The sequence below is a fragment of the Pseudomonas sp. NFACC41-3 genome (genome assembly GCF_900109505.1).
Classification (GTDB): domain Bacteria; phylum Pseudomonadota; class Gammaproteobacteria; order Pseudomonadales; family Pseudomonadaceae; genus Aquipseudomonas; species Aquipseudomonas chlororaphis.
On sequence record NZ_FOAE01000001.1, the window covers coordinates 1352189 to 1409859 of the forward strand.

The window sequence follows — 57671 nt, forward strand, 5'->3', positions numbered from 1 at the left end:
GCCAGGGCGTCGGCAGCCGGCTGTTGGCGGCGGTGCTGGACGTGGCGGACAACTGGATGAACCTGCAACGGGTGGAACTGACGGTGTTCGCCGACAACGAAGCCGCCCTGGGCCTGTACCGCAAGTTCGGCTTCGAAAGCGAAGGCCGGCTGCGCGACTACGCGGTGCGCGACGGCCAGTACGTCGACGTCTTGAGCATGGCGCGCCTGCGCCGCGCCCTCGCTACCTGAACGTTTACCTAACCTCCACCGACCCCTGTAGCCGCTGCCGAGCGCCAGCGAGGCTGCGATAGGTCCGCAGGACCTCAGCGATCTCGAGAGCGCCGCGCCCGTTCCGGGCGATCGCAGCCTCGCCAGGGCTCGGCAGCGGCTACAGGCTTGCGGATGGCCGATGATCTGCGGTCAGCCATGCCGCGCTCCATCCAAGGCAAACGCCACCGCCGCCCGCGCATGCAGCTCGGTGGTGTCCAGCAGCGGCAGGGGGCTGTGTTCGGGCTTGAGCAGCAGGCCGATCTCGGTGCAGCCGAGGATGATGGCCTGGGCGCCGCGCTCCATCAGGGCCTGGATCACCTGCTGGTAGCGCTGGCGCGAGGCCTCGCTGATGACACCCACGCACAGCTCGTCGTAGATGATCCGGTGCACGGCCTGACGGTCCACGGCGTCCGGCACCAGCACCTTGAGGCCGCGATCGAGCAGGCGCTGCTTGAGGAAATCCTGTTCCATGGTGAAGGCCGTGCCCAGCAGGCCCACGCTGAGGGTGCCGGCCTCGAGGGCGGCTTCGGCGGTCGGGTCGGCGATGTGCAGGAAGGGCACCGAGAGCACGGCCTGAATCTCGTCGGCGACCTTGTGCATGGTGTTGGTACAGAGCACCACGCATTCGGCGCCGCCGGCCTCCAGGCGGCGCGCCGCGTCCACCAGGATCCCGGCCGCGAGGTCCCAGCGCCCGGCGTGCTGGGCCTGTTCGACAGGCCCGAAGTCGACGCTGTACATTAGCAACCGCGCCGAGCGCAGCGGCCCGAGACGGTCCCGTACCTGCTGGTTGATAAGGCGGTAATACTCGGCGCTGGACTCCCAGCTCATGCCGCCGATAAGGCCGATGGTGCGCATACACAGCTCCTGTTGCTGACCAACCTGAATGTCGAGAGTGTCCCGTGACGCAGCCCCGCGATCTATCAAGAAATTTCACATGCCCGGCGCGCTGAGCAGCAAGGTTCTGAGCAGCAGGGGCCTGGGTCACGAGCCGCTGCGCCGCGAACTGCTGGGCGGCACGCTCGACCTGCAATTGCTGCCGCGCGCGGCCTACAGTGCGCGCGATCCGCTGCAGTGGCAAAGCCTCGGCCTGAGCCTGGAGCGCCAGCAGGGCGTGCATGCCATCGGCAGCGACCGGCGCGAGGATTTCGACAGCTGGCCGGGGACCCTGGCCTTGACCCCGGCCGGGGTCGAGGTGTTTTCCGAGTCGCCCCAGGGCGGTGAATACCTGCTGCTGCGCTGGCTGGCCGACCCCCAGGCCCTGGGCATCGCCCGCGGTTCGCGACGCCTGCAACGGCCCGGACACGCCCGGGCCCTGGCGCTGGGACGCCAGGCGCGGCGGCTGTTGCTGGAACCCGCCGGCGATCCGTTGGCCCTGGAACAATGCGCCCTGCAGTTCGCCGGCCTCGCCGCCTTCGACCCAGCACCGGCCAAGGCCGCCAGGCGCACCGAGTTCAGCCGGGTGCTGACGCTGATCGAGCAGCAGTACGCCGAGCCGCTGTCGCTCACTGAACTGGCGGCCTGCACCGGGCGCAACGAACTGCGCTTTTTACGCGACTTCACCCGCGCCATTGGCATGACGCCCCATGCCTGGCTGGTCGAAGTCCGGGTGCAGGCGGCGCGTCGGCTGATCGAACGCAGCGACCTGCCGCTCGCCGCCATCGCCCTGGAAACCGGCTTCGCCCACCAGTCCCATATGGGCAGCGCCTTTCGCAAGGCCCTCGGCCTGACCCCGAGCCAGTACCGCGCAGGTTTTTAGTCGTACGCCGACACCCCCCATCTGCCATGCTCAAGGTCCGCAACCGCGGTTTCTCGAAGAGGCATGAACATGGACGACGTACGGCAACTGGGCGAGATGCTTCGGCGCTATGCAGAAAGCGAAGCCCACAAGAAACAGCTGTTCGAAAGCCAGAAGGTGGTCTGGGCGAGCCGTATCACTGAGCTGTTCGAGCATATCCAGCAGTGGCTGGCGCCGGTGCTGATGCCGGACCTGCTGGCCTTGAGCCGGGAACCCTACCTGGCCTTCAGCCCTAGCGTCCCGGTGAAAACCTCGACCTTCAAGACCGAGAAGCTGACCCTCGTCATCGTCGGCAAACCGGTGGAGTTCGTGCCCGATGTGATGGGCGCCGCCGGGCAGATTTCCCTGGCGGTCATGGGCCTGACCGCCGCGCGGTATGGCAGCGTGTCCCTGGTGGGCTTGGCCGACGGCAGCTGGCAATGGCGCCAGGCCAACGGCCTGAAGGAGTCCGACGTCTTTACCTTCGACGGCGACTTCCTGGCGTCGCAGCTGCAGGCGCTGATTCCCCGGGAACGTGGGTAAGGCAGTAGCTGTCTGGTGGCCTGGGCGTCTACCAGACCCATCAAGGGCATTCTTCAGATCTCTACATTGCCCCAGCCGGGCCTGGCGGTTTGCGGTTCCGGCGCCACGGCGTCGATTTTCTTGCCGGTGGCCAGTTCCACCCGGCGCGCCACGTCCGGGTCGTCGGCGAAGGGGATCAGGCTGGCGTCGTCGAGGCTCTTGGCCGATTGATGGCGCAGGCAGTAGCCGATGCTCAGGTAGAGGAAGGTCACGCCGAGCAGGTCAAGGGCGAATTCGATCATCGGGGGCTCGCTGTGCTGCAGGAGGGATGAGCGACGCGGGCCGGGTGTGGCCCGCGTCGTGGTCGTGGTCGTGGCTTGGGCGATCAGGCGATCTGGGCGTCGCTGAGGGCCAGGCGCGGGTCGGCCACGCGCACGGTGCGCCAGGTGTTGTAGGCCATCAGCAGCATGCCGCTGAGGAAGAACACGCCCCCGGCGAAGCGCACGATAAAGCCCGGGTGGCTGGCCTGCAGGGCCTCGACGAAGGAGTAGGTGAGGGTGCCGTCGTCGTTGACCGCGCGCCACATCAGGCCCTGGGTGATGCCGTTGACCCACATCGAGGCGATGTAGAGCACGGTGCCGATGGTCGCCAGCCAGAAGTGCAGGTTGATCAGTGGGATGCTGTGCATTTGCTCACGGCCGAAGACCTTGGGCACCATGTGGTAGATGGCGCCGAAGGTGATCATCGCCACCCAGCCCAGGGCGCCGGCGTGGACGTGGCCGATGGTCCAGTCGGTGTAGTGCGACAGGGCGTTGACCGTCTTGATCGCCATCATCGGCCCCTCGAAGGTCGACATGCCGTAGAAGGCCAGGGACAGCACCAGGAACCGCAGGATCGGGTCGGTGCGCAACTTATGCCAGGCGCCCGAGAGGGTCATCATGCCGTTGATCATGCCGCCCCAGCTCGGTGCCAGGAGGATCAGCGACATGGCCATGCCCAGCGATTGCGCCCAGTCGGGCAGGGCGGTGTAGTGCAGGTGATGCGGGCCGGCCCAGATGTACAGGGTGATCAGCGCCCAGAAGTGCACGATGGACAGGCGATAGGAATACACCGGGCGCCCGACCTGCTTGGGCACGAAGTAATACATCATCCCGAGGAAACCGGTGGTCAGGAAGAAGCCCACGGCGTTATGGCCGTACCACCACTGGACCATGGCGTCGGTGGCGCCGGAATACACCGGGTAGGACTTGAACCAGTCCACCGGGATCGACAGGTGATTGACCACGTGGAGCATGGCGATCACCAGGATAAAGGCGCCGAAGAACCAGTTGCCGACGTAGATGTGTTTGGTCTTGCGCTGCACCACGGTGGTGAAGAACACGATGCCGTAGACCACCCAGACTACGGCCATCCACACCGCGCCGGAGAATTCGATTTCCGCGTATTCCTTGGTGGTGGTGTAGCCCAGCGGCAGGGTGACCAGCATGATCAGGATCACCGACTGCCAGCCCCAGAAGGTGAAGGCGGCGAGCTTGTCGGAATACAGCCGCACCTGGCAGGTGCGCTGGACCGCGTAGTAACTGGCGGCGAACTGGGCGCTGCCGGCGAAGCCGAAGATCACCAGGCTGGTGTGCAGCGGGCGCAGGCGGCCGAAGCTGGTCCAGGGCAGGTCGAGGTTCATTTGCGGCCAGACCAGCTGGGAGGCGATCCATACCCCCATGGCCATGCCGATCACGCCCCAGACCACGGTGGCGATGACGAATTGACGTACCACCTTGTAGTTGTAGGCCGGTTCCATTGTTGCTGTGCTCATGGTCAATGCTTCCACGGTTGCAAAGGCTTGCCAGGCCACCCGGCCTGGCATGCCATGCACTGTAGAAAGCACGGACGAAACAAAACAGGCTCAGAAAAACTGCATTAATACGGATCAGATTGACCGCCTGCCAGCACAGGTCCGCGAGCTGCTGATACGGTTTTTTAGTGTTTACCTGAATCTGTAACGTCCTGAGCCGCAAGGGCATAGTCACCGCCACACCAAAACCCCCGGTTCACCCCTGGAATGCATAACCCCATGGCCACCGTGGCCCTGTAGCCGCTGCCGAGCGCAGCGAGGCTGCGATCGGCTGCAAAGCAGCCGCAAAGCAGCCGCAAAGCGGCACACGCGGTCTATCAGCCTTGTCGCATGCTCCGGCTTGCGAGCGCTGTGCGCTCGATCGCAGCCTCGCTGCGCTCGGCAGCGGCTACGGAGCTACAGGGCGCATCTTCAGGGGCGGGATCGGGGTCAGCACTGATGAGGCCGTGACATGTATCACTATGACGAGTACGACCGGGCCCTGGTCTTTGAACGGGTGGCGCAGTTTCGCGATCAGGTCGAACGCTTCATGGCCGGCGAGCTGAGCGAAGAGGAGTTCCTGCCGCTGCGCCTGCAGAACGGCCTGTACATGCAGAAACACGCCTACATGCTGCGGGTGGCCATTCCCTACGGCACCCTCAGTGCGCGGCAGATGCGCACCCTGGCCAGCATCGCCCGCGACTACGACCGCGGCTACGGCCACTTCACCACCCGGCAGAACATGCAGTTCAACTGGATCGAGCTGGCCCAGGTGCCGGACATCCTCGAACGCCTGGCCAATGTCGAGATGCATGCGATCCAGACCTCCGGCAACTGCGTGCGCAACATCACCACCGAAGCCTTCGCCGGGGTGGCCGCCGACGAGCTGATGGACCCGCGCCCCCTGGCGGAAATCCTGCGCCAGTGGTCGACCATCAACCCGGAATTCCTGTTCCTGCCGCGCAAGTTCAAGATCGCCATCTGCTCGGCCCGCCAGGACCGGGCGGCGATCATGATGCATGACATCGGCCTGTACCTGTACCGCGACTGGCGCGGGCAGATGCTGCTGCGGGTGATGGTCGGCGGCGGCCTGGGGCGCACGCCGATCCTCAGCCAGCAGATCCGCGACGGCCTGCCGTGGCAGCACCTGCTGTCCTATGTCGAGGCGGTGCTGCGGGTCTACAACCGCCACGGCCGGCGCGACAACAAGTACAAGGCGCGGATCAAGATCCTGGTCAAGGCCCTGGGTATCGAGGCCTTCGCCAAAGAGGTGGAAGAGGAGTGGCAGCACCTCAAGGATGGCCCGGCGCAACTGACCGAGGCCGAATACCAGCGGGTCGCCAGTGCCTTTGTGCCGCCGCTCTACGAACGCCAGCCGGCCACCGATCTCGACTACGGCAGCCGCCTGGCCGAGGAGCCGGCCTTCGAACGCTGGGTGGCGCACAACGTCCAGCCGCACAAGGTGCCGGGCTATGCCAGCGTGGTGCTGTCGACCAAGCCCGGCAGCGCCTCGCCGCCCGGAGACGTGACAGCGGCGCAGATGGAGGCGGTGGCCGACTGGTCCGAGGCCTTCGGTTTCGGTGAAATCCGCATCGCCCACGAACAGAACATTGTCCTGCCGGACGTGCCCAAGGCCGCGCTGCATGAACTGTGGCGGCTGGCCGGCGAACAGGGCCTGGGTTGCGCCAACGTCGGCCTGCTGACCGACATCATCGCCTGTCCCGGCGGCGACTTCTGCGCCCTCGCCAACGCCAAGTCGATCCCCATCGCCCAGGCAATCCAGGCGCGTTTCGACAACCTCGATTACCTGCACGACCTGGGCGACATCAGCCTGAACATCTCCGGCTGCATGAACGCCTGCGGCCATCACCACATCGGCAATATCGGCATCCTCGGCGTCGATAAGAACGGCAGCGAGTGGTACCAGATCACCCTCGGTGGCGCCCAGGGCAAGCACAGCGCGCTGGGCAAGGTCATCGGCCCGTCGTTCAGCGCCGAGCAAGTGCCCGGGGTGATCGAACGCATCATCGCCACCTTCGTGCGTTACCGGGAGAGCGAAGAACTGTTCGTCGACACCGTGCAGCGCATCGGCCTGGAGCCATTCAAGGAGCGGGTCTACCCGAAAGTGCTGGAGGCGCTGCCATGAGCCCGCAGCGCGACCGCGCAATAGAAAGCACAGCCGTGAGCGAGGAATTACAGCCGTGAGCCAGGAGTTACAGCCATGAATAATCTGCTGCGTCTGCAAGATGGCCAGGCCGGGCGGGTCGAGGACGATCCCTGGAGCCTGGTGCGCGAGGTGGACGGCCCGCTGCCCCAGGGCCCGTTGATTCTGCCGCTGGCCCGCTGGCTGATCCGACGCATCGAGCACGAGCCGGCGCGGGACGGGGTCTGGCTCGGCCCGGACGACGAGGTGGAAAGCCTGCGGCCCTGGCTCAAGCTGATCCCGCTGATCGCCCTGGACTTCCCCAGCTTCCGTGACGGCCGGGCCTACAGCCAGGCCTACCTGCTGCGCACCCGGCTGGGCTGGATGGGCGAACTGCGGGCGGTGGGCGATGTGCTGCGCGACCAGCTCAGCCATATGCGCCAATGCGGTTTTGACAGCTTTGCCATCCGCGAAGACAAATGCGCCGACGACGCCCTCAAGGGGCTGGCGGGCATGAGCGTGCTCTACGGGCGCTCGGCGATCGAGCCGCGGCCGCTGTTCCGGCGCCGCTGAGATCCGCTGCCGCTGAAGAGCAGCGCCTGCCCGGGCCGGCGCTTCGATCGATGCTCACAGTCGCCCGGGAACAGGGCCGGCAACGGCCATTGTCTGGCCGCCAGGGGCATTTGTCCTTGGGTCGATGATGGCGCTTTGGTAGAGTCGCACCTCTTATGACGGAGCCAGGGATCGGCGACCGGCGATCAGTCGCCGGCGTGCCTGGCATGGGCCATCCATGGAAGAGAGTCGCGGCTGTGAGCGTTGCTAAAAAGATACTCGGGTTGTTTTCGTTGTTGCTGCTCCTGACCCTGTGGGTCGGCTATTTCTATGTGTACCAGGATGCCCGCAGCGGGCGCCTTGGCGACCCTCTCGACAGCTACGGCTGGTGCGGCCCCGCCGCGGATTCGCCGCACTCCTTCAAGCGCGACTACCTGCTGCTCAGGGTGACCAACAGCACTCAGGGCGAGTTCAAGGTCTCAGGGGAGGTCAACGTTTCCGAGCGCACCTACAACCGCTACGAGCTGGGCCGCTACCCGCTGAAACTGCGCCTGGAACCCTTGCAGTTCACCTACAGCATGCCGCCGTTGTTCTTCGAAGAGGTCAAGGTCAAGCCCTTGAACCGCAACTTCAGTTCGCCGCACAAGAATGCCTACGCCGACCTGGAGAGCCGCTCGATCCGGGTCAACGGCGAGTCCAGCCGGTTTCCCTTCGAGGTTTACCGTTACGGCTACAAGCCGGTGCTGTACATCCTCAAGGGCAACGAGCAGGTCGACCTGCCGTTCAAGCGCATCACCACGCAGCTGAACCTGTCCAATACCTTTACCCCGACCCGCCTGTACAACCCGGCGGACTACATCGCCGAGCAGAACAGCCTGGTCCAGCCCGGCGACTATCCCGCCTACGGCGCCAGCGAGTGCGCCTTCAGCATCGAGCGCAAAGGCTCGTTCAAGATCATCGTGCTGCTGTTGTTGCTGGTGCTGTGCCTGCCGCTGCTGATGGTGCTGTATCGCGACGAGCCGACCATCGACTTTCTTGCCACCTTGCTGGGCGTGGCGGCGGTGCGGGTGTTCCTGGTCGGGCCGCTGCAGGACTACCAGTTGTACAGCATCGACTTCGTATTTGGCGCCGTGATCATCCTGGCCGGGACCTTTTCCCTGCTCAAGGCCATGCGCATCAACGCCTTGCGCGAGGCGGCGGCAAGGCGCGGAACGACTTGGTAACGGACGGGCTGGGGCGAGGTGCGGCCTTGACGCCGCCCCCCGCATCTGTTCGATTCGCCAAGAATTCTCTGGCCTGCTTTGGCGATTGATCCGCTTTTGTTGTGCTGATATGCCCGCTATTGGCTATACCTACACTTCCTCAAACCAGTAGCGCTTCCGGATTTCTGACAGGAGTTACCCCATGAAGCTCGCATCAATGATGAGCACGCTGTGCCTGGCCTCCCTAGGGTTGGTGGGCTGTTCCAGCAACGTCACCCAACCCGACGAGTACTCCGGTTTTCTCGGCGACTACAGCCAGCTCAAGGAAGCCAAGTCGCCGTCTGGCGTCGAGGTGATGCGCTGGGTCGATCCCAAGCTGGACCTGAAGCAGTACCGCAGCGTCTATATCGAGCCCACCCAGTTCTACCCCAAGCCGCAGCCGACGGTGAAGATCCCGCAGAACACCTTGTACGGTATCAACCGCTATTACGACGAAGCGCTCAAACGCGAGATCGGCCAGGACTTGCCCCTGGCCACCGCGCCGGGGCCGGGGGTGATTGTGGTGCGCGCGGCGATCACGGCCGTGAGCAGCAAGACCGAAGGCCTGAAGCCCTACGAAATCATTCCCATCGCCCTGGTGGCGGCGGCGGTGAGCACGGCCAGCGGCATCCGCGACCAGGAGACCACCCTGGGTACCGAGGCGCAGTTCATCGACGGCGGCAACAACAAGGTGATCGCCCAGGTGGTGCGCAAGGGCAGCGGCAAGCCGCTGCAGAACGACACCCAGGTCATGCAGCCTTCGGACGTGAAAAACGTCATCGACGGCTGGGCCTCCGACCTGCATCAGTCCTTCCAGAAACTGAAAAAACAGTAGGGCCGGGGTTTCTCCCCGAGCTTTTCTGCCCACTGCGTCGGGGTCAGGGCGAATACCTGACCCCTTCACTGAGCCGTTCCGGCAGTCAATCAAGAACACAGGTTTCGCTGGCGAGGCGAGGGCGCAAGGCCTGCTGTCCGTGACAGGTTTTCACGTCCGCGGCAGGGCAGCGTGCTCCAGGGTCGAGTGGCAGCGGAGCTTCAGGCGGCGCCTTCCGGTTCATGTGGAATATGATTATTTCCATGCTTTCTTAGTGGTTAAGTTAATGTGAATTATTAAATAAAATAAATTCAATAAAAACATATATATACAGAATATTTATGATGTATTGAGTGAGGTTTTGTTGAGGCTTTCATGAGGTTTCTCCAGCATGCCTGTGCTCGAACGCATGACTTTCATTGCCGGTCGCAGCCCGGCTCAGGTGCTGGATTTCTGTCTTGAAGGCGCCAACTTCCCGAAGATCTTTCCCGAGCGCACCAGCCCCTTGCGGGGCGTGGATATCAATGACCTGCGGATCAGCGCCGGGTGCCAGTTCGGCTTTCGCCACTGGCTGTGGGGTGTCATACCGGCGACATGGACGGTGGTTATACGTAAATACCGACCGGGTGACCTATCGGGCGCTGGGCGGCGTACCTGTGGAATGGCTGCTGGTCAATGCCGGCATGGGGCGCATTTCGGGTTCCGGCATCGCACTCTGTTGCGCTTGCTAGGTTGAAGCAGGCCTTTGTAGCCGCTGCCGCAGGCTGCGATCGACCGCAACGCGGGCGTGGGATATCGATATCGCCGAAGGCCTGCGGCCTTATCGCAGCCTGCGGCAGCGGCTACAGTGTTTTCGCGTTCCGCCGGTATTTCGATGGCCTCCAGCGTTGCGCTCCGCTCTCGGGGCTTGTTCTACAATTTGTATCCCGGGCATAGGTGGCCGGGCCATTTCATGTTTAACTTCCGGCCTCTCGATTTTCTTTACAGCTGTTCAATGACCATCGTTTAAAAGGACTCCGTTCATGGCTCAAGTCACCCTTAAAGGCAACCCGGTTCAAGTCAACGGCCAACTGCCACAAACCGGCGCCAAGGCGCCAGCGTTCTCCCTGGTGGGCGCCGGCCTGGCCGACATCACCCTGAGCAGCTTTGCCGGCAAGCGCAAAGTGCTGAACATCTTCCCGAGCGTCGACACCCCGACCTGCGCCACCTCCGTGCGCAAGTTCAACGCCCAGGCCAGCGGCCTGAACAACACCGTGGTGCTGTGCATCTCGGCTGACCTGCCGTTCGCCCAGGCCCGTTTCTGCGGCGCCGAAGGCCTGGACAACGTGCAGAACCTGTCGACCCTGCGTGGCCGCGAGTTCATCGAGAACTACGGCGTGGCCATTGCCGACGGCCCACTGGCCGGCCTGACCGCCCGCGCGGTGGTGGTGCTGGACGAGAACGACACCGTGCTGCACAGCGAGCTGGTCAAGGAAATCGCTGAAGAACCGAACTACGACGCGGCCTTGGCCGTTCTGAAGTAACAGGTTTTACAATTATTCACGGCCTGGCCCTGTCCAGGCCGTTTTTATTTGTGCTTCAGTGGCTTAGCAGACACTTGCAAACGTAAGCCCAAGGTAAATTGCCGGTAAAGGCGCTTTGCTAAACACCGGCCAGTGCTTATCTTTCAGCCTTCTGAAAAAGATCCCCTCGCGCCCAATGGTTGATCACTCCATGCAATCCTCCGTTTCCCGCAACTCCCGTCGCTGGCTGCTTGGCCTGCTTGTCCTGTTGGCTATCGTCGGCCTGTGCTGGAAGTTCTGGCCGGCCTCGACCGCCCCAAAGGATGCCGCCGGGCAAAAGGCCGCGGCCGGACACACCGGTCGCAGCGGGTCTATGCGGCCGGGGTTTGGCGGCGCGAGCGGGCCGATCCCGGTGCGGGTGGCGCCGGCCACGCGCGGGGATTTCGCGCTGTATTACAAGGCGCTGGGCACCGTCACCGCGCTGAACACCATCAATGTGCGCAGCCGGGTGGCCGGTGAGCTGGTCAAGGTGGCCTTCGAGGAAGGGCAGATGGTCAAGGCCGGCGACCTGCTGGCGGAAATCGACCCGCGGCCTTACCAGAACGCCTTGCTCCAGGCCGAAGGCACGCTGTTGCAGAACCAGGCGCAACTGAAGAACGCCCAGGTCGACTACGAGCGTTATCGCGGCCTGTATGCCCAGGACAGTATCGCCAAGCAGACCCTGGACACCGCCGCGGCGCTGGTCGGCCAGTACCAGGGCACGGTCAAGACCAACCAGGCGGCGGTCAACGACGCCAAGCTCAACCTCGAATTCACCAAGATCCGCGCGCCGATCACCGGCCGCGTCGGCCTGCGCCAGCTGGACGTCGGCAACCTGGTGGCGGCCAACGACACCACCGCGCTGGCGATCATTACCCAGACCCAGCCGATCAGCGTGGCCTTCACCCTGCCGGAGAACAACCTGAGCAGGGTGCTCGAGCGTTATCGCAGCGGCGCCAGGCTGCCGGTGGAAGCCTGGGACCGCGGCGACCAGACGCTGCAGGCCAGCGGCGTGCTGCAAAGCCTCGACAACCAGATCGACACCACCACCGGCACCCTGAAGTTCAAGGCGCGCTACGACAACCGCGACCAGGCGCTGTTCCCCAACCAGTTCGTCAACGTGCGCGTGCTTGCCGACACCCTGAAAAACGTGGTGCTGGCGCCGTCGGCGGCGATCCAGTTCGGCACCAACGGCACCTTCGTCTATGCCCTGGACGGCGCCAATAAGGTCAAGATCCGCCAGTTGCAGGTCGGCGACAGCAACGGCGATTCCACCGTGATCAAGGCCGGCCTGGAAGCCGGCGACCGCGTGGTGCTGGAAGGCACCGACCGCCTCAAGGACGGCAGCGAAGTGGAAGTGGTCAACACCCCCGAAGAAGTGCCGGCCACCCCGACCCAGCACCTGCAGGGCCAGCCGGCCAGCTCGGCGACCACGCCGGCCACCGAGACGCCGGCGGGCAAGGTCGGCGCATGAATATCTCGCGGCTGTTCATCCTCCGCCCGGTAGCCACCACCCTGAGTATGCTGGCCATTGTCCTGGCCGGCCTGATCGCCTATCGCCTGTTGCCGGTCTCGGCGTTGCCCCAGGTCGATTACCCGACCATCCGGGTGATGACCCTGTACCCCGGTGCCAGCCCCGACGTGATGACCAGCGCGGTCACCGCGCCCCTGGAGCGCCAGTTCGGGCAGATGCCCGGCCTGACCCAGATGGCCTCCACCAGCTCCGGTGGCGCCTCGGTGCTGACCCTGCGCTTCAACCTCGACATCAATATGGATGTCGCCGAGCAGCAGGTGCAGGCGGCGATCAATGCCGCGACCAACCTGCTGCCCAGCGATCTGCCGGCGCCGCCGGTGTACAACAAGGTCAACCCGGCGGACACCCCGGTGCTGACCCTGGCCATCACCTCCAAGACCATGCTGCTGCCCAAGCTCAACGACCTGGTCGACACCCGTATGGCGCAGAAGATCGCGCAGATCAGCGGCGTCGGCATGGTCAGCATCGCCGGCGGCCAGCGCCAGGCGGTGCGGATCAAGGTCAACCCCGAGGCCCTGGCGGCCAACGGCCTCAACCTGTCGGACGTGCGCACCCTGATCGGCGCCTCCAACGTCAACCAGCCCAAGGGCAACTTCGACGGCCCGACCCGGGTGTCGATGCTCGACGCCAATGACCAGCTGACCTCGCCCAAGGATTACGCCGAACTGATCCTGGCCTACAAGAATGGCGCGCCGCTGCGCCTGAAAGACGTTGCACAGATCGCCGGCGGCGCCGAGAACGAACGCCTGGCGGCCTGGGCCAATGAAAACCAGGCGGTGCTGCTGAATATCCAGCGCCAGCCCGGGGCTAACGTGATCGAGGTGGTGGACCGGATCAAGGCGCTGCTGCCGAGCATCACCGACAACCTGCCGGCCGGCCTCGACGTCACCGTGCTCACCGACCGCACCCAGACCATCCGCGCCTCGGTCACCGACGTGCAGCACGAATTGCTGATCGCCATCGCCCTGGTGGTGATGGTGACCTTCCTGTTCCTGCGCCGGGCCAGCGCCACGGTGATCCCGTCGATCGCCGTGCCGCTGTCGCTGATCGGCACCTTCGGCGTGATGTACCTGGCGGGCTTCTCGGTCAACAACCTGACCCTGATGGCCCTGACCATCGCCACCGGCTTCGTGGTCGACGACGCCATCGTGATGCTGGAGAACATCTCGCGCTTCATCGAGGAGGGCGATAGCCCGATGCAGGCTGCGCTCAAGGGCGCCAGGCAGATCGGCTTCACCCTGGTGTCGCTGACCCTGTCGCTGATCGCCGTATTGATTCCGTTGCTGTTCATGGCCGATGTGGTCGGGCGGCTGTTCCGCGAATTCGCCATCACTTTGGCGGTGGCGATCCTGATTTCCCTGGTGGTGTCCCTGACCCTGACGCCGATGATGTGCGCGCGCCTGCTCAAGCGTGAGCCCAAGGAGGAAGAGCAGGGGCGGTTCTACCGTGCCAGCGGCGCCTGGATCGACTGGCTGATCGCCAGCTACGGTCGGTGGCTGCAATGGGTGCTCAAGCATCAGCCGCTGACCCTGCTGGTGGCCATCGGCACCCTGGCGTTGACCGTGTTCCTTTATATGGTGGTGCCCAAGGGCTTCTTCCCGGTGCAGGACACCGGGGTGATCCAGGGCATTTCCGAAGCGCCGCAGTCGGTGTCCTTCGCCGCCATGAGCCAGCGTCAGCAGGACTTGGCGAAAATCATCCTGGCCGACCCGGCGGTGCAAAGCCTGTCGTCCTATATCGGCGTCGACGGCGACAACGCCACCCTCAACAGCGGCCGGCTGCTGATCAACCTCAAGCCGCACCGCGAACGCGACCTCAGCGCCGCCGAGGTGATCGCGCGCATCCAGCCCCAGGTCGACCGGTTGGTGGGCATCCGCCTGTTCATGCAGCCGGTGCAGGACCTGACCATCGAGGACCGGGTCAGCCGCACCCAGTACCAGTTCAGCCTGTCGTCGCCGGATGCCGACCTGCTGGCCCTGTGGAGCGGGCGCCTGGTGGATGCCTTGGCTCACCGCCCGGAACTCACCGATGTCGCCAGCGACCTGCAGGACAAGGGCTTGCAGGTGTACCTGGTGATCGACCGCGACGCCGCTTCGCGCATCGGCGTCTCGGTGTCGAACATCACCGACGCGCTGTACGACGCCTTCGGCCAGCGGCAGATTTCCACCATCTACACCCAGGCCAGCCAGTACCGCGTGGTGTTGCAGGCCCAGGCTGGGGAAACCATCGGCCCGCAGGCGCTGGAACAGATCCATGTGAAAACCACCGACGGCGGCCAGGTGCGCCTGTCGAGCCTGGCCCGGGTCGAGGAGCGCCAGGCGCAATTGGCCATCGCCCATATCGGCCAGTTCCCGGCGGTGATGATGTCGTTCAACCTGGCGCCCGGCGTGGCCCTGGGGCAGGCGGTGGACATCATCGAACAGGTGCAGCAGGACATCGGCATGCCGGTGGGCGTGCAGACCCAGTTCCAGGGCGCGGCCCAGGCGTTCCAGGCCTCGCTGTCGAGTACCTTGCTGCTGATCCTGGCGGCGGTGGTGACCATGTACATCGTGCTCGGGGTGCTCTACGAGAGCTACATCCACCCGATCACCATCCTCTCCACGCTGCCGTCGGCGGCGGTGGGCGCCTTGCTGGCGCTGATCCTCAGCGGCAACGACCTGGGCATGATCGCGATCATCGGCATCATCCTGTTGATCGGCATCGTCAAGAAGAACGCGATCATGATGATCGACTTCGCCCTCGACGCCGAACGCAACCAGGGCATGGCCCCGGAGCAGGCGATCTACCAGGCGGCGCTCCTGCGTTTCCGGCCGATCCTGATGACCACCCTGGCCGCGCTGTTCGGCGCCGTGCCGCTGATGCTGGCCACCGGTTCCGGCGCCGAGCTGCGCCAGCCCCTGGGCCTGGTGATGGTCGGCGGCCTGTTGCTGAGCCAGATCCTCACGCTGTTCACCACGCCGGTGATCTACCTGTACTTCGACCGCCTGGGCCGGCGCTGGCGTTCGGCGCCTGAGCCCGCGGAGCCGGTAGAGCAGCCATGAACCTGTCCGGACCCTTTATCCGCCGGCCGGTGGCCACCATGCTGCTGAGCCTGGCGATCATGCTCCTGGGCGGTGTCAGCTTCGGTCTGCTGCCGGTGTCGCCGCTGCCGCAGATGGACTTCCCGGTGATCGTGGTCCAGGCCAGCCTGCCGGGGGCCAGCCCCGAGGTGATGGCGTCCACCGTGGCCACGCCCCTGGAGCGTTCCTTCGGCGCGATCGCCGGGGTCAACACCATGAGCAGCCGTTCCAGCCAGGGTTCGACCCGGGTCATCCTGCAATTCGACCTGGATCGCGATATCAACGGCGCGGCGCGGGAAGTGCAGGCGGCGATCAACGCCTCGCGCAACCTGCTGCCCAGCGGCATGCGCAGCATGCCCACCTACAAGAAGGTCAACCCGTCCCAGGCGCCGATCATGGTGCTGTCGCTGACCTCCGACGTGCTGGAGAAGGGGCAGCTGTATGACCTGGCCTCGACCATCCTGTCCCAGAGCCTGTCCCAGGTGTCCGGGGTTGGCGAGGTGCAGATCGGCGGCAGTTCGCTGCCGGCGGTGCGTATCGAGCTCGAGCCGCAGTTGCTCAACCAGTACGGCGTGGCCCTCGACGATGTGCGCAAGACCATCGCCGAAGCCAATGTGCGCCGGCCCAAGGGCTCGGTGGAGAACAGCGAGCAGATGTGGCAGGTGCAGGCCAACGACCAACTGGAGAAGGCCAAGGACTACGAGCCGCTGATTATCCACTACAAGGACGGCGCGGCCCTGCGCCTGAAAGACGTGGCCAAGGTCAGCGACGGCGTCGAGGACCGCTACAACAGCGGTTTCTTCAACGACGACGCGGCGGTGCTGCTGGTGATCAACCGCCAGGCCGGGGCCAACATCATCGAGACGGTCAACGAGATCAAGGCGCAACTGCCGGCGTTGCAGGCGGTGCTGCCGGCCAGCGTCAAGCTCAACCTGGCGATGGACCGTTCGCCGGTGATCAAGGCCACCCTGCACGAGGCTGAGATGACCCTGCTGATCGCCGTGGCCCTGGTGATCCTGGTGGTCTACCTGTTCCTCGGCAATCTGCGCGCCTCGCTGATCCCGACCCTGGCGGTGCCGGTGTCGCTGGTGGGCACCTTCGCGGTGATGTACCTGTACGGTTTTTCCCTGAACAACCTGTCGCTGATGGCGCTGATTCTCGCCACCGGGCTGGTGGTGGACGACGCCATCGTGGTGCTGGAGAACATTTCCCGGCACATCGACGAAGGCATCGCACCGATGAAAGCCGCCTACCTGGGAGCCAAGGAAGTCGGCTTCACCCTGCTGTCGATGAACGTCTCGCTGGTGGCGGTGTTCCTGTCGATCCTGTTCATGGGCGGGATCATCGAAAGCCTGTTCCGCGAGTTTTCCATCACCCTGGCGGCGGCCATAGTCGTGTCCCTGGTGGTGTCCCTGACCCTGACCCCGATGCTCTGCGCCCGCTGGCTCAAGCCCCATGTGCCGGGCCGGGAGAACGGCCTGCAGCGCTGGAGCCAGCACGCCAACGACTGGATGGTGGCCAAATACGCCAGCAGCCTGGACTGGGTGCTGCGCCACAAGCGCCTGACCCTGCTCAGCCTGTTCGTGACCATCGGCGTCAACATCGCGCTGTACGTGGTGGTGCCCAAGACCTTCATGCCGCAGCAGGACACCGGCCAGTTGATCGGTTTCGTGCGTGGCGACGACGGCCTGTCGTTCACCGTGATGCAGCCGAAGATGGAGATCTTCCGCCGCGAAGTGCTCAAGGACCCGGCGGTGGAGAGCGTGGCCGGTTTCATCGGTGGCAATAACGGCACCAACAACGCCTTCATGCTGGTGCGCCTCAAGCCGATCAAGGAACGCAACATTTCCGCGCAGAAGGTCATCGAGCGCCTGCGCAAGGAAATGCCCAAGGTGCCCGGCGCCCAGCTGATGCTGATGGCCGACCAGGACCTGCAGTTCGGCGGCGGCCGCGAGCAGACCACCTCGCAGTATTCCTACATCATCCAGAGCGGCGACCTGGGGTCGTTGCGCGAGTGGTACCCGAAAGTGGTCACCGCGCTGCGTGCCTTGCCGGAGCTGACGGCGATCGACGCCCGCGAAGGGCGGGGCGCCCAGCAGGTGACCCTGGTGGTCGACCGCGACCAGGCCAAGCGCCTGGGGATCGACATGAACATGGTCACCGCGGTGCTCAACAACGCCTACAGCCAGCGGCAGATTTCCACCATCTACGACAGCCTCAACCAGTATCAGGTGGTGATGGAGGTCAACCCGAAATACGCTCAGGATCCGGTCACCCTCAACCAGGTGCAGGTGATCACCGCCGATGGCGCGCGGGTGCCGCTGTCGACCATCGCCCACTACGAAAACAGCCTGGAAGACGACCGGGTCAGCCACGAAGGCCAGTTCGCCTCGGAAAGCATTTCCTTCGACATGGCCGAAGGGGTGACGGTGGAGCAGGGCACGGCGGCCATCGAACGGGCGATCGCCAAGGTCGGCATGCCCGAAGACGTGATCGTCAAGATGGCCGGCACCGCTGACGCCTTCGCCGCGACGCAGAAGAGCCAGCCGTTCATGATCCTCGGCGCGCTGCTGGCGGTGTACCTGGTGCTGGGCGTGCTCTATGAAAGCTACATTCACCCGCTGACCATTCTCTCCACGCTGCCGTCGGCCGGGGTCGGCGCCTTGCTGTCGATCTATGTGCTGGGCGGCGAGTTCAGCCTGATCTCGCTGCTGGGCTTGTTCCTGCTGATCGGCGTGGTGAAGAAGAACGCCATCCTGATGATCGACCTGGCGTTGCAGCTGGAGCGTCACCAGGGCCTGGGCCCGCTGGAGTCGATCCGCAGCGCCTGCCTGCTGCGCCTGCGGCCGATCCTGATGACCACCCTGGCGGCGATCCTCGGCGCCTTGCCGTTGCTGCTCGGCAGCGCCGAAGGCGCGGAAATGCGCCAGCCCCTGGGCCTGACCATTATCGGCGGCCTGGTCTTCAGCCAGGTCCTGACCCTCTACACCACCCCGGTGGTCTACCTCTATCTCGATCGCCTGCGCCATAAGTTCAACCACTGGCGTGGAGTCCGTACCGATGCCGCTCTGGAAACGCCGCTATGACTGACTGCTCGCCCCGCAACTTTCCTCAGCGCCTGGCCCTGGCCCGCGGTTCGCGGCTGCTGAGCCTGAGCTTGAGCCTGGCGCTGCTCAGTGCCTGCGCCATTGGCCCGGACTACCAGCGCCCGACTGTCGCCGAGCCCGCGCAATACAAGGAAGCAGCAGGCTGGCGCCAGGCCAGCCCCAGCGATTCCCTGGCCCGCGGCGCCTGGTGGGAGCTGTACGGCGACCGCCAGCTCAATGGCCTGATCGACAAGCTCAACAGCGCCAACCAGAGCGTGGCGCAGTCCGAGGCCCAGTACCGCCAGGCCCAGGCCCTGGTGCGCAGCGCCCGTGGCTCGCTGTTCCCCACGGTCGACCTGAGCGCCGGCAAAACCCGCGCCAGCCAGGGCACCGGCAGCAGCAGTTCGGCCCTGAGCAGCTCCTCCAGCGGCATTCGCGACACTTACAACACCCAGCTCGGGGTGAGCTGGGAGGCCGATGTCTGGGGCAAGCTGCGTCGCGGCCTGGAAGCCAACGAAGCCAGCGCCGAAGCCAGCTTCGCCGACCTCGCGGCGATGCGCCTGAGCCAGCAGTCGGAACTGGTGCAGAACTATCTGCAACTGCGGGTCATGGACCAGCAGAAGCGCCTGCTCGAAGCCACGGTGGCGGCCTACCAGCGCTCGCTGACCATGACCGAGAACCAGTACCGCGCCGGCGTCTCCGGCAAGGACGCGGTGGCCCAGGCGCAAACCCAGCTGAAAACCACCCAGGCCGACCTGATCGACCTGATCTGGCAGCGCGCCCAGCTGGAAAACGCCATCGCGGTGCTGATCGGCCTGCCGCCGGCCGAGTTCAGCCTGGCCGAGACCCAGGACATCCCGGCCTTGCCCCAGGTACCGCTGAGCCTGCCGTCGCAGCTGCTGGAACGGCGCCCGGACATCGCCTCGGCCGAGCGTTCGGTGATCGCCGCCAACGCCAATATCGGCGTGGCCAAGGCCGCCTATTACCCGGACCTGACCCTGAGCCTGGCGGGCGGCTACAGCAGCAGTACCTACGCCGACTGGATCAGCCTGCCGAACCGCTTCTGGTCGGTGGGGCCGAAACTGGCCATGACCCTGTTCGACGGCGGCCAGCGTTCGGCGGAAGTCGACCGCACCGAGGCGGCCTACGACCAGACCGTGGCCAAGTACCGCCAGACCGTGCTCGACGGCTTTCGCGAGGTGGAGAACTACCTGGTGCAGCTCAAGGTCCTGGAAGACGAGGCCGCGGTGCGCCAGCAGGCCCTGGATTCGTCGCGCGAATCCCTGCGCCTGACCGAGAACCAGTACAAGGCCGGGGTGATCGCCTACCTGGACGTGGTGGTGGTGCAGGCCACGGCGTTGAGCAACGAACGCAGCGTGCTGAGCCTGCTGCAAAGCCGGCTGGTCACCAGCGTGCAACTGATCGCCGCCCTCGGCGGCGGCTGGGACGGCCAGCTGCAGGCCAGCAAGGAGTAACAGGCAGAATCCGCGATCCGCCTGTTTTACCAGCGCTATGCGCTCGATCGCAGGCTACGCCAGCGGCTACGTCGATAGCGGCGTCCCTGGCGTTGTGTCACTGTTGCCAGCGGTCGAGTCGCTGTAACCGGTTTGTTTTATCAAGCGGCTACTTTCGTCCGACTGATGGCTTTTTGCTTACTTTGTGAGTGTGTTTCTGTACGCAAGCAGTACAATTGCGCCTTTTTACCGCCGGGCATGGACGCTTCCGGCTAACGCCACGAGACGTTCATGCTCACCGGTACCTACTCTCCCGCCCTGGTTCTGATTTCCCTGTTTGTGGCGATTCTCGCCTCTTATACCGCGCTCGACCTGACCGGTCGCATCGCCACCACGCGTGGTCGGGCGGCACTTTTGTGGATGGCCGGCGGCGCCCTGGCCATGGGCATCGGGGTGTGGTCGATGCACTTTATCGGCATGCTCGCCTTCAGCCTGCCCATCGACCTGGGCTACGACACTGGCATCACCGCGCTGTCGCTGCTGATTTCCGTGCTGTCCTGCGGTTTCGCCCTGTGGCTGGTGAGCCAGCAGAGCCTGCCGCTCTGGCAGCTGGCCTTCGGCGCGCTGGTCATGGGCGCCGGGATCAGCGCCATGCATTACACCGGCATGGCGGCGATGCGCATGCAGCCGGGCATCGACTACGACCCGAGCCTGTTCGGCGCCTCGCTGCTGATTGCCGTCGGCGCCTCGGCCGCGGCGCTGTGGATCGCCTTCCGCCTGCGCCGCAATACCCCTTATGTACGTTTGGCCCGCTGTGGGGCCGCGGTGGTGATGGGCATCGCCATTGTCGGCATGCACTACACCGGCATGGCCGCGGCGCGGTTCGCCGACGGCAGTTTCTGTGGCGCGGCGGTGGATGGCCTGAGCGGCAAGGGCCTGGACAACCTGGTGCTGATCACCACCCTGGCGGTGCTGATCATTGCCTTGCTGACCTCGGTACTCGACGCGCGCCTGGAAGCGCGCACCGCGGTGCTGGCCGAGTCGCTGACCGTGGCCAACCGCGAACTGACCCAACTGGCGCTGCACGACACCCTGACCGGCCTGCCGAACCGCACGCTGCTGGCCGACCGTATCGACCAGGCGATGCAGCGGGTGACGGAGCAGGGCGGTTGTTTCGCGCTGATGTTCATCGACCTGGACGGCTTCAAGCCGGTCAACGACGCCTTCGGCCATCACATGGGCGACCAGTTGCTGCGCGAGGTGGCGGTGCGCCTGCGCGAAGACCTGCGCAGCCAGGACACCCTGGCGCGGATCGGCGGCGACGAGTTCGTGCTGCTGGTGCAACTGAACGAGGCGGACGATGCCTTGCGCCTGGCCGCGCGCCAGGTGGGCCTGATCGGCCAGGCGTTCCGGGTCGCCGAACACGAGTTGCAGATCTCCGCCAGCGTCGGCATCGCGGTGTACCCGGGCAACGGCCTGACGCCCCAGGAACTGCTGATGAACGCCGATGCGGCGATGTATCACGCCAAGGGCACCGGCAAGAACGGCTACAGCTTCTTCGACGCCTCGATGAACAGCGACGCGCGCCGGCAACTGCAACTGCTGCAGGACCTGCGCCATGCCGTCGAGCACGGCGAGTTCAGGCTCTATTACCAGCCCAAGTTCGATGCCGCCAACGGCTTGCCGGTAGGCGCCGAAGCCTTGTTGCGCTGGGAGCACCCGCAACTGGGGCTGCTGCTGCCGGACAAGTTCATTGACCTTGCGGAAAAGACCGGGCTGATCATCCCCATCGGCGAGTGGGTGCTCAACGAGGCCTGTCGGCAGATGCGCGAGTGGTACAGCGAAGGTTATGAAGGCTGGCGGATCGCGGTGAACATCTCGGCGCTGCAGTTCTGCCATGCCGGGCTGGTCGACAGCGTGGCCAGGGCGCTGAGCCTGCACCGCTTGCCGGCCAACAGCCTGACCCTGGAGATCACCGAGACCACCGCCATGAGCGATGCCGATGCCAGCATGACCGTGCTCAAGCAACTGGCGGAGATGGGCGTGGACCTGTCCATCGACGACTTCGGTACCGGTTATTCGAGCCTGATGTACCTCAAGCGCCTGCCGGCCAACGAGTTGAAGATCGACCGCGGCTTCGTCCGCGACCTGGAGCACGACAGCGACGATGCGGCGATCGTCTCGGCCATCGTCGCCCTGGGCCAGGCCCTGGGCTTGCGTATTGTCGCCGAGGGCGTGGAAACCGACGTGCAGCAGAACTTCCTGACCCAGTTGGGCTGCGATTCGCTGCAAGGTTATTTCCTCGGCCATCCGCTGCCGGCCGCACGGTTCATGCAGAACATCCAGCAGGCCGAACAGTTGGTGCTCTGAGCGCCTCGAAAAGCCTGCCTGCTTCGCCGGTTCGCAGCCTGCGGCAGCGGCTACAGAGACTTCTGTAGGAGCGGCCGGTCGACGCTCGATTGACCAGACAGCGTCGACCCACAAGGATTTGCTGGCGTGAGAACGCCACGGCCGTACCGGCCGATCGCAGCCTGCGGCAGCGGCTACGTCGATCGCGTTGCAGCCGACTCCTGTAGCCGCTGCCGAGCCTGCGAGGCTGCGAACGGTTTGGGCGGCACTCCGACGCAGCGAGCGCAAACTCCAAGCCCGCGATCTGCCTGGATAGACACGCCGACCGGCGACCAGCCACGGGGCGGAGAAGGTTTGCAACGCTCGCCCCAGGGTGTTTAATTGGCGGCGTTCAAAGATCAGCGAGGGAGTTGGCAGCATGGACAAAGTCATCCTCATCACCGGTGGCGGTCGCGGTATTGGCGCGGCCACCGCGCTGCTGGCCGCGCAACAGGGCTACCGTATCTGCATCAACTACCAGGCCGACGAACAGGCGGCCTTCCAGGTGCTGGAGCAGGTGCGCGGCCTGGGCGCCCAGGCGATTGCCGTGCGGGCCGATGTCAGCATCGAGGACGAAGTGATCGCCCTCTACCAGCGGGTCGATGCCGAGCTGGGGCGGGTCACCGCGCTGGTGAACAACGCCGGGACCGTCGGGCAGAAGTCGCGGCTCGACGAAATGTCCGAATTCCGCATTCTCAAGACCATCAAGACCAACGTGCTTGGGCCGATCCTCTGCGCCAAGCACGCGGTGCTGCGCATGTCGCCAAGACATGGCGGGCAGGGCGGCAGCATCGTCAACGTGTCCTCGGTCGCCGCCCGCCTGGGCGCGCCCGGCGAGTACATCGACTACGCCGCCTCCAAGGGGGCGCTGGACACCTTCACCATCGGCCTGTCCAAGGAAGTCGCCGGCGAAGGCATCCGCGTCAACGGCGTGCGCCCGGGCTACATCTACACCGACTTCCATGCCCTGAGCGGCGACGCCGACCGCGTCAGCAAGCTGGAGTCCGCCATCCCCATGGGCCGCGGCGGCCGTCCGGACGAAGTGGCGGAGGCGATCATCTGGCTGCTGTCGGACAAGGCCTCGTATTCCACCGGGACCTTTATCGACCTGGGCGGCGGCCGCTGAGAGCCTCACGCGTGTAGCCGCTGCCGAGCCCGCGAGGCTGCGATCGACTGCGCAGCAGTCGCAAGGCCGGACAGCACGTCTATCCAGACAGATCGCAAGTTCAGGATTTGCGGTCGCTACGTCGGAGTGCCGCCCAAACCGTTCGCAGGCTCGGCAGCGGCTACAGGGCGCGCGATCGGTGTAGCCGCTGCCGCAGGCTGCGATCGGCCCGGAACGGGACGTGCTCTTGAGGCCGTCGAAGGTCCTGCGGACCTTGTCGCAGCCTCGCGGGCTCGGCAGCGGCTACAGGGGGCGCGATCGGTGTAGCCGCTGCCGCAGGCTGCGATCGGCCCGGAACGGGACGTGCTCTTGAGGCCGTTAAAGGTCCTGCGGACCTTGTCGCAGCCTCGCGGGCCCGGCAGCGGTTACAGGTTCCACATTTATGTGGAGCGCTGGCCCGGCTTCAGAACGACCGCACGATCCGACCCAGGGTTTCCATAGCCTGTTCCGCCGCTTCGTTCCACGGGCTGCCGTAGTTGAGGCGGATGCAGTTTCGAAAGCGCTGGGTCGGCGAGAAGATCGGTCCCGGGGCGATGCTGATGCCCTGGGCCAGGGCCATCTGGAACAGCTTCAACGAATCCATCTGCGCCGGCAGTTCCAGCCACAGGAAGTAGCCGCCGGCCGGCTGGCTGACCCGGGTCTGCGCCGGGAAGTAACGGGCGATGGCGGCGAGCATGGCGCTCTGCTGTTCTTCCAGGGCATAGCGCAGTTTGCGCAGGTGGCGGTCGTAGCCGCCGTGTTGCAGGTAGTCGGCGATGGCCGCCTGGGCCGGCATCGAGGCGCACAGCGAGGTCATCAGTTTCAGCCGTTCGATCTTCTGCGCGTAACGCCCGGCGGCGACCCAGCCGATGCGATAACCCGGGGCCAGGCTCTTGGCGAACGAGCCGCAATGCATCACCAGGCCCTCGGTGTCGAAGGCCTTGGCCGGTTTCGGTGCCTGCTGGCCGTAATACAGCTCGGCGTAGACGTCGTCCTCGATCAGCGGCACCTGATGGCTGCGCAGCAACGCCACCAGTTCCTGCTTCTTCGCCTCGGGCATGGTCGCGCCCATGGGGTTCTGGAAGCTGGTCATGCACCAGCAGGCCTTGATCGGGTGCCGCTCCAGGGTCTGCGCCAGCACTCCCAGGTCGATGCCGTCCCGCGGGTGCACGGGGATTTCCACCGCCTTGAGTTTCAGGCGCTCCAGCACTTGCAGGCTGGCGTAGAAGGCCGGCGCCTCGATGGCCACCAGATCGCCGGGTTCGGTCACCGCCTGCAGGCACAGGTTCAGGGCTTCCAGGGCACCGTTGGTGATCAGCAGTTCTTCCATGGGCAGCATCAGCCCGCCGACCATGTAGCGCAGGGCGATCTGCCGGCGCAGTTGCGGGTTGCCAGGCGACATGTCGGTGACCACCACGCGCGGGTCCATCTCGCGGCTGGCGCTGGCCAGGGAGCGCGACAGACGCTGCAGCGGGAACAGGGTCGGGCTGGGAAAGGCCGAGCCGAACGGCACGGTGGTCGGGTCCTTGATCGAGTCCAGCACCGAGAACACCAGTTCGCTGACATCGACCTCGGTGGACTCGTTGACCTGGCTGCTGATCACCGGCTCCGAGAACGGGCTCGGCGCATGGGTGTTGACGAAGTAGCCGGAGCGCGGCCGGGCGCGGATCAGGCCGCGCCGCTCCAGCAGGTAATAGGCCTGGAACACCGTGGACGGGCTGACCCCATAGGTCTGGCTGGCGTAACGTACCGAAGGTACGCGCTGGCCGGGGCCGAGCACCCCGGAGCGGATCAGTTCTGCGATGTCGTCGGCGAATTTTTCGTAGCGTTTCATGGGGCGGCTCGGGTTGGAGGCTGCGGTGGCTGAGCGATTTATCGCGAGCAAGCTCGCTCCTACAAGGACCAATGCGCACCTGTAGGAGCGAGCTTGCTCGCGATAGCCGCAAAGCGGCGCCCAGTCTAAGGGATCAACGGTTCAAGGGCGCAACAAACCGGCTCTTGGCCACGCTGTAGATCTGCGGCTGGTCGGCGTCGACTACCTTGAAGCTGAGTTCCTGGGAACTGCTCTGCGGCTGCTCGGCGATCATCGCCACCGACACCGGCAGGTCGACGATCTCGCCCGCGGCCAGGCTGACTTCGGTCTTGCCTTGCAGCTGGAAGCCGTCGCCGTCCACCAGTTGCAGGCGGTAATCCTGGCGTTGCTGGGTCTTGTTGATGATCTTCAGGCTGTAGATGTTCTCGATCTGGCCCAGGCTGTTTTCGCGGAACAGGCCACGGTCCTTGCTGACGTCCAGCGACACCATCGGCCGCTCCACCAGCGCCAGGGCCAGGGCGCCGATCATCACCAGCAGCACCGCGCTGTAGCCGATCAGGCGCGGGCGCAGCAGGTGGGTCTTGCCACCCTGCAACTGGTGCTCCGAGGTGTAGCTGATCAGGCCCCGGGCATAACCCATCTTGTCCATGATCGAATCGCAGGCGTCGATGCAGGCGGCGCAGCCGATGCATTCCATCTGCAGGCCGTCGCGGATGTCGATGCCGGTCGGGCAGACCTGCACGCACAGCTGGCAATCGATGCAGTCGCCGAGGCCGATATTGGCGGGTTTCACGCCACGCTTGCGCGGGCCGCGAATTTCGCCACGGGCCGGGTCGTAGGAAATGGTCAGGGTGTCCTTGTCGAACATCACGCTCTGGAACCGCGCATACGGGCACATGTGCATGCACACCGCCTCGCGCAGCCAGCCGGCGTTGAGGTAGGTGGCGCCGGTGAAGAACAGCACCCAGAACAGGCTGACGCCGCCGATCTGCAGGGTCAGCAGTTCCTCGGCCAGTGGCCGGATCGGCGTGAAGTAACCGACGAAGGTCAGGCCGGTGAGCAGGCTGATGGCCAGCCACAGGCTGTGCTTGGCCGAACGGCGGATCAGTTTGTTCAGGTTCCAGGGCGCGGCCGCGAGTTTGATGCGCTGGTTGCGTTCACCCTCGGTGATCTTCTCGCACCACATGAACAGCCAGGTCCAGGAGCTCTGCGGGCAGGTGTAGCCGCACCAGACGCGACCGGCGAACACGGTGATGGCGAACAGGCCGAAGGCGCAGATGATCAGCAACGCCGAGAGCAGGATGAAATCCTGTGGCCAGAAGGTGGCGCCGAAGATGTGGAACTTACTCTCCGCGAGGTCCCAGAGCACCGCCTGGCGGCCGCCCCAGTTCAACCACACGGTGCCGAAGAACAGCAGGAACAGGAAGCCCGCGCCGCTCATGCGCAGGGTGCGGAACAGGCCGGTGAAACTGCGGGTGTGGATCAGGTTGTCGCTGGATTTGGCCTTCGTCTTTGGGCGCGCAGGCTCGAATGTTTCTACTAATCGGACGGGGATTCTTTCGCTCATGGTCGTTCGCTCATCAGCCTCCATCAGGCAGACGAACTATGCCCAGCGATCTGTTTGCATAACAGACTCAGGTATCGCAATAAAAAGCAGATCAGATGCCCGTCAGGCGCCGCCCTGCGACAACTTGCCATACCCGGCCAGACGCCCGCTATCGGGCGCCGTCGGCGTCTGGCACAGGCCTGCGCCGGGTGCCGTGATGCAGATCAGTCAAATCACCGAATCACTGTCGCTGGCGCGCAGATGACGCCGGCCGTCGGTGGCGCCTGCTACGGTCAATGCGTCGGCTTCTGCTTCGGTGATGTAGATGCGCCGGCCTTCGAGGTCGACCGCCGACATCGACTTGGCCGCGTCGGTGATCACGGTCACGGCGCTGGCTGGCAGGCGGGCGTGAAGGTCTTCGGTGTCGAAATGGCAGATCCGGTTTTCGATGCGCAGGCTCATGGTCGAATCCTGTTGTGCGGTGGGTACGGTTTTTAGGGCCCGGCTGCCGTCCGGGGTTCTGCCCGACCGATCAATGGTCGCCCGCTGGCGGATCGCACCTTTTGCCCGGCGTCGCTGTCCTTTGATTAAGGAGGGCTGCCTCGTCGCCCGCCCGCCAGCCAATAAGAACCTGAGAACCCGAACGGAAAGGACCTGCGCATGAACGCCTGGTGGCATGAAGTCTGGGACACCCTGCAAGCGGAGTTCGCCGACATCGGCGATGCCCGGCAACTCACCCAGATCACCGTACGCCTGCTGATCGCCGCGCTGCTGGGCGGCATTCTCGGTTTCGAACGCGAGCACAAGGGCAAGGCCGCCGGGGTGCGCACCCATATGCTGGTGGCGCTGGGGGCGGCGCTGTTCGTGCTGGTGCCGCAGATGTCCGGCGCCCAGGCCGATGCCATGAGCCGGGTGGTGCAGGGGGTGATCGCCGGTATCGGCTTTCTTGGCGCGGGCACCATTCTCAAGGGCAAGCAGGACGAGGAAGGGCACGTAAAAGGCCTGACCACCGCCGCGGGACTATGGATGACCGCGGCGATCGGCGTCTCGGCGGGCGTCGGCCGCGAAGCCACGGCGGTGTTCAGCACCTTACTGGCGCTGGTGATCTTCAGCGTGATGCCCTGGATAGTGCGCAAGCTGGAAGGCGACGATGAACCGCCCGGATGAACGCCCTAAAGGCGTCGCGGGCACACTCGCCGCCAGCAACGAAGGGATGCCCGTTGCCGGTTGGCGACGGCAGCGACGGGCAACCGATTGTCTACGCTTGTCATGGTTTGGGCGTAATGCTGTGACCGCAAGCGATGACCGGTGCCGGATCGATAGGCGGCTCCTCCTTGGGCGGTGGGGTCGTTTCGGGTGGATCTTCCTCGGGCACCGGTTGCGGCTCGGTTGACGGCAACGTCGGGTGGTCGATGTTCGGATCGGGCGTTTCCGCGGGGATCGGGATACTCATCGGCATGGCCTCCTTTGTGCTTGGTTTTGCACAGTCTCCCAAGGTGGACCCTCGCCCCGGCGATTTGATTCCCCGCGCGAAGGGAGGCAAATCCGGGTGAACTTTCCCGGCCCTGGTGTTTCGGAACCTAAGTGCTTCGCTGATCCGCACGGGTGGTTGCCGACCCTGGGGGCCGCTCTCAAAAGAGGGCCCGCGCCGGAATAGACCAGCAACAGAGCGTCCATGGGGCGTAAGGAGTGATGCTCGATGACTGCCGAAAAAAGACCGACTGAACTGCAATACAACCCGAACCTGCCCCTGTCGCAGGCCTTGCTGCTGCCACGCATCGTCATCGAGAACACCCGGCCGCTGATCGACGGTGGCCAGTTCGCGGTCAAGGCGGTGGAGGGGCAGGTGGTGAAAGTCAGCAGCAAGGTGTTCGCCGACGGCCACGACAAGCTGGCCGTGCTCATCCGCTGGTGCGCCGAAGCCGACAGCCACTGGCACAGCGAAACCATGGAAGACCTCGGCAACAATAGCTGGGAAGGCCAGTTCACAGTGCCCAGCCAGGGCCGCTACCTGTATTGCATCGAGGCCTGGATCGATCAGTTCGCCAGCTTCTGCTACGAACTGCAGAAAAAACACCAGGCCGGCGTCGCGGTCAGCCTCGAATTGCAGGAGGGCCGCAGCCATGTGCTGCACGCCGCCGAGCGCAGCGAAGGGCCGCTGCGCGAGCAGTTGCTGGCGCTGCACCATGAGCTGGCGACGCTGCTCGAAGCCGAGCAGGTGGCGCTGTTCCTGCACGACCGCAGTGCACAGTTGATGGCCGAGGCCGACCACCGTCCCTACCTGAGCCTGAGCCCGGAATACCCGCTGGACGTGGAACGCGAGCGCGCGCAGTTCGCCAGCTGGTACGAGCTGTTTCCCCGTTCGATCACCGACGATCCGGCCCGTCACGGCACTTTCAATGATGTGCACTCGCGCCTGGCGATGATCCATGACATGGGTTTCGACGTGCTGTACTTCCCGCCGATCCATCCCATTGGCCGCAGCTTTCGCAAGGGCCGTAATAACTCGCTGACTGCCGGCCCCGACGAGCCGGGCAGCCCCTATGCGATCGGCAGCGAAGAGGGCGGCCACGAGGCGATCCATCCGCAGCTCGGCAGCCGCGAGGATTTCCGCCGCCTGGTGGCGGCCGCCGCCGAGCACGGCCTGGAGATCGCCCTGGATTTCGCCATCCAGTGTTCCCAGGACCATCCCTGGCTCAAGCAGCATCCGGGCTGGTTCAACTGGCGTCCGGACGGCAGCATCAAATACGCCGAGAACCCGCCGAAGAAATACCAGGACATCGTCAACGTCGACTTCTATGCCATCGAGGCCATCCCCAGCCTGTGGCTGGAGCTGCGCGACATCGTGGTCGGCTGGGTCGAGGAGGGGGTGAAGATCTTTCGCGTGGACAACCCCCATACCAAGCCGCTGCCGTTCTGGCAGTGGCTGATCGCCGATGTGCGGGCGCGCTACCCGGAGGTGATCTTTCTCGCCGAGGCCTTCACCACGCCGGCGATGATGGCGCGCCTGGGCAAGGTCGGTTATTCCCAGAGCTACACCTATTTCACCTGGCGCAACACCAAGAGCGAACTGGCGACTTACTTCACCGAACTCAACCAGTCGCCGTGGCGCGAATGCTACCGGCCGAACTTCTTCGTCAACACGCCGGACATCAACCCGTTCTTTCTCCATGACTCGGGGCGCCCGGGGTTTCTCATCCGCGCCGCGTTGGCCACCATGGGCTCGGGCCTGTGGGGCATGTATTCGGGGTTCGAGCTGTGTGAGGCGGCGCCGGTTCCGGGGCGCGAGGAATACCTGGACTCGGAGAAATACGAGATCCGCCCCCGGGACTTCAACGCCCCCGGCAACATCATTGCCGAGATCGCCCAGCTCAACCGCATCCGTCGGCAGAACCCGGCGCTGCAGACGCACCTGGGCTTGCAGGTCTACAACGCCTGGAACGACAACATCCTGTATTTCGGCAAGCGTACCGCCGACCTCGACAACTTCATCCTGGTGGCGGTCAGCCTCGACCCGTTCAACGCTCAGGAGGCGCATTTCGAATTGCCGCTGTGGGAACTGGGCCTGCCCGACGATGCGCAGACCCAGGGCGAGGACCTGATGAATGGCCATCGCTGGACCTGGTACGGCAAGACCCAGTTCATGCGGATCGAACCCTGGCAGCAACCGTTCGGTATCTGGCGCATCAGCGTTGCCTGATTCACACCGGTAGCCGCTGCAGGCTGCGATCGGCCCGGAATGGGGCGCGCTCTTGGGGCCGTTGAAGGTCCTGCGGACCTTATCGCAGCCTCGCAGGCTCGGCAGCGGCTACAGGGCAGTTACACAGCCACGGACCAATGAATTTTTCAGGAGTTACCCATGGCGAAGAAAACCAGGTCAGCCACCTTCATCAAGGACCCGCTCTGGTACAAGGACGCGGTGATCTATCAGGTTCACGTCAAATCCTATTTCGACTCCAACAACGACGGGATCGGCGATTTTCCCGGGTTGATCGCCAAGCTCGACTACATCGCCGACCTGGGGGTGAACACCATCTGGCTGCTGCCGTTCTATCCCTCGCCGCGCCGCGACGACGGGTACGACATCGCCGAATACCGCGGCGTCAGCCCCGACTACGGGACCCTGGCCGACGCCCGGCGGTTTATCGCCGAGGCCCACAAGCGCGGGCTGCGGGTGATCACCGAGCTGGTCATCAACCACACCTCGGACCAGCACCCCTGGTTCCAGCGGGCGCGCAAGGCCAAGGCCGGCTCCAAGGCGCGGGACTTTTATGTGTGGTCCGATGACGATCAGAAGTACGACGGCACGCGGATCATCTTTCTCGACACCGAGAAATCCAACTGGACCTGGGACCCGGTGGCCGGCCAGTACTTCTGGCACCGCTTCTATTCCCACCAGCCGGACCTCAACTTCGACAACCCGCAGGTGATGAAGGCGGTCCTGTCGGTGATGCGCTACTGGCTGGACATGGGCATCGACGGCCTGCGCCTGGACGCCATTCCCTACCTGATCGAACGCGACGGCACCAACAACGAGAACCTGCCCGAGACCCACGACGTGCTCAAGCAGATCCGCGCCGAGATCGACGCCAACTACCCGGACCGCATGCTGCTGGCCGAAGCCAACCAGTGGCCGGAAGACACCCAATTATATTTTGGCGATGTGAAGGGCAATGACGGCGACGAATGCCACATGGCTTTCCACTTCCCATTGATGCCGCGCATGTACATGGCGCTGGCCCAGGAAGACCGCTTCCCGATCACCGATATCCTGCGCCAGACCCCGGAGATTCCCGCCAACTGCCAATGGGCGATCTTCCTGCGCAACCACGATGAGCTGACCCTGGAGATGGTCACCGACCGCGAGCGCGACTACCTGTGGAACTACTACGCCGCCGACCGCCGCGCGCGGATCAACCTGGGCATTCGCCGGCGCCTGGCACCGCTGATGGAGCGCGACCGCCGCCGGGTCGAGCTGCTCAACAGCCTGCTGCTGTCGATGCCGGGCACGCCGACCCTGTATTACGGCGACGAGATCGGCATGGGCGACAACATCTACCTGGGCGACCGCGATGGCGTGCGCACGCCGATGCAATGGTCGATCGACCGCAACGGCGGCTTCTCCCGGGCCGATCCGGCGAGCCTGGTCTTGCCGCCGATCATGGACCCGCTGTACGGCTACCTGTCGGTGAATGTCGAGACCCAGGCCGGCGACCCGCATTCGCTGCTCAACTGGACCCGGCGCATGCTGGCGATCCGCAAACAGTCCAAGGCCTTCGGCCGCGGCAGCCTGAAGATGCTGTCGCCGAGCAACCGCCGGATCCTGGCCTACACCCGCGAATACACCGGGCCGGACGGCAAGCACGAAATCATCCTCTGCGTGGCCAACGTGTCGCGCAGCGCCCAGGCGGCGGAACTGGACCTGTCGGCGTTCGCCGGCATGGTGCCGGTGGAGATGCTCGGCGGGAATGCCTTCCCGCCAATCGGCCAGCTGAATTTCCTCCTGACCCTGGCGCCCTACGGTTTCTACTGGTTTGTCCTGGCGGCGGAAAACCAGATGCCGAGCTGGCATGTGGAGCCGGCCCAGAGCCTGCCGGACTTCACCACCCTGGTGCTGAAAAAACGCCTCGAGGAATTGCTCGAAGCGCCGTCGCGCACCACCCTGGAGCAGAGTTCGCTGCCGACCTGGCTGCCCAAGCGTCGCTGGTTCGCCGGCAAGGACAGCGCCATCGAGCAGGTGCACATCGCTTATGGCGTGCGCTTTGGCGATCCGCAGCATCCGGTGCTGCTCAGCGAGCTGGAGGTCAGCGGCGGCGGCCAGAGCGGGCGCTACCAGCTGCCGTTCGGCCTGCTCGGCGAAGAGCAGATCGGCGCCGCGCTGCCGCAGCAACTGGCCCTGGCGCGGGTGCGCCGTGGCCGCCAGGTGGGGCTGATCACCGACGCCTTTGCCCTGGAAAGTTTTGTGCACAATGTCCTGCAGGCGATCCAGGCGCACACCGTGCTGCCGTGTGGCGATGGCGAGATCCGCTTCGAGGCCACGGAGCAACTGGCCGGGCTCGGCCTGGGCGCGGAATCCGAAGTGCGCTACCTGTCCGCCGAGCAATCCAACAGCTCGGTGGTGATCGGCGGTAGCCTGGTGCTCAAGCTGATCCGCAAGGTGGCCAGCGGCGTGCACCCGGAACTGGAAATGAGTGCCTACCTGACCGCCGCCGGCTTCCAGCACATTTCACCCTTGCTCGGTTCGGTGATCCGCCGGGACGGGCAGGGCGAGGACAGCCTGCTGATGATCGCCCAGGGTTACCTGAGCAATCAGGGCGATGCCTGGGAGTGGACCCAGAACAACCTGGAGCGGGCGATCCGCGACGAACTGGCCGATGCCATGTCCGAGCAGGACCAGCATTACAACGCCTTGGGCGAGCTACGCGACTTTGCCGGCATGCTCGGCCAGCGCCTGGGGGAAATGCACCAGGTCCTCGCGGCGCCGACCGCCAACCCGGCCTTCCGCGCGCGGCCGAGTACCGACAAGGACGCCCAGGCCTGGGCCAGGCAGATTGGCGCGCAACTGGAACGGGCCTTGCACTTGCTCAAGCAGCATCAGGCTGAGCTGACGGCCGAGGATCGACAGCGCGTGGCGTCGTGGAGCCAACACAAGAAGGCGATCCTGGCGCATATCCAGGGCCTGGCGAAACAGGCGGTCGGCGGTTTGCGCATGCGCGTCCACGGCGACCTGCACCTGGGCCAGGTGCTGGTGATCAAGGGCGACGCCTACCTGATCGATTTCGAGGGCGAACCGGCCCGGCCGCTGGACGAGCGCCGGGGCAAGCACAGTCCGTACAAGGACGTCAGCGGCGTGCTGCGCTCCTTCGACTATGCCGCGGCGCTGGCCCTCGGCGGCCAGAGCCTCGACGCCTCGGCCCACGCCCTGGCGGCCCGGCAGCGGGTCACCGAGCGTTATCTGCATGAAGCCCGCGAGTCGTTTGTCCAGGCGTACCGGCTGGCGGCAGCTAGTCTTGCTCATGCCTGGCAGGAAAAAAATGGCGAGGACGCCGCGCTGGCCTTGTTCAGCCTGGAGAAAGCAGCCTACGAAGTGGCGTATGAAGCGGAAAACCGTCCGGCCTGGCTCGCGGTGCCGCTGCGGGGGCTGCATATTTTGTTGAGTGATGTGAAACCCTTTTCCGATACAAAAAGTGCTGGAGAGCAGTCATGAGTTTCTCGAACAAGGAACAGGGTGAGGTCAAACAGGCAATGCCCGCCGCGCGGGATGTCGAGGCATTGGTGAGTGCCGAGCACCAGGACCCCTTTGCCGTGCTCGGCCCCCATGGCGACGACGTCGGTGGCCAATTCATCCGTGCCTTCCTGCCGGGCGCCCTGAGTGTGCAGGTGCTGGCTCGCGATGGCGTGACAGTGCTGGGCAGCCTGGAGGGCACCGAGGTGCCGGGGTTGTTCGTCGGGCACTTTGCCCAGGCCCAGCCCTATCTGCTGCGCACGCAATGGGCCGGTGGCGAGCAGATTGGCGAAGACCCTTACAGCTTCGGCCCGTTGCTGGGGGAGATGGACCTGTACCTGTTCGCCGAGGGCAACCACCGCGACCTCAGTTCCTGCCTCGGCGCGCAGCTGAAAACCGTGGAGGGCGTCGATGGCGTGCGTTTCGCGGTCTGGGCGCCGAATGCCCGGCGGGTCTCGGTGGTCGGCGACTTCAACGTCTGGGACGGGCGGCGGCACCCGATGCGCCTGCGTCATCCGTCTGGGGTCTGGGAGCTGTTCATTCCGCGCCTGGGCCCGGGCGAAGCCTACAAATATGAAATCCTCGGTGCCCACGGCATCCTGCCGCTGAAGTCCGACCCGGTGGCCCTGGCCACCCAGCTGCCGCCGGATACCGCCTCGAAAGTCGCCAGCCCGCTGAGCATCGACTGGCAGGACCTCGACTGGATGCAGGCCCGCGGCGAACGCCAGCGCGCGGATGCGCCCTTGTCGATCTACGAACTGCATGCCGGCTCCTGGCAATGCGAGGTGGACGATCTGGGCGAGGTGGCGCGCCAGTACGACTGGCACGAGCTGGCCGAACGCCTGATCCCCTATGTGCAGAACCTGGGGTTCACCCATATCGAGCTGATGCCGATCATGGAGCATCCCTTCGGCGGTTCCTGGGGCTATCAGCCGCTGTCGCAGTTCGCCCCCAGCGCCCGCTACGGCAGCGCCGACGACTTCGCGGCGTTCGTCAACGCCTGCCACCTGGCGGGCATCGGGGTGATTCTCGACTGGGTGCCGGCGCACTTTCCCACCGACGCCCACGGCCTGGCGCAATTCGACGGCACCGCGCTGTACGAGTACGGCAACCCGCTGGAAGGTTTCCACCAGGACTGGGACACCCTGATCTACAACCTGGGGCGCACCGAGGTCCACGGTTTCATGCTGGCGTCGGCGTTGCACTGGCTCAAGCATTTCCATGTCGACGGCCTGCGGGTGGATGCCGTGGCCTCGATGCTCTACCGCGACTACTCGCGCAACGCCGGGGAGTGGGTGCCCAATCGCCATGGTGGGCGCGAGAACCTCGAAGCCATCGACTTTTTGCGCCACCTGAATGACGTGGTGTCCCTCGAGGCGCCGGGCGCCCTGGTGATCGCCGAGGAGTCCACGGCCTGGCCGGGCGTCAGCCAGGGCACCCAGCAGGGCGGCCTGGGCTTCGCCTATAAATGGAACATGGGCTGGATGCACGATTCGCTGCATTACATCCAGCAGGACCCGGTGTACCGCGCCCATCACCACAACGAACTGAGCTTCGGCCTGGTGTACGCCTGGTCCGAGCGCTTCATCCTGCCGATCTCCCACGACGAAGTGGTGCACGGCAAACGCTCGCTGATCGACAAGATGCCCGGCGACCGCTGGCAGAAGTTCGCCAATCTGCGGGCCTACCTGAGTTTCATGTGGACCCACCCGGGCAAGAAGCTGCTGTTCATGGGCTGCGAGTTCGGCCAGTGGCGCGAATGGAATCACGATCAGCAACTGGACTGGTACCTGCTGCAATACCCCGAGCACCGCGGCGTGCAGAAGCTGGTGGGCGATCTCAACCGGCTGTACCGCGAGCATCCGGCGCTGCACGACCAGGACGACGCGCCCCAGGGTTTCCAGTGGCTGATCGGCGACGACGCGATCAACAGCGTCTACGCCTGGCTGCGCTGGAGCAAGGACGGCAAGCCGCTGCTGGTGGTGGCCAACTTCACCCCGGTGCCGCGCCAGGCCTACCGGATCGGCGTGCCCTTCGCCGGGCGCTGGGGCGAGTTGTTCAACAGCGACTCCGATACCTACGCCGGGTCCAACTATGGCAATGGCGGCGGGGTGTTCACCGAGGACGTGGCGAGCCACGGCCAGGCGTTGTCGCTGGCATTGAACCTGCCGCCGCTGGCGGTGCTGATCCTGCAACCCGAAGCGTGATATCGACTGGCCGCTGCGCGCAGCGGATCGCGAGCAAGCTCGCTCCTACAGAGGTTGCGCGTTCCCTGTAGGAGCGAGCTTGCTCGCGATGACATCCGCCCAGACACCCTCAAGTTGTCCCTGAAAATCCAATCCCTGTAGCCGCTGCCGCAGGCTGCGATCGGGCTCGCAGAGCCCGCAACCCGGACGACGCGTATGGCCGATGCTCCCTTTGCGTCGGCTGCGCCGCCGATCGCAGCCTGCGGCAGCGGCTACATTACCAGCGCATCCGCACACCCAGGCTGCCGATCAGCCCGTTGAGGTCGTTGTCGTCCACGTCGCTGCTGTAGTCGGCGCTTACATACAGGCTGACGGCGGGGGTGAGCCTGGCCACCAGGCCCAGGCCGACTTCGACCGTGGAGGACTTGCGGCTGCTGCTGATCTTGTCGACCTTGTCCAGGGTCAGGGTGTCGCCGCTGTACACCGTGTGCCACAAGCTGGTGCGCACATAGGGTTCCACCGAGTGTCCGGCGATGTCATAACGGCCTTGCAAGTTGGCCCCGACGCGGCCGCTCCAGGCGTTCAGGTTGCCGGCGGAGCGGGTGCTGCTGTCGGCATTCGGGTTGTCCAGGCTGACGCGCTGGTTGATCAATTGCGCCTGGGGTTCGACCACCCAGTTGTCGCTGATGCCGATGGGAATCCCGCCTTGCACCGACAGGGTCACCGCGCTGCCTTCGGCGGCTTGCCGCTGACCTTGCTCGGTGCGGCTGAAGCCGCTGACCCGGGCGCCGCTGGCCGACAGATCGACGTGCCAGCCCTGCGGACCGGTCAGGCTCCAGAACGCGCCAAGACTTTGACCCTGGACACTGAAACGGTCGTTACGCGGGTCGCTGAAACCGCCGGGCACGCCCTGGTCGTTGGCCTGGAACTGGCTCTGGCCGCCCAGCAGGCCGATACGCTGGGTATGCCCACTGCTGCTTTCCAGGGTGTAGAGCACCGGGCCGCCGGGCGTGCCGTTGATGCTGCTGGCAAAACGCGAACCGAGGTAGCCGGCGTCGGTCTGCCGCGCCGCGGGCCCGTACAGCGGGTCCCAGACCTGCGGGCCGCCTTGCACGATACCCAGGCTGTTGCCCTGGGGCTGGCTGGCCGGCATGGGCGTCGCGGAGGGCGCGGGTGTCAACAGGCGGTTCAGGAGCAGGTCCTGGCGATACCAGAGCTGCGCCTCGTCCTCGGCAGGGGACGCTTGTACCTCCATGGAAGAACACAGCAATACCGAAGCGGAAACTGTGCACAGAATGATCTTGATCTCTTGTGGGGTGAGTGAAGTTTTCATGGAGGGCTACCTTGCAATCGCATGCCGTGTCTCGCCGTGGCGTCTCTCCTACCCCGAATGAGGGGCGACCGAGTTCGTTGAGGCAAGGCTCGGCGACCCGCTCTAGAGCAGGTATCCGAGGCTTGCCCCTGGTTGTATTTCCGGGGGTAGTAAGCTGTAGCTAAGGAGACGACTCCGCGATCGTCAAGAAAATGACCGACCAATGGCGTAGGTAATTCAGGCGGTGTAACCAGCTGAAAAAAACGCAATTCTCTAAGTTCTTGTTTGTGCGGAAAAACGTCGGCAGAGGCGGGGAAAAGCGATTTTCGGTAGCCCACTACCGACTCGTCCTGTGCGGGCGAGTCGGGGATTTTCCTGGGCCAAGGGCCGCGTCAGGCCTTGGCCAGCGCGCTGGCTGCTTCGTCGATCAGGCCGGCGACCGCGGTTGCCGGGGAGGCGAGAGTGGCCTGGTGGGCCGTCAGGCAGATGACCCTCGATGCCTGGGCGAAGGCATCAGAGGTGCACTTCCACCGCCAGCGGCAGGTGATCCGACAGGTGAGTCCAGGGCTTGTGCCCGAGGATCTTCGGTGCGTGGCTGCTGGCATTGCGCAGGTAGATGCGGTCCAGGCGCAGCAGTGGCCAGCGCGCCGGGTAGGTCTTGGCCGGCTTGCCATGGTGGCGTTCGAAGGCTTCGTGCAGGTCGTCGCGGCGGGCGAGGGTGGCATTGCCCTGCAACTGCCAGTCGTTGAAGTCGCCGGCGATGATCACCGGTGCATCGTCCGGCAGCGACTCGAGCAACTGGCACAACAGCGCCAGTTGCAGCTGGCGATGGCTTTCCAGCAGGCTCAGGTGCACGCAGATCGCGTGCACTTCGGCATGCCCCGGTACATCCAGCACGCAATGCAACAGCCCGCGGCGCTCCGGGCCGGTGATCGAGACATCGAGGTTGCGGTACTGGCGGATCGGGTATTTCGACAGCAGGGCGTTGCCGTGATGACCATCGGGATAGACCGCGTTGCGCCCGTAGGCGAAGTCGCTCCACATGCTGTCGGCGAGAAACTCGTATTGCGACTGCTGGGGCCAGTTGCCGTAGCGGCTGGCGTGGCGGTCGTGCTCGCCCAGCACTTCCTGGAGAAACACCAGGTCGGCCTGGGTGCTGCGGACCGCGTCGCGCAGCTCCGGAAGAATGAAACGGCGGTTCAGGGCGGTGAAGCCCTTGTGGGTGTTGACGGTCAGGATGCGCAGGCGATGGATCGCCGGGGTTTCGTCTGGCGCTGCCGACGTGACCGGACGCCTGGTTGAATCGGTGCTCACGCTCACTCCTCGTAATCAGGGCGGTTACTCATGCGACTGACACTTTGCCGGTCAGTTCAGGTTTTCCCCCGGTCTGCCCGCATCGGGGCAGCCCTACATGAAAAAGATTTCGTAGGACTGGCGCAGCCGCTCCAGCACCACCGGCGTCAGGGTCGGGGCCAGGCCGATGCCCGGATCGCCCTGCAACTGGCTGGCATAGGCATGCGCCGCATGGCGCTTGCGGGCCACGGTCCAGGTGTCGAGGCGCAACTTGCGGGCACGGTGCCAGGGCAGCAGCTGTTCATCGCGCGCCGGCCAGTGCCAGGCCCACACCGGCACTTCATGGAACGCCACGCCGGCCTGGGCCGCGGCCTTGGCGCTGGCCCGGCCGACGGCGTCGTGATCGTCGTTGCCGTCTTCGCGCCAGGTGCTGAACACCACGTCATCGGGGCGTAGATAACGGCCAATGAACTGGCTCAACTGATGCTCGCGTTCCTGCAGCCCACTGTCGGCAAAGCCGCCGCGAATCCACTGCAGGCTGTGCAGGGGCAAACCCAGGCGGCGCAGGGCCTCGACGCTTTCCTGGGGGCGGAACACACTCAGGCGCCGCTCCGACCACAGGTCGGAGCCGGGGTGGCTGGCGCTGCCGTCGGTGATGGAAATCAGTTGCAGCGGATGGCCATGGTGGGCCAGCACCTGCAGCAGGCCACCGCAGGTCAGCACTTCGTCGCCGGGGTGCGGGGCGATGACCACCGCGCGAAATCCGGGCGGCACCAGGCTGGCAAGGTTGATGGAGGGGACGTCGAGCAGTTGGCGGGCGCCGTTCCAGACCTGCTCCGGCCAGTTGTCGCTCAGGGGTATGGATCTCATGGGTGTCACATCCTTGTTCCGGGGCAGTCGGCGCGCGGTGACGGACCGGGCCGCTTGGGTTCGCACCCGGTATCGGTCCGGGTGCCGGCGCTCCATACCTTGGATTGCCGTCCTGCAAGAGCGTTCAATCATACACAGCCATTGGCCACCATCGCAGGGGGCAGCGATTTTTTCCGATGGCGACGCTCAGCTGTTCAAGATAGCGGGGAATGGATATCCGGCACCATCGTACATATGTCTGATGGGCTGGCCACTGCCCGTCATGCAATCCGGCAAATGGCCAATGACCTGCTCAATCGTCATCCTCGTGCTGCAGTTCGAACAGCAGCAGCGAGCGCCCGGTCACCGAGTACCGGTGGCCGAACTCGAAGCGTTCCTGGCCTTTCACCGAGGGCTGGTTGGTGTCGATCATGCAGGTCCAGAAGCCGCCGTCGGGCACTTCCGGCAGGCTGAAGTTGACGATGTCGTGATGGGCGTTGACCACCAGCAGCAGGGTCGCGTCGGCGCCGGGGCGGCGTATCCCGGTTTCCTGGGCGCGGCCATCGAGCAGCATGCCCAGGCAGCGGCCGTGATTGTCCTGCCATTGTTCGATGGTCATCTCGCTGGCGTCCGGGGCGAGCCAGGTGACGTCCTTGACCCCGATATCCTCGTTGTAGTTGCCCACCAGGAAGCGTCCGCGGCGCAGGATCGGGTAGGTCATGCGCAGCTTGACCAGGCGCTTGACGAACTTCAGCAGCGACTTGCCGTCCTCGTCCAGGTCCCAGTTGACCCAGCCGATTTCGCTATCCTGGCAATAAGCGTTGTTGTTGCCGTGCTGGGTGCGGGCGAACTCGTCACCGGCGACGAGCATCGGCGTGCCCTGGGCCAGCAGCAGGGTGGCGAAGAAGTTGCGCATCTGGCGCAGGCGCAGCGCATTGATCTGCGGGTCGTCGGTAGGGCCTTCGACGCCATGGTTCCACGACAGGTTGTGGTTGCTGCCGTCCTGGTTGTCCTCGTCGTTGGCTTCGTTGTGCTTGTCGTTGTACGACACCAGGTCATGCAGGGTGAAGCCGTCGTGGGCGGTCACGAAATTGACAGAGGTATAAGGCCGCCGGCCGCGCTGGTTGAACAGCTCGCCGGAGGCGGTCATGCGCGCGGCGAAGTCGGCGAGCTGGCCGTCGTCGCCTTTCCAGAAGGCGCGCACGGTGTCGCGGAACTTGTCGTTCCACTCCACCCAGCCCGGCGGGAAACCGCCCACCTGATAACCGCCGGGGCCGATGTCCCACGGCTCGGCGATCAGCTTCACCTGGCGCAGCACCGGGTCCTGGCGGCAGGCCACGAGGAAGCTGTGGCGCTCGTCGAAGCCATCGTGGTAACGCCCGAGAATGGTCGCCAGGTCGAAGCGAAAACCGTCCACGTGCATTTCCGTGGCCCAGTAGCGCAGCGAGTCGGTGACCATCTGCAGCACGCAGGGATGGCTCAGGTCGAGGGTGTTGCCGGTCCCGGAATCGTTGATATAGAAGCGTTTGTCGTCGGGCATCAGGCGGTAGTAGGAGGCGTTGTCGATGCCGCGCATGGACAGGGTCGGGCCTTGCTCGTTGCCCTCGGCGGTGTGGTTGTAGACCACGTCGAGTATCACTTCGAGCCCGGCTTCGTGCAGGTGCGCGACCATTTCCTTGAACTCGGCGATCTTGCCGCTGGCCAGGTAGCGCGGGTCGGGGGCGAAGAAGGCGATGCTGTTGTAGCCCCAGTAATTGGTCATGCCCTTGTGCAGCAGGTGCTGGTCGTTGACGAAGGCATGGATCGGCAACAGCTCCACCGATGACACCCCGAGCTTGCGAATATGCTCCAGCACGTCGTCGACCATCAGCCCGGCGAAGGTGCCGCGCACCGCCTCCGGCACCGAGGGATGACGCATGGTGAAGCCGCGCACGTGAGTCTCATAAATGATCGTTTTATCCCAGGGCACGCTGACCCGATGATCGTGGCCCCAGGTGTGGGCCGGGTCGATCACTTTGCATTTGGGCACGAAGGGCGCGCTGTCGCGCTCGTCGAAACTGAGGTCGGCGTCGGGGTGCCCGATGGTGTAGCCGAACAGCGCCTCGGACCATTTCAGCTGGCCCACCAGCTGCTTGGCATACGGGTCGATCAACAGCTTGTTGGGGTTGAAGCGATGACCGTTGGCCGGGTCGTAGGGGCCATGCACCCGATAGCCGTAGATCAGCCCGGGGTGGGCGTCGGGCAAGTAGCCGTGGAAGATCTCGTCGGTGTATTCCGGCAGTTCGATGCGTTCCAGCTCGACTTCGCCCGTGGCATCGAACAGGCACAGCTCGACCTGGGTGGCATTGGCCGAGAACAGGGCGAAGTTGACCCCCAGGCCGTCCCAGGTCGCGCCGAGCGGGAAGGGCAGGCCTTCGCGGATGCGCGAGGGCTCGGTGGCTTGCGGGGTTTTCGGCGTGGCGGCTGCTTTGGCGGTGGTCATGGGTGCTCCTGCGAATCAGATGGGCGAATGGGCTCCCTGTGGCGCTCGGGCGCGCCACGCACATGGGCAAGGTCGGCAGTGGAGGGTGGCGCGAACGCCTCGCGGCAGAGGCGTCAGCTGGCCGCTGGCTTGCGCGGTGCCCGCGGCTTTTTCGCCGCGCTGCTTTTGCCTCCGGGCGGCACCTTTTCTCCAGGAGGTACCTTTTCTCCAGGAGGTACTACGGGTGCCGCCGCCGCGGGTTTGGCGACGGCCTTGGGCTTTGCCGCGGGCTTGCCAGGCTTGGCGCTGGCGGCACGGGTCGCCCTGGGCGGTTTGCTCGGGGCCAGGGCCTCGGCTTCGGCCAGCTTGCGGGCCATTTCCCAATGCCGGTGTTCCTGGCCGTCGGGCCGGCCTTCCGATTCCCAGATTTGGTAGGCGAACTCACGAATGCGTTTGTCGTCGGTACTCATCGCAATGCTCCTGAACTGAACTCAAGTTTGGATGAAGAGGTTGACCGGGAAATCCCGCAATGCGCTGCTGATCATCAGATCCTTGTGGGGTGTGACTGCCCCCGTGGAAAAAAGTCCCTTCAGGTGTTGTCCTGGCGCGGCGAATGGCAGATGCACACGCGTATCGCCCCAATCCGGCGCGTCGACCCGGGGTTGCGCGCCGCTTTCCAGCAGCCCGGCGACCAGCCTGGGCACGATCACCACGGCGCGCTGGCCCTGGTGTTCGCGCATGAAGGCCAGCACCTTGCCGGCGTGTCGGCCCTGTACCGGCAGCGGCTGGTAAGTGCCCCGGCGAAACAGCTGCGGGTATTCGCCCCGGCGCGCCAGCGTGGCGGCGATCAGGGCCTGCTTGATGCGCCCGTCGCGCCAGTTCGCCAACAGTTCCATGGTTTCGCCGCAAGGGTCCAGAGCCTGCTGTCGGGCGGCGAAATCCACCGGGCGACGGTTGTCCGGGTCCACCAGGCTGAAGTCCCAGAACTCGTTGCCCTGATACAGGTCCGGCACGCCGGGCACGGTCATGCGCAGCAAGGATTGAGCCAGGCCGTTGAGGGCGCCAGCGGGCGCGATGACCTGGACGGCTGTGCCTATGGCGCTGCGCAACGGCAGGCCCTCGGGACTGAGCAACAGGCGCTCGATGAAGTCGTGCACGGCACTTTCATAGGCCTCGTTGGCCGCTGCCCAGCTGCTGTGCAGCTTGGCTTCGCGCAGGGCTTTTTCCTGCCATTGCCAGAGGCGCTGCGCATAGTCTTGCAGGCCCTGGCGGTCGTCGCTGTGCAGTTCCAGTGGCCAGCTGCCGAGCAGGGCCTGATAGAGGATCAGCTCGTCACCGGCGCCGGGCGCCTGGGGATCGCTGCGCAGGGCCTGGGCCAGGCTGCGCCAGTGTTCCACCTGTTCGACGTACCAGGGGCCGAGTTCGCTGAGCACCGCCAGGCGCGCGCGGGCATCTTCGCCGCGCTTGTGGTCGTGGGTGGCGCTGGCCAGCAGGTTGTCGGGGAAAGCCTCCAGGCGATCGCGGCAGGCGGCGTGGAAGTCTTCCACCGGGGCGCAGAACTGCTCGGTGGAAAAGCCGACGTCGTTGCGTGACAGCAGCACCGCCGAGCGATAGAGCGCGGTGTCTTCCACCGCCTTGGCCGCCGCCGGCGAGGTCAGTTGCTGGAAGCGCACGCAGGCATGCTTGAGCACCTTGCGCGGGCGCCCCGGTGGCAGCTGGCGCCAGCCGCGGCCGCCAAGCCACTGTTGCAGGTAGGCCAGCACCGGCCAGTCGGCTTCGCCCAGGGTGTCGCGGGCGCCTTGCAGGGCCTGCTGGAAAAACCCCTCGTCCGCCGCCGAGCGCCCGCAGGCGCCGATGTAGGTGCGGTACACCGGGAAGTGCACGATCAGTTCCTGCAAGGCGCGGCGGATGGCGCCGAGGGTCAGGTCGCGGCTCATTACGTCGTTGCGCGCCACTTGCAGCAGGGCCTGGGCCACGCTTTCGAAGTCGCTGGCCAGCGAGCCGTTGAGCAATTGCTGGCGCGCCAGCCGGGCCTCTTCGAGAAAGGCCGCCGGGCGTTCGCTGTACCGGCTCCAGAGTTCGGCCAGGGGGGCGGCGCCTTGCGGGTCGTGTTGCAGCAGCGACAGCTGGTTCATGAATTCATAGCCGGTGCTGCCGTCCACGCCCCAGTCGCGGCGCAGGGTTTCGCCAGCGCCGAGGATCTTCTCGACGTAGATCGGCAAGTGCTGGCCGGGGCGCAGGGCGTCGACCCGGCGCCGCAGTTTGCGGCAGTAGCCGCGGGGATCGGCCAGGCCGTCGATATGGTCGATGCGCAGCCCGTCCACCAGGCCGGCGGCGATCAACTGGAAGATTTTGCCGTGGGTGGCCTCGAACACCGCCGGGCGCTCGACCCGCAGCCCACCCAGTTCGTTGATGTCGAAGAAGCGCCGCCAGTTGATGTCGTCCGCCGCGGTGCGCCAGCTGGCCAGGCGGTAGCTCTGCTGCTCCAGCAGGGCGTGCAGGCGGGCGAAGCCCTGCGGCTGGCGCGAATCGTAGCGCGCCAGGTGCTGCTCGATGGCCGCGCGGACCTGCGGTTCACGGGCGGCTTCCTGCAGTTGCTGTTGCAAGGACTCGGCCTGGGTGTGGGCGTCGGGCTGGTAGCGCAGGGTGCTGAAGGCATCGGCCAGTGGCTTGAGGCGCTCGGCCGGCGCGGCGTCGGTCTCGCCCTGGAGCCGCAGCAGTTCGCCATAGTCGCTGGGGCAGATCGGGAAATGATGCTGGTAGTGCTCGACATGAAACTCGCCCCGTTCGGCATCGAAGCACAGCTTCAGCGCGCCTTCCTGCAGGGCTACGCCGTAGTCGCTGCCGAGGAACGGCAGCAGCAACTGGCCTTCCATCAAGGGGTCGGGGGAGTGCCACTGGATATCGAAGAATTCGCCGTAGGGGCTCAGGCGGCCCCAGCGCAGCAGGTCCTGCCACCAGGGATTGTCCGCGCCGCCGACCGCCATGTGGTTGGAGACGATATCCAGCAGCAGGCCCATGTCGTGCTGGCGCAGGCTGCGGACCAGGCGCTCCAGGGCGGCCTCGCCACCCAGCTCGGGGTTGACCCGGGTCGGGTCGACCACGTCGTAGCCGTGCATCGAGCCGGCGCGAGCGCACAGCAGCGGCGACGCGTACAGGTGGCTGATGCCCAGGCGGGCGAAGTAGGGCACCAGCGGCACCGCGTCGTCGAGAGTGAAGCCGCGATGAAACTGCAGGCGCAGGGTCGCCCGCATGGGCGGGCTGTGGTGCGTGGAATCCTTCATCGGTCGCGCTCGTGGGCCTGTTGCCGGGCGCAGGCCAGCAGCTCCAGGCGGCGCGCGGCGTCCGGGTCGTCGAGCAAGGCTGCGCTGCTGCCGGCCAGGCGCCGACGCCAGTTGGGATGGCTGTCGAGGGTGCCGGGCAGGTTGGCCTGTTCGTCGATGCCCAGGGCGTCCTCCAGGGGCAGCAGCACCAGCGGTGCACGGGTATGGCCGAGGAAACGCACGCTGGCGTCCACCACCTGGTCGGCTTCGTGGGTGTCTTCTCGAAAGTTCTGCGGGTCGCGACTCAGGGCGTGGCGCAGGCCCTCGCGTTCGCGCTGGCGATGTTCGCGCCAATGGGTTTCTCCGCTTTCGTCCACCAGGCCCAGGCGCGCGCTCCAGTCGATGTCGCGGCCCTGCCACCAGCCGTTGAGGGTCGGCAGGTCGTGGGTGCTGGTGGTGGCCAGGGCGTTGTCCGGCCAGTCGAGGATCGGCCGGAAATGCGTGCCGTGCTCCTGCTCGAACAGCAGCACGCGCATGCCGAGCATGGCCCGCGCGCTGAGTTTTTCCCGCAGGCCGTCGGGCACCGTGCCGAGGTCCTCGCCGAGGACGATCGCCTGGTGCCGGTGCGACTCCAGGGTCAGCAGGCGCAGCAGGTCGTCCACCGGGTAATACAGGTAGGCGCCGTCGCAGGGTGGGGCGCCGAGGGGGATCACCCACAGCCGCTGCAAACCCATCACATGGTCGATGCGCAGGCCGCCGGCATGGGCGAAGTTGGCCCGGAGCATTTCGATGAAAGCGTGGAAGCCATTGCGCACCAGGCCCTCCGGGGAAAAGGCGGAGATGCCCCAGCCCTGGCCCTGGCGATTGAGAATGTCCGGCGGCGCGCCGACGGTCAGCGCCGCCAGCAGTTCGTCCTGGCGGCTCCAGGCCTGGCTGCCGCCGCCGTCGGCGCCCACCGCCAGGTCGGCGATCAGGCCGATGCCCATGCCGCTGCTGCGGGCGGTGGCCTGCACCCGCTCCAGGCAACGGGCGATCAGCCATTGGCAGAAGGCATAAAAGCCGATATCGGCGGCGTGCTCCTCGGCGAACTGCGCCAGCGCCGGGCTGCGTGGGGTGCGCCAGGCGTCGGGCCATTCGCGCCAGTCGAGGCTTTCGCCACGGGCCGCGCGCTGGGCCTGGATGGCTTCGAAGCGGCAATGGTTTTCCAGGGCCTCGCCGCTGGCATGGCGGAAGCTGGCGAAGTCCTGGTGCAGCGGATGCTCGCCCTGGCAGAAGCCGTCATAAAGCGCGCGCAGCACTTTCTGCCGGGCCTGGGCCGCCACCGGCCAGTCGACCATCGGCTGTTGTTCCAGCTGTTGCAGTTGCGGCCCGAGGCCGCTGGCATCGATCGCGCTGCGCCAGGCCCGCTCGCCGAGAATGGTCCCGGGCGCGGCGTACAGGCTGTTGAGAAACAGCCGGCTGGACGGCGAATAGGGGCTGTAGCGGCCGGTGTCGCTGCTGAACATGGCATGCAGCGGGCTGATGGCCACGGCCTCGGCGCCCCGTTCGCCGGCGACCCGGACCAGGTCTTCCAGCGCTTGGGTGTCGCCAAAACCACCGTCGCCGCTGCGGCGCAGGGAATACAGCTGCACGCTCAGGCCCCAGGCGCGGGGCGTGGCCTGGTCCACGGCGTCGGCGACGCTATAGCAGCGCTCGGGCGCCACGGCCAGGGTGAAGTGCTGGCCGGCGATGCTCACCTCCTGGTAACCCACCGGGACCAGGCCCGGCAGCATGGAGTTGGCGTCCAGCCTGAGGTTGAGCACGCCGCCGTGTTCCAGGTGGATTTCGCAGGGCGTGTCCGGGGCGAAGTAATGCCCCAGGTCCAGGCCCTGGCCGGCGTCGGCGGTCAGCAGCGGTGGCAGTTGCCGGCTCTGCTGCACCTGTAGCAGCTGGCGCAGGCTGGCTTCGATCTGCCGGTCGTTGTCGGCCGGATGGCCGAGGCTGGCCAGCACGGCTCGCAGTACCCGTGGCTCGACCCGTTGCGGGCGGCCGTTGGCATCGATCCAGTCGACGGCCAGGCCGGCCCGGCTGGCGAGGATTTCCAGTTGCGCGTCGCTCATGGGTGTTCTCCGTCAAGGTCTGGCGTGGGGGCGACTGCGTCGAGGCTGACCAGCGCGCTATAGGGGGCGAGAGTGCCTTGGCGCAACCGCTCGAACGCCTGGGCCGGGTATTCGAACAGGCGCTGCGCGGCGCTTGGCGGCTGTTGCTCGACATTGTGCGGGCTCAGGTTGAGGTCGATGCGCAGTTCCTGGCCATTGCCCAGGCGCCAGCGGGCACAGAGCGCGCCTTCGGCCAGCACCTCGGCGCCCAGGGCTTCGGCGCCGGGCAGGTAGGGCACGATGTGCTCGCGGCGCAGTTGCAACAGCTGGCGATACAGCGCCAGGGTCTGCTCGCCCTGGGCCGGGTCCGCCTGCGGCCTCGACGCGAGGAAGGTGTCCGGCGCGTTCGGGTCGGGAATCTGCTCGCGTTTATGCGGATCGGCGAAGGCGCTGAAGGCGGCGAATTCGTCGCGCCGGCCTTCGCGCACCGCGTCCGCCAGTTCGCCGTGGTGGCTGGTGAAAAACAGGAAGGGCTGCGGCGCCGCCAGTTCGTCGCCCATGAACAGCAGCGGGATCATCGGCGACAGCAGCAACAGCACCGTGGCCGCCTGCAATGCCTGTGGCTCGGCCAGGCGCACCAGGCGCTCGCCGAAGGCGCGGTTGCCGATCTGGTCGTGGTTTTGCAAAAACAGCACGAAGGCGCTGGGCGGCAAATGGCTGCTGGGTTCGCCGCGAGGGGTGCCGTGGCGGGTGACGTGGCCCTGATAGACGAACCCCTGGCTCAGGCAGCGCGCCAGTTTCTCGGTGGGGCGCTCGGCGAAGTCGGCGTAGTAGGCGTCGGTCTCCCCGGTGAGCAGCACATGCAGGGCGTTGTGGCCATCGTCGTTCCACTGCGCGTCGAAGTGCTGCTCCAGCAGGCTGGCCTGGTTGTATTCGTTCTCCACGGTCAGCCAGACCTGCCGCGCCGGGTCGATCCGGCGGCGTACCCGCTGCGCCAGTTGTTGCAGGAAGTCCGGGTCGTCGATCGCATGCACGGCGTCCAGGCGCAGGCCGTCGAAGCGGTACTCCAGCAGCCACATCAGGGCATTGTCGATAAAGAAGTCGCGCACGGGCTGGCGGCGAAAATCGATGGCCACGCCCCAGGGCGTGTGCCGGTCTTCCCTGAAGAAGGCCTTGGCGTAGTGGTGCAGGTAATTGCCGTCGGGGCCGAAGTGGTTGTAGACCACGTCGAGTATCACCGCCATGCCCAGGCCGTGGGCGCTGTCGATGAGGTGCCTGAGGTCGTCGGGCGAACCGTAGGAGGCTTCCGGCGCATAAGGCAGGACGCCGTCGTAGCCCCAATTGCGATCGCCGGGAAACTCCGCCAGGGGCATCAGCTCGATGGCGGTGATGCCCAGCTCGGCCAGGCGCGGCAGGTGTTTTTCCACTGCGCGGTAACCGCCGAGCACGCCCACATGCAGCTCGTAGATCACCGCTTCGTGCCACGGCCGGCCTTGCCAGTGTGGGTGCCGCCAGCGATAGGCCCGGGGATCGACCACCAGGCTGGGGCCGTCGATGTCGCCGTCCTGGGCCCGGGATGCCGGGTCGGGCACGCGCAGGTCATCGTTGATCTTAAAGCGGTAGCGGGTGCCGGGCGGGCACTGGCCGATGACCATGAACCAGCCGTTGGCCTGGGGCAGCATGGGCAGTGACACGCCGTCTTCGAGTTCGACGCTGACGTGCTGTGCGTCCGGCGCCCAGAGGGCAAAGCGGGTGCGCTCGGTATCGAGCGCAGTAGCGCCGTGGGGCCAGGTTTCCAGAGTCCTTGACGGCATCCAGGGTGCCCTCTCAGGGTTTGGCCGATTTTCCCAAGGCCTTGGCCACCAGCTGTTCATAGAGTTCGGCGTAGGGTTCCACCGCCTTGCACCAGTTGAAGGGCGCGGCCATGGCCCGGCAGCGCATGGCGTTGAGCAACTGCGGATAGGCGAACACCTTGAAGGCGCGGCCCAGGGCCTCTTGGTAGCTGGCCACGGTGGATTCGTCGAACAGAAAACCGGTGACGCCGTTCTCGATGGTGTCGGCCAGGCCGCCGGTATTGCGCGCCACCGGCAGCGAACCGAAGCGCTGGGCGTACATCTGGCTCAGGCCGCAGGGCTCGTAGCGCGAAGGCATCAGCAGGAAGTCGCTGCCGGCGAACATGCGCCGGGCGTCGGTTTCGTTGAAACCGATGTTCACCCCGATGCGCCCGGGGAAACGCGCGGCCAGGGCGCGCATGGCCTGTTCTTCCTCCGGCTCGCCGCGGCCGATGATGGCGATCTGGCCGCCGGACTTGACGATGTACTCGGCCACGCCTTCGGTAAGGTCCAGGCCTTTCTGGTAGACCAGGCGCGAGACCACCGCGAACAGCGGGCCGCTGCTGGGGTCGAGGCCGAACATCCGCCGCACATGGGCGGCATTGGCGGCCTTGCCTTGCCAGTCGCCGATGGCGAAGGGGGTGGACAGGTGCGGGTCGGTGGCGGCGTCCCAGCTTTCGTCGATGCCGTTGGGGATGCCGCTGAGCTGGCCTTGCTGGGTCTTGCTGGCGAGGAAGCCGTCAAGCCCGCAGCCGAAGGCCGGGGTGGTGATTTCCTGGGCATAGGTGGCGCTGACGGTGGTGATGTGGCTGGCGTAGGCCATGCCGGCCTTGAGGAACGACAGCTTGCCGTAGAACTCCATGCCTTCCTGTTGCAGGGCATGTTCGGGGATGCCCAGCTCCGGGCAGGAAGCCAGGCTGACCACGCCCTGGTACGCCAGGTTATGGATGGTGAACAGGGTCGGCGTGCGTTGCCCGCGCCAGTGCATATAGGCCGGCGCCAGCCCGGCGGGCCAGTCATGGGCGTGCACCAGGTCCGGGCACCAGTGGATCTGTGCCAGGTTGGCGGCGATGTCGGCGGCGGCCAGGCCCAGGCGGGCGAAGCGGATATGGTTGTCCGGCCAGTCGCGGCCGTTGTTGGCGCCGTAGGGCGAGCCTTCGCGCTCATAGAGTTCGGGGCAGATCAGCACATAGATCACCAGGCCGTCGGGCATGTCCATGCGCCCGATCTTGCAGGCTGGCAGGGCCGCGTGGCCGCCCAGCTCGCCAATGATATGAATCGGGTTTTCGCTGTGCATCACCTGCCGGTAGCCGGGGATCAGCAGGCGTACATCGTGCAAGTGCGCCATGGCGCGGGGCAGGGCGGCCGAGACGTCGCCCAGGCCGCCGGTCTTGACCAGGTCGGCGATTTCCGAAGTGACGAACAGGACCTTCTTGCGATTGGGGTTGTGGCGGATCAAGGGCAGTGACGTCTTGCCACCAGGGGCGAGAATCGATGTGGAGACCGTTTCACCGGCCAGCGGCAGAGGATGCTTTCCCTGGGTTTGCAATACGGCACTGGTCATCTGTTTCTCCCGTTTTATTGATCTGTTCCTGGCATCTGCCGGCGGTGTCAAAAGGCCAATCCGCTGGCCGGGCACAAAAACGTTGCGCATGCGAAAGCCGAACGCAGCCTCATGCGTCGACGCAAAGAGGGTGAAGGGGCCGTTGCAAGGATTGCACCAGTCGCGAAGGCCCTACCTTTAACCTGACCCAAGGCGTGAGCCAAAAGTTTCGACTTTATTTCCCTGGGAGTGACTGTCCGGTCACTTTTCGAATTCCAGTCTAGGACAGAAGTTAGAGCGCGGGCGTGACGATTAGGTTTTCTCGGTGCGAAGGTTGCGCTGCCCCGGAATAAAGCCGACGAAAGGCAGTCTCGCGCACCGGCCGGGGGCGAGGCTTTTTCGCCTTGGCGCGAAAACGGTGAGGGGCTGCAAGGGAGCGGTGCGGGGCGAAGGCGCCGGCGCTCGATGATGGTGCAGGGCAGTGCTGGCGCAATGCCCTGGCGTGGTTCAGCCCAACTGGCGGATCGGCTGGCCGGCGGCCCAGGCCTGGATGTCTTCGATCATCTGGGCGAAGAACTGCCGGTAGTTCTGTTGGCTGACATAACCGACATGGGGCGTAGCCAGCACGTTGGGCAGGCGGCGCAACGGATGATCGAGGGGCAGCGGCTCCTGCTCGAACACATCCAGCGCCGCGCCGGCCAGGCGCCCGCGTTCGAGGGCGCTGATCAGCGCCGCTTCATCGACGATCGGCCCGCGGGCGGTGTTGACCAGCAGCGCCGAGGGCTTCATCCAGGCCAGCGCCTGGGCGTCCACCAGGCCGCGGCTGCGTTCGCTGAGCACCAGATGCACCGAGAGCACGTCGGCCTGTTCGAACAACTGTTGCTTGTTCACGTAGGTCACGCCGGCCGCCGCGGCCCGTTCGGCGGTGAGGTTTTCGCTCCAGGCGATCACCCGCATGCCGAACACCTGGCCGAACTGCGCCACCCGCTGGCCGATGCTGCCCAGGCCGAGAATGCCCAGGGTCTTGCCGTGCAGGTCGCCGCCCAGCCCCTGTTGCCAGAGGCCGGCGCGCAGCGCGCTGGCTTCGCTGAGCAGGTTGCGGGTCTGGGCCATGATCAGCGCCCAGGTCAGCTCCGGCGCCGCGTGCTTGTAACTGTCGGTGCCGCACACCTGGATGCCCAGGCGGGTTGCGGCGGCCAGGTCGATGGCGGCATTGCGCATGCCTCCGGTGAGCAGCAGCTTGAGCCGCGGCAGGCTGCGCAGCAAGGCCGCGTCGAAACGGCTGCGCTCGCGCATCACGCAGATCACCTCGAACGGCGCCAGGCGCTCGCTCATGGCGGCGGTGTCGCTGGGGTAGTCATGGATAAAGCTGACCTGGCCGATGCCCGCCAGCACCGACCAGTCGACGACGTCACGGGCGACGTCCTGCCAATCATCGATTACCGCGATCTGCACACTCATGAAGGCTCCGGGGAAAACGCATCAATGTGACGCCAGCCAGCCCAGCAGGGCCTGGTGGAATTGCGCCGGTTGTTCCATCTGCGGGGCGTGGCCCAGGCCCGGGAACTCGATCAGGGTCGAGTGCGGGATAAGCCCGGCCACTTGCTTGCCCAGCACCTGGTAGTTGCCGATCCGCGCCTTGACCGCCGGCGGCGCGATATCGCTGCCGATCGCCGTGGTGTCGGAGGTGCCGATCAACAGCAGGGTCGGCATCTTCAGGTCCTTGAACTCGTAGTACACCGGCTGGGTGAAGATCATGTCGTAAATCAACGCCGAGTTCCACGCCACCCGGGTGTGCCCCGGGCCCTTGTTGAGGCCGGCGAGCATGTCCACCCAGCGCTCGAATTCCGGCTGCCAGCGGCCGCCGTAATAAGTGCTGCGCTCATAGTTGCGGATGCCTTCGGCCGACAGCTTGAGCTCGCGGGCGTACCACTGGTCGACGCTGCGGTAGGGCACGCCGAGGGCCTTCCAGTCTTCCAGGCCGATCGGGTTGACCAGCGCCAGTTGCTGCACCTGCTCGGGGTATTGCAGGGCATAACGGGTGGCCAGCATGCCGCCGGTGGAGTGGCCCAGCAGGCTGACCTGCCGGACGCCCAGCCGGTCCAGCAGTTGCCGGGTGTTCTGCGCCAGCTGCTGGAAGCTGTATTGATAGTGCTCGGGCTTGCTGGAGGTGCAGAAGCCGATCTGGTCCGCGGCTATGACCCGGTAGCCGGCGTCGCTCAGGGCCTTGATCGAGGTGTCCCAGGTCGCGCCGCAGAAATTCTTGCCGTGCATCAGCAGCACGCTGCGACCGTTGGGCGTGCCCTTGGCCGGCACATCCATATACCCCATCTGCAAGGCCTGGCCCTGGGACTCGAAGGCAAAGTGCTGCAGCGGGTAGGGATAGTCGAAGCCTTGCAACTCGGGACCGTAGGCCGGGCCTTCGGCGGCAAGGGCGGGCAGGGCAGCGGTCAGCAACAGGCCGGGTAACCAGCGGGCGAGGCTCCAGCGGGTGGGGCTTAGGGACATACATGACCTCCGAGAGCAATGGGGCGATCCTGGCGCGGCGTGATTAGCGCGACATTAATAAGCAGAGGCCATCGCCAGGGCGAAACGTTCCCTTCGTGGTCATGCTTATAAGCCTGGAGGCGTGCCCCGTCAGCTCAGCCCACCCAGCCGAGGGTCATCCAGGCCAGCACGCCATAACGCGCACCCTTGGCCAGGGTGACGATCAGCAGGAAGCGTTTGAGCGGTTCGCCCATGATTCCGGCCACCAGGGTCAGCGGGTCGCCGATGATCGGCAGCCAGCTCAGCAGCAGGGACCAGTGGCCGTAGCGCTGGTAATGGTTGCGGGCCCGTTGCAGATGACGTGGGCCGACGGGGAACCAGCGGCGGTCCTTGTAGTGTTCCAGGCGCTGGCCCAGCCACCAGTTCACCAGGGACCCCAGGACATTACCGAGGGTGGCGACGGCCAGCAGCAGCCAGACCGGGTGCTGGCCGTTGAGCAGCAGGCCCACCAGCACGGCCTCGGATTGCAGCGGCAGCAGGGTGGCGGCGCCGAAGGCCGCCAGGAACAGGCCGAGGCAGGCGGTGAGGATCAATGGGCCGGGTAGTCCGCGACCACCACGTCCTTGCCGTCCTTGGTCAGGCCGATGACCTGGTAGGCGTCGGCGGGCATGCCGTCCATTTCCATGCCGGGCGAGCCCATGGGCATGCCGGGGGCGGCGACGCCGAGCAGGTCATCGCGCTTGCTCAGGGCTAGCACTTGGTCCGCCGGTACATGGCCTTCGACGAATTTGCCGTTGATCACCGCGGTGTGGCAGGACGCCAGGCGCGGGGCCACGCCCAGGCGCTGCTTGACTTCGCTCATATTGCTTTCGACGTGGTCGTTGACCTTGAAGCCGTTGGCTTGCAGGTGCTCGATCCATTTCTTGCAGCAACCGCAGTTGGCGTCGCGGTGCACATCGATCGGGATCAGGTCGGCGGCCTGGGCCAGGGAGCCGACGAGCAGGACAGACAGGGCTGCCAGGCGCAGAGTGTTGTTCATAGGGAATCTCTTGATCATCAGGGCGCCTTGGGGGCGCGGTCTTGGGCCGACAGGGTGGCGTATTTTGCTACTTTTCTCGAGCGCGGCGCAGCGCTTGTGTTTCAACGTTATACCAAGTGCTGGCCATTCGGGTTGTCTGGTCCTGCGCGTTGTCGTTCATCGCGGGCATGCCTCGTTCCTACAGAAGCATGCCCGCGATAGGCGTTCATTCGGGAGCCGGGCTCAGGATGCCAAGCGTGGCCACCAGGCCGACAATCAGCAGGGCCGCCGCCAGTTCCAGGAGCATGCTGCGACGCAAGGCGGGCAGGGCCGCTGCGGGTGAGCCATGGTGCAGCGCCTGTTCCAGCTGCGGGACCAGATGGAAACGGTTCAACGCGGCGAACACCAGCATGCTGGCGAACACCGCCACCTTCAGGCTGAGGAGCAGGCCATAGGTGCTGGCGCTCAACGTTGCCGGGTCCGGGCCGACGATCAGCAGGTAGTTGAGCACGCCGCTGATGGTCAAGACGATCACGATCAGCGTGCCCAGGCTGGCAAACCCCTTCAGGGCATCGAGCAGGTGGCCTGCCTGCGGTTCGTCTTCGCTGGCGTCACGACGCAGCAGCAGGGCGAAAGCCGCCAGTGCTCCCAACCAGGCGCCGGCACCCAGCAAATGCAGGATGTCGCTGCCCAGGTGCAGGTAATGCCGGCCACCTTCGCTCATCGCCCCGTGGCCGCCCCAGGCCAGGGTGGCCAGGGCCGCCGCCGCGCACAGAATCAGGCCGTAGAGGGTGAACCTCGGCCAGCCACCGCTGAACAGAAGCAGCACCCCCGCCAGCAGCAACGCCGCCAGGCGCAGCAGCCAGCTTTGGCCGACAGCGGTTTCCAGCATGAGTGCAGACAGCAGCGCCGGCTCCAGTTCGGCCAGGCTGGTCGCACCACTCATCGACAGCGCCAGTTGCAGCAGCGCGGCGCCCGACAGCAGCGCACCCAGCACCAGGGTGGCCGCCAGAGGCCGGCGAAAACGCCATTGGCTCTGCGCGCCACGCAGCCCGTAAAGGCTGAACAGCGCCAGGCCGAACAGCAGCGTCAGATCGAGGTACAGGGCAAAACGCAGGGCGACGTTGATGAGTTCGCCCATGGCTCAGTTGACTTCGAAGGTCAGGTTGCCGGTGATCGGATGGGTGTCGGCGGACACCGCCCGCCATTCGACTTTGTAGCTGCCCTTCGCGAGCGGGGCGGCGGGGCTGATGATCATGCTTTTCGGATCGCTGCCGCCGGCCACGCTGGCTTTGACCGGCATCGGTGCGTGGCTCATCCCGGGCATGCCGGTCATCAGCAGCCGAGCCCCGGAGAACTTGGTGGTAAGGGGTTCCGAGAATTGCAGTTCGATCTTCGCCGGTGCCGCGCCCTTGGCGCCTTCGGCCGGGGTCGAGGCCAGCAGCTTGGGGTGCGCCTGGGCGACGCCGGCGAGGGTCAGGCCGGCACCGAAAGTGACGGCGATGGCGAGATGCTTGAGGTAGGACATGCAAGGCTCCAGGCGGCATTGGCCGCGTGATGTTTTTAGTTATCTATTGAAGGGAAGTCAGAACCACAGGCGCACACCGAGCACCAGGCGGGCTTCGCTGTTGTCTTCGCCTTCTTCTCGGGCGTAGTCCGCGGTCTTGCCGTAGCTGCGGCTCCAGGTCACGCCGACGTAGGGCGCGAACTGGCGGTGCAGCTCATAGCGCAGGCGCAGGCCGGCCTCCAGCGAGGAGAGCCCCGAGCCGATGCCCCGTTGCGGGTCGTTCTTGCCGTACAGGCTGACCTCCGCGTTGGGTTGCAGGATCAGGCGGTTGGTCAGCAGGATGTCGTATTCGGCCTGGAATTCCAGGGCGCTCTGGCCGCCTTCGCCGAGGTAGGCGGTGGCCTGGCTTTCGAAGTTGTACAGGGCCATGCCTTGCAGCCCGAAGGCGGCCCAGGTCTGTGGCGCGCCGGGCTTGAAGTCCTGGCGCACGCCACTGACCACATCCCACCAGGGGCCGATGGCATGGCCCCAGAGCGCTTCGACCTGGGCGTTTTCGGTCCGGCCGTTAGTGCGCTCGCCCTCGCTGCGCAGCCACAGCCGATCGATGTCACCGCCAATCCAGCCGTTCATTTCCCAGGCCAGGGCACTGCCGTCATCGGCGTCCTGGTACTCCAGGCGATCGACCAGCCACAGCGAGTTGATCGCCTTGTCGTGCACGCCGTGGCCGGCCACCGGCGGGAAGGCGGCGCGGCGGTCGGCGTCGGTGAGTACCGGGATCGGCGTGCGGCTTTGGGTGGGCGCCGCGGGTTCCATGGTCTGCAGCGGTTCGCCGTCCATGCCGGTCATCTGGCTGTGGTCCATGCCCGGCATCGGGTTGCCTGGCATGGAGGAGGCCGGCATGGACGAATGATCCATGCTGGAGTGATCCATGCTTTCGGCGGCCTGCAGGGTGCCGGCGCTGAGGCCGAGCAGGGTGGCGAACAGGGTCAAGGCATTTTTCGGCATCATGCGGCGCTCCCGGCTTCGTCCACGCGTACTTCGCGAAACATGCCCATCTCCATGTGGAACAGCAGGTGGCAGTGATAGGCCCAGCGCCCCAGGGCATCGGCGGTCACCCGGTAGCTGCGCTTGCTGCCCGGTGGCATGTCGATCGTGTGCTTGCGCACCAGGAAGCGCCCCTGTTCGTCTTCCAGGTCGCTCCACATGCCGTGCAGGTGGATGGGGTGGGTCATCATGGTGTCGTTGACCAGGGTGATGCGTACCCGCTCGCCATAGGTCAGGCGCAGGGGCTCGGCGTCGCTGAACTTGATGCCGTCGAACGACCAGGCGAATTTCTCCATGTGCCCGGTCAGGTGCAGCTCGAGGGTGCGGCTCGGTTCGCGCCCGTCGGGGTCTTCGAAGGTGCTGCGCAGGTCGGCGTAGGTCAGTACCCGACGGCCGTTGTCGCGCAGGCCGATGCCCGGGTCGGCGAGCTTCGGCGTCGGGCTCATGGTCTGCATGTCCACCAGCGGGTTGCCGTCTTCCGAGGCCGGATGGCTTTGCATGGCGCCGCCCATGGCGCCGTGGTCCATGCCCGACATGCCGCTGTGGTCCATGCCAGCCATGTTGCCCTGATCCATCCCCTGCATCTGGCTGTGGTCCATGCCCTGCATCTGGCCATGATCCATGCCGGGCATGGCACCCATGCCAGCCATGCTGCCGTGGTCCATGCCCATGTCGGCCATGCTGATCAGCGGCCGCGGGTCGAGCGGCGGCACGGGCGCGCTCAACCCCGGGCGCTGGCTCAGGGTGCCGCGGGCGTAGCCGCTGCGGTCCATGGCCTGGGCGAAAAGGGTGTAGGCTTCCTGCGAGCCGGGCTCGACCAGCACGTCGTAGGTCTCCGCCACGGCGATGCGCAGTTCATCGACGCTGACCGGCTGCACAT

At 65.6% G+C, this 57671-nt stretch carries 42 protein-coding genes and 1 pseudogene (2 of these 43 running past the window's edge); 19 read left to right on the forward strand and 24 right to left on the reverse strand.

The window, feature by feature from the left end:
- Positions 1-230, forward strand: partial view of a GNAT family N-acetyltransferase gene (locus tag BMY68_RS06170; protein WP_085530984.1) — the final stretch only. 289 nt of this gene lie to the left of the window's left edge; only the last 230 of its 519 coding nucleotides appear in the window; its start codon lies off the left edge, out of view; the stop codon is at positions 228-230.
- Between the two features lie 171 nt (positions 231-401).
- On the opposite strand, the gene BMY68_RS06175 is transcribed toward BMY68_RS06170, so the two are convergent.
- Positions 402-1106: an aspartate/glutamate racemase family protein gene (locus BMY68_RS06175; RefSeq protein ID WP_085530982.1), complete on the reverse strand. Its 705-nt coding sequence runs from the start codon at positions 1104-1106 to the stop codon at positions 402-404.
- A 79-nt stretch (positions 1107-1185) separates the two neighbouring features.
- On the opposite strand from BMY68_RS06175, the gene BMY68_RS06180 reads away from it, so the two are divergent.
- Both BMY68_RS06180 and BMY68_RS06185 read left to right on the forward strand, forming a co-directional pair.
- Positions 1186-2007: a helix-turn-helix domain-containing protein gene (locus BMY68_RS06180; RefSeq protein ID WP_085530980.1), complete on the forward strand. Its 822-nt coding sequence runs from the start codon at positions 1186-1188 to the stop codon at positions 2005-2007.
- A 69-nt stretch (positions 2008-2076) separates the two neighbouring features.
- Positions 2077-2568 carry a hypothetical protein gene (locus tag BMY68_RS06185; RefSeq protein ID WP_175510651.1) on the forward strand — a complete coding sequence of 164 codons (492 nt, stop codon included), beginning with the start codon at positions 2077-2079 and terminating at the stop codon, positions 2566-2568.
- Between the two features lie 53 nt (positions 2569-2621).
- Here the strand turns inward: BMY68_RS06185 and BMY68_RS06190 are convergent, their stop codons facing one another.
- Entirely contained in the window at positions 2622-2849 is a 228-nt protein-coding gene (locus tag BMY68_RS06190) for a CcoQ/FixQ family Cbb3-type cytochrome c oxidase assembly chaperone (RefSeq protein WP_085530978.1), read from the reverse strand.
- 83 nt (positions 2850-2932) lie between these two features.
- Entirely contained in the window at positions 2933-4360 is a 1428-nt protein-coding gene (gene ccoN, locus BMY68_RS06195) for a cytochrome-c oxidase, cbb3-type subunit I (RefSeq protein ID WP_037035619.1), read from the reverse strand.
- Between the two features lie 490 nt (positions 4361-4850).
- Here ccoN and BMY68_RS06205 point away from each other — a divergent pair, with 490 nt between their 5' ends.
- The 12 genes and pseudogenes from BMY68_RS06205 to BMY68_RS06260 all read left to right on the forward strand — a co-directional run bounded on the left by BMY68_RS06205 (position 4851) and on the right by BMY68_RS06260 (position 23316).
- Positions 4851-6524, forward strand: a complete 1674-nt coding sequence (locus tag BMY68_RS06205) for a nitrite/sulfite reductase (RefSeq protein WP_085530976.1) — start codon at positions 4851-4853, stop codon at positions 6522-6524.
- A 75-nt stretch (positions 6525-6599) separates the two neighbouring features.
- The gene (locus tag BMY68_RS06210) at positions 6600-7094 is read left to right on the forward strand and encodes a DUF934 domain-containing protein (protein ID WP_007927667.1); all 495 of its coding nucleotides are present in this window, start codon (positions 6600-6602) and stop codon (positions 7092-7094) included.
- A gap of 236 nt (positions 7095-7330) precedes the next feature.
- Positions 7331-8296: a hypothetical protein gene (locus BMY68_RS06215; RefSeq protein WP_085530974.1), complete on the forward strand. Its 966-nt coding sequence runs from the start codon at positions 7331-7333 to the stop codon at positions 8294-8296.
- Positions 8297-8477: 181 nt separating this feature from the next.
- Positions 8478-9149 carry a DUF3313 domain-containing protein gene (locus BMY68_RS06220; RefSeq protein WP_009043682.1) on the forward strand — a complete coding sequence of 224 codons (672 nt, stop codon included), beginning with the start codon at positions 8478-8480 and terminating at the stop codon, positions 9147-9149.
- A 370-nt stretch (positions 9150-9519) separates the two neighbouring features.
- Positions 9520-9864: pseudogene (locus tag BMY68_RS06225) on the forward strand (polyketide cyclase).
- Positions 9865-10150: 286 nt separating this feature from the next.
- Positions 10151-10651, forward strand: coding sequence for a thiol peroxidase (gene tpx / locus BMY68_RS06230; RefSeq protein WP_009043684.1), 501 nt, complete (start codon positions 10151-10153; stop codon positions 10649-10651).
- Between the two features lie 175 nt (positions 10652-10826).
- Positions 10827-12143: an MdtA/MuxA family multidrug efflux RND transporter periplasmic adaptor subunit gene (locus BMY68_RS06235; protein WP_009043685.1), complete on the forward strand. Its 1317-nt coding sequence runs from the start codon at positions 10827-10829 to the stop codon at positions 12141-12143.
- Entirely contained in the window at positions 12140-15244 is a 3105-nt protein-coding gene (locus BMY68_RS06240) for an MdtB/MuxB family multidrug efflux RND transporter permease subunit (RefSeq protein ID WP_009043686.1), read from the forward strand. The genes BMY68_RS06235 and BMY68_RS06240 overlap by 4 nt, the downstream gene beginning before the upstream one ends.
- Positions 15241-18348, forward strand: a complete 3108-nt coding sequence (locus tag BMY68_RS06245) for an efflux RND transporter permease subunit (RefSeq protein WP_085530972.1) — start codon at positions 15241-15243, stop codon at positions 18346-18348. Before BMY68_RS06240 ends, BMY68_RS06245 begins: the two co-directional genes overlap by 4 nt.
- Positions 18345-19823, forward strand: coding sequence for an efflux transporter outer membrane subunit (locus BMY68_RS06250; RefSeq protein WP_085530971.1), 1479 nt, complete (start codon positions 18345-18347; stop codon positions 19821-19823). The genes BMY68_RS06245 and BMY68_RS06250 overlap by 4 nt, the downstream gene beginning before the upstream one ends.
- A 270-nt stretch (positions 19824-20093) precedes the next feature.
- Positions 20094-22172, forward strand: coding sequence for a putative bifunctional diguanylate cyclase/phosphodiesterase (locus BMY68_RS06255; protein WP_085530970.1), 2079 nt, complete (start codon positions 20094-20096; stop codon positions 22170-22172).
- A gap of 397 nt (positions 22173-22569) precedes the next feature.
- Positions 22570-23316, forward strand: coding sequence for an SDR family oxidoreductase (locus tag BMY68_RS06260; protein WP_062825763.1), 747 nt, complete (start codon positions 22570-22572; stop codon positions 23314-23316).
- Between the two features lie 442 nt (positions 23317-23758).
- Here the strand turns inward: BMY68_RS06260 and mapR are convergent, their stop codons facing one another.
- From mapR to BMY68_RS06275, 3 genes are all read right to left on the reverse strand, one after another.
- The gene (mapR, locus tag BMY68_RS06265; RefSeq protein WP_007930974.1) at positions 23759-25168 is read right to left on the reverse strand and encodes a GntR family transcriptional regulator MpaR; all 1410 of its coding nucleotides are present in this window, start codon (positions 25166-25168) and stop codon (positions 23759-23761) included.
- A gap of 133 nt (positions 25169-25301) precedes the next feature.
- Positions 25302-26714, reverse strand: a complete 1413-nt coding sequence (gene ccoG, locus BMY68_RS06270; RefSeq protein ID WP_085530969.1) for a cytochrome c oxidase accessory protein CcoG — start codon at positions 26712-26714, stop codon at positions 25302-25304.
- 207 nt (positions 26715-26921) lie between these two features.
- On the reverse strand, positions 26922-27155 hold the full coding sequence (locus tag BMY68_RS06275; protein WP_009043693.1) for a DUF3203 family protein: 234 nt from the start codon (positions 27153-27155) through the stop codon (positions 26922-26924).
- 198 nt (positions 27156-27353) lie between these two features.
- Here BMY68_RS06275 and BMY68_RS06280 point away from each other — a divergent pair, with 198 nt between their 5' ends.
- A complete protein-coding gene (locus BMY68_RS06280) occupies positions 27354-27860 on the forward strand; it encodes an MgtC/SapB family protein (RefSeq protein ID WP_009043694.1) in 507 nt (168 codons plus the stop codon).
- Positions 27861-27960: 100 nt separating this feature from the next.
- Here BMY68_RS06280 and BMY68_RS06285 read toward each other — a convergent pair whose 3' ends face one another.
- Positions 27961-28146 carry a hypothetical protein gene (locus BMY68_RS06285; RefSeq protein ID WP_085530968.1) on the reverse strand — a complete coding sequence of 62 codons (186 nt, stop codon included), beginning with the start codon at positions 28144-28146 and terminating at the stop codon, positions 27961-27963.
- A gap of 246 nt (positions 28147-28392) precedes the next feature.
- On the opposite strand from BMY68_RS06285, the gene BMY68_RS06290 reads away from it, so the two are divergent.
- The 3 genes from BMY68_RS06290 (at position 28393) to glgB (ending at position 36125) form a co-directional block, all read left to right on the forward strand.
- Positions 28393-30393 carry an alpha-1,4-glucan--maltose-1-phosphate maltosyltransferase gene (locus BMY68_RS06290; protein ID WP_085530967.1) on the forward strand — a complete coding sequence of 667 codons (2001 nt, stop codon included), beginning with the start codon at positions 28393-28395 and terminating at the stop codon, positions 30391-30393.
- A gap of 159 nt (positions 30394-30552) precedes the next feature.
- A complete protein-coding gene (gene treS / locus BMY68_RS06295) occupies positions 30553-33900 on the forward strand; it encodes a maltose alpha-D-glucosyltransferase (RefSeq protein ID WP_085530966.1) in 3348 nt (1115 codons plus the stop codon).
- A complete protein-coding gene (glgB, locus tag BMY68_RS06300; RefSeq protein WP_085530965.1) occupies positions 33897-36125 on the forward strand; it encodes a 1,4-alpha-glucan branching protein GlgB in 2229 nt (742 codons plus the stop codon). The genes treS and glgB overlap by 4 nt, the downstream gene beginning before the upstream one ends.
- 256 nt (positions 36126-36381) lie before the next feature.
- On the opposite strand, the gene BMY68_RS06305 is transcribed toward glgB, so the two are convergent.
- The 17 genes from BMY68_RS06305 to BMY68_RS06385 form a co-directional block, all read right to left on the reverse strand.
- Positions 36382-37437, reverse strand: coding sequence for an autotransporter domain-containing protein (locus BMY68_RS06305; RefSeq protein WP_085530964.1), 1056 nt, complete (start codon positions 37435-37437; stop codon positions 36382-36384).
- A gap of 492 nt (positions 37438-37929) precedes the next feature.
- The gene (locus BMY68_RS06310; RefSeq protein WP_085531571.1) at positions 37930-38730 is read right to left on the reverse strand and encodes an endonuclease/exonuclease/phosphatase family protein; all 801 of its coding nucleotides are present in this window, start codon (positions 38728-38730) and stop codon (positions 37930-37932) included.
- 93 nt (positions 38731-38823) lie between these two features.
- Positions 38824-39579 carry a PIG-L deacetylase family protein gene (locus BMY68_RS06315; protein WP_007926788.1) on the reverse strand — a complete coding sequence of 252 codons (756 nt, stop codon included), beginning with the start codon at positions 39577-39579 and terminating at the stop codon, positions 38824-38826.
- A 292-nt stretch (positions 39580-39871) separates the two neighbouring features.
- Positions 39872-42040, reverse strand: a complete 2169-nt coding sequence (glgX, locus tag BMY68_RS06320) for a glycogen debranching protein GlgX (RefSeq protein ID WP_085530963.1) — start codon at positions 42038-42040, stop codon at positions 39872-39874.
- Between the two features lie 113 nt (positions 42041-42153).
- The gene (locus BMY68_RS06325) at positions 42154-42489 is read right to left on the reverse strand and encodes a DUF2934 domain-containing protein (protein WP_085530962.1); all 336 of its coding nucleotides are present in this window, start codon (positions 42487-42489) and stop codon (positions 42154-42156) included.
- 21 nt (positions 42490-42510) lie between these two features.
- A complete protein-coding gene (locus tag BMY68_RS06330; protein WP_085530961.1) occupies positions 42511-45303 on the reverse strand; it encodes a malto-oligosyltrehalose synthase in 2793 nt (930 codons plus the stop codon).
- Positions 45300-47381, reverse strand: coding sequence for a 4-alpha-glucanotransferase (gene malQ / locus BMY68_RS06335; protein WP_085530960.1), 2082 nt, complete (start codon positions 47379-47381; stop codon positions 45300-45302). The genes BMY68_RS06330 and malQ overlap by 4 nt, the downstream gene beginning before the upstream one ends.
- The gene (gene treZ, locus BMY68_RS06340; protein WP_085530959.1) at positions 47378-49174 is read right to left on the reverse strand and encodes a malto-oligosyltrehalose trehalohydrolase; all 1797 of its coding nucleotides are present in this window, start codon (positions 49172-49174) and stop codon (positions 47378-47380) included. Before treZ ends, malQ begins: the two co-directional genes overlap by 4 nt.
- A 13-nt stretch (positions 49175-49187) precedes the next feature.
- On the reverse strand, positions 49188-50756 hold the full coding sequence (gene glgA, locus BMY68_RS06345; RefSeq protein ID WP_085530958.1) for a glycogen synthase GlgA: 1569 nt from the start codon (positions 50754-50756) through the stop codon (positions 49188-49190).
- A gap of 486 nt (positions 50757-51242) precedes the next feature.
- Positions 51243-52196 carry a D-2-hydroxyacid dehydrogenase family protein gene (locus BMY68_RS06350; protein WP_009043706.1) on the reverse strand — a complete coding sequence of 318 codons (954 nt, stop codon included), beginning with the start codon at positions 52194-52196 and terminating at the stop codon, positions 51243-51245.
- A 21-nt stretch (positions 52197-52217) separates the two neighbouring features.
- Positions 52218-53243, reverse strand: a complete 1026-nt coding sequence (locus BMY68_RS06355; protein WP_085530957.1) for an alpha/beta fold hydrolase — start codon at positions 53241-53243, stop codon at positions 52218-52220.
- A gap of 134 nt (positions 53244-53377) precedes the next feature.
- Entirely contained in the window at positions 53378-53815 is a 438-nt protein-coding gene (locus BMY68_RS06360; RefSeq protein WP_085530956.1) for a YqaA family protein, read from the reverse strand.
- A complete protein-coding gene (locus BMY68_RS06365; protein ID WP_085530955.1) occupies positions 53812-54261 on the reverse strand; it encodes a DUF411 domain-containing protein in 450 nt (149 codons plus the stop codon). The genes BMY68_RS06360 and BMY68_RS06365 overlap by 4 nt, the downstream gene beginning before the upstream one ends.
- 205 nt (positions 54262-54466) lie before the next feature.
- Positions 54467-55381, reverse strand: coding sequence for a copper homeostasis membrane protein CopD (gene copD, locus BMY68_RS06370; protein WP_085530954.1), 915 nt, complete (start codon positions 55379-55381; stop codon positions 54467-54469).
- A 3-nt stretch (positions 55382-55384) separates the two neighbouring features.
- Positions 55385-55768, reverse strand: a complete 384-nt coding sequence (gene copC / locus BMY68_RS06375) for a copper homeostasis periplasmic binding protein CopC (RefSeq protein ID WP_085530953.1) — start codon at positions 55766-55768, stop codon at positions 55385-55387.
- A 57-nt stretch (positions 55769-55825) separates the two neighbouring features.
- On the reverse strand, positions 55826-56755 hold the full coding sequence (locus tag BMY68_RS06380; RefSeq protein WP_085530952.1) for a copper resistance protein B: 930 nt from the start codon (positions 56753-56755) through the stop codon (positions 55826-55828).
- Positions 56752-57671: the 3' portion of a copper resistance system multicopper oxidase gene (locus BMY68_RS06385; RefSeq protein WP_085530951.1), read on the reverse strand. Its footprint extends 898 nt past the window's final position; only the last 920 of its 1818 coding nucleotides appear in the window; its start codon lies beyond the right edge, outside the window; its stop codon occupies positions 56752-56754. The genes BMY68_RS06380 and BMY68_RS06385 overlap by 4 nt, the downstream gene beginning before the upstream one ends.

Coding starts and splice junctions, on each gene's coding strand:
- BMY68_RS06175 (WP_085530982.1), bottom strand. CDS start 1,106: ATGCGCACCATCGGCCTTATCGGCGGCATGAGCTGGGAGTCCAGCGCC.
- BMY68_RS06180 (WP_085530980.1), top strand. CDS start 1,186: ATGCCCGGCGCGCTGAGCAGCAAGGTTCTGAGCAGCAGGGGCCTGGGT.
- BMY68_RS06185 (WP_175510651.1), top strand. CDS start 2,077: ATGGACGACGTACGGCAACTGGGCGAGATGCTTCGGCGCTATGCAGAA.
- BMY68_RS06190 (WP_085530978.1), bottom strand. CDS start 2,849: ATGATCGAATTCGCCCTTGACCTGCTCGGCGTGACCTTCCTCTACCTG.
- ccoN (WP_037035619.1), bottom strand. CDS start 4,360: ATGAGCACAGCAACAATGGAACCGGCCTACAACTACAAGGTGGTACGT.
- BMY68_RS06205 (WP_085530976.1), top strand. CDS start 4,851: ATGTATCACTATGACGAGTACGACCGGGCCCTGGTCTTTGAACGGGTG.
- BMY68_RS06210 (WP_007927667.1), top strand. CDS start 6,600: ATGAATAATCTGCTGCGTCTGCAAGATGGCCAGGCCGGGCGGGTCGAG.
- BMY68_RS06220 (WP_009043682.1), top strand. CDS start 8,478: ATGAAGCTCGCATCAATGATGAGCACGCTGTGCCTGGCCTCCCTAGGG.
- tpx (WP_009043684.1), top strand. CDS start 10,151: ATGGCTCAAGTCACCCTTAAAGGCAACCCGGTTCAAGTCAACGGCCAA.
- BMY68_RS06235 (WP_009043685.1), top strand. CDS start 10,827: ATGGTTGATCACTCCATGCAATCCTCCGTTTCCCGCAACTCCCGTCGC.
- BMY68_RS06240 (WP_009043686.1), top strand. CDS start 12,140: ATGAATATCTCGCGGCTGTTCATCCTCCGCCCGGTAGCCACCACCCTG.
- BMY68_RS06245 (WP_085530972.1), top strand. CDS start 15,241: ATGAACCTGTCCGGACCCTTTATCCGCCGGCCGGTGGCCACCATGCTG.
- BMY68_RS06250 (WP_085530971.1), top strand. CDS start 18,345: ATGACTGACTGCTCGCCCCGCAACTTTCCTCAGCGCCTGGCCCTGGCC.
- BMY68_RS06255 (WP_085530970.1), top strand. CDS start 20,094: ATGCTCACCGGTACCTACTCTCCCGCCCTGGTTCTGATTTCCCTGTTT.
- BMY68_RS06260 (WP_062825763.1), top strand. CDS start 22,570: ATGGACAAAGTCATCCTCATCACCGGTGGCGGTCGCGGTATTGGCGCG.
- mapR (WP_007930974.1), bottom strand. CDS start 25,168: ATGAAACGCTACGAAAAATTCGCCGACGACATCGCAGAACTGATCCGC.
- ccoG (WP_085530969.1), bottom strand. CDS start 26,714: ATGAGCGAAAGAATCCCCGTCCGATTAGTAGAAACATTCGAGCCTGCG.
- BMY68_RS06275 (WP_009043693.1), bottom strand. CDS start 27,155: ATGAGCCTGCGCATCGAAAACCGGATCTGCCATTTCGACACCGAAGAC.
- BMY68_RS06280 (WP_009043694.1), top strand. CDS start 27,354: ATGAACGCCTGGTGGCATGAAGTCTGGGACACCCTGCAAGCGGAGTTC.
- BMY68_RS06285 (WP_085530968.1), bottom strand. CDS start 28,146: ATGAGTATCCCGATCCCCGCGGAAACGCCCGATCCGAACATCGACCAC.
- BMY68_RS06290 (WP_085530967.1), top strand. CDS start 28,393: ATGACTGCCGAAAAAAGACCGACTGAACTGCAATACAACCCGAACCTG.
- treS (WP_085530966.1), top strand. CDS start 30,553: ATGGCGAAGAAAACCAGGTCAGCCACCTTCATCAAGGACCCGCTCTGG.
- glgB (WP_085530965.1), top strand. CDS start 33,897: ATGAGTTTCTCGAACAAGGAACAGGGTGAGGTCAAACAGGCAATGCCC.
- BMY68_RS06305 (WP_085530964.1), bottom strand. CDS start 37,437: ATGAAAACTTCACTCACCCCACAAGAGATCAAGATCATTCTGTGCACA.
- BMY68_RS06315 (WP_007926788.1), bottom strand. CDS start 39,579: ATGAGATCCATACCCCTGAGCGACAACTGGCCGGAGCAGGTCTGGAAC.
- glgX (WP_085530963.1), bottom strand. CDS start 42,040: ATGACCACCGCCAAAGCAGCCGCCACGCCGAAAACCCCGCAAGCCACC.
- BMY68_RS06325 (WP_085530962.1), bottom strand. CDS start 42,489: ATGAGTACCGACGACAAACGCATTCGTGAGTTCGCCTACCAAATCTGG.
- BMY68_RS06330 (WP_085530961.1), bottom strand. CDS start 45,303: ATGAAGGATTCCACGCACCACAGCCCGCCCATGCGGGCGACCCTGCGC.
- malQ (WP_085530960.1), bottom strand. CDS start 47,381: ATGAGCGACGCGCAACTGGAAATCCTCGCCAGCCGGGCCGGCCTGGCC.
- treZ (WP_085530959.1), bottom strand. CDS start 49,174: ATGCCGTCAAGGACTCTGGAAACCTGGCCCCACGGCGCTACTGCGCTC.
- glgA (WP_085530958.1), bottom strand. CDS start 50,756: ATGACCAGTGCCGTATTGCAAACCCAGGGAAAGCATCCTCTGCCGCTG.
- BMY68_RS06350 (WP_009043706.1), bottom strand. CDS start 52,196: ATGAGTGTGCAGATCGCGGTAATCGATGATTGGCAGGACGTCGCCCGT.
- BMY68_RS06355 (WP_085530957.1), bottom strand. CDS start 53,243: ATGTCCCTAAGCCCCACCCGCTGGAGCCTCGCCCGCTGGTTACCCGGC.
- BMY68_RS06365 (WP_085530955.1), bottom strand. CDS start 54,261: ATGAACAACACTCTGCGCCTGGCAGCCCTGTCTGTCCTGCTCGTCGGC.
- copD (WP_085530954.1), bottom strand. CDS start 55,381: ATGGGCGAACTCATCAACGTCGCCCTGCGTTTTGCCCTGTACCTCGAT.
- copC (WP_085530953.1), bottom strand. CDS start 55,768: ATGTCCTACCTCAAGCATCTCGCCATCGCCGTCACTTTCGGTGCCGGC.
- BMY68_RS06380 (WP_085530952.1), bottom strand. CDS start 56,755: ATGATGCCGAAAAATGCCTTGACCCTGTTCGCCACCCTGCTCGGCCTC.